Below are 57,671 nucleotides of genomic sequence, written 5' to 3'. Positions count from 1 at the left end.
TGTAGTCCTTCCTTCAATATGGCGCTCGATGAAGCGCTTCTTGACTTACATAGCCGAGGAGAAATCGGGCCAGTTCTACGTTTTTATGAGTGGGAACCCGCTACATTATCTATCGGGTACTTCCAACGTATTGAAAAAGATATCGATATGGAAAAAGTAAAAGAACTAGGGCTCGGATTTGTCCGAAGACCAACAGGTGGCCGCGGTGTCTTGCATGAACATGAGCTTACATACAGTGTCATTGTGAGCGAGCAGTATCCCGATATGCCGGAAACAGTAACCGAAGCATACCGTGTGATTTCTGGTGGATTGCTGCAAGGCTTCCGTAATCTCGGACTTCAGGCAGAGTTCTCGATTCCAGATCAAGACGTTACGGAGCAATTGCGTAGCCCAAAGAGCGGTGTTTGTTTTGATGCACCGAGCTGGTATGAACTCGTTGTCGAAGGTAAAAAGGTTGCGGGTAGTGCACAAACGCGTCAAAAAGGCGTGATTTTGCAACATGGAGCAATTTTGATGAGCTTAGATGTCGATAAATTGACGTCTATTTTCACGTATTCATCACCCGCATTGAAAGAACGTGTACGTAAAACATTACCAGACCGTGCAATTGCGATTGACCGATTGACGGACCGAGAGATTTCAGTGGAGGAATGCAAACAAGCCTTTTCTAAAGGGTTTGAAACGTCGCTCGATATTTCATTGGAACCTCTAGAATTAACGCATGAACAGCTCGCTTTAGTCCGCCAAATCGAGAAAGATAAATATGCGAATGATGACTGGAATTTTAAAAAATAAAATTGGTACTTTGGTTTTATTTTTTTTGTCGAAATGTCGTGATATCAATGATTTTATGTTTTTGAAGAATAAATGTCGATTGATATACTATTCAATATGTAGTAGATTATTTAATAAGACAAACACTATATATAGTGTTTGTAGCGTTATGAGGAGGATGTTATATGGTTACGATGTCGAAGCAAGGCGAACCGATGCTCGATAAACAACAATTGAATGAGGATATTGCGAAGTTCCCTCAAGTTCACCCGGTTACGGAGGATATGAAGCTAACACATAGTGGAGTATCGCGTCTAGTAATGATCGATCGATATTCATTTAAAGATATGGAAAAGAAGACACTGAAAGAAGGCGATTTTGTCGTTCTAACAGTGAGAGAAGATCCAAAGTTTCCCGCTCGTGGGTTAGGTTATATTACGAAACTTGATCAAGCGAACGGGAAAGCGGAGATCTGGATTGAACCAGAATATCGTTCATCAATCGACGATATAGACGAGCAGCAAAAAGGTATAGTTACACGTCCCCTTGAAGTGCTTGAGAAGCCGCTAGAAGTGTTCTACGAGCAGATTGCAAAACGTAATGCGACAGGACTTGCTTCTGTTGAAAAGACGGAAGATAGAAGAACGCAGTCGTATAACATGTTCTATGATCAGTTGAAGGCATTGAACTTCATTCCGGCTGGTCGTGTACTGTATGGCGCAGGATCAGACACGGATGTCACGTTCTTTAACTGTTATGTAATGCCGTTTGTGCCCGATTCCCGCGAAGGGATATCCGATCACCGTAAGCAAGTGATGGAGATCATGAGTCGTGGTGGCGGTGTAGGAACGAACGGTTCGACATTACGTCCACGCAACACGTTGGCACGTGGTGTCAACGGTAAGTCATCCGGATCGGTTTCCTGGTTGGATGATATTGCGAAATTGACTCATTTGGTTGAGCAGGGCGGATCAAGACGTGGGGCACAGATGATTATGTTATCAAACTGGCACCCGGACATTTATGAATTCATCATCTCCAAAATGCAGAATCCGCGAATTTTGCGCTATTTGATCGAAAACACAGAAGACGAAATGATCAAGAAGCTGGCAGATGAGAAACTGAATTTCAAACCGTTGACAGCACAAGAAGAAGCGATGTATCAAGGCATCACAAACTATAAACAAATTCCAGGTCAAGGTGGTTTTAACGCAGCGATTATCCGTGACGCTGAGCTGAAGCTGCAAGATGGCGGAACGTACACCGTTCATAATCCAGAATTCCTGACAGGAGCGAATATTTCCGTAACCTTAACGGATGACTTCATGAAAGCGGTGGAAGAAGACGCGGATTACGATTTGCGTTTCCCCGCAGTCGAAAATTATTCTCCTGAACAAATGAAGTATTATAATGAACAGTGGCATGAAGTTGGCGATGTACGCGAATGGGAACGTCTAGGTCACGAAGTGCGTGTGTATCGTACAATTAAAGCTCGTGCACTATGGGATTTAATTAATATTTGTGCAACGTATTCAGCGGAACCAGGCATTTTCTTTATTGATAATGCAAATGACGACACGAATGCAAAAGCGTACGGACAGCAAGTTGTAGCAACAAATCCGTGTGGTGAACAACCACTTGCACCATATTCTGTCTGTAATTTGGCTGCTGTCAATCTTGCTGAGATGGCAGACAAAAATACGAAGACGGTTAACTTTGAAAAGTTGAGAGAGACGGTACGGACTGGTGTACGTATGCAAGATAACGTCATCGACGCTACACCGTACTTCCTTGAAGATAATAAAGTACAAGCCCTTGGAGAACGCCGTGTAGGTCTGGGTGTGATGGGGCTTGCTGATCTTCACATCTACTGTGAAAAAGAATACGGCTCGCCTGAAGGAAATCAATTAGTGGATGAAGTATTTGAAGCAATTGCGACAACTGCTTACCGCGAATCGATTGAATTGGCGAAAGAAAAAGGAAGTTTCCCATTCCTTATTGGTCAAACGGATGAAGAAACGAAAGCATTACGTCAGGCTTTCATTAATTCTGGCTTTATGAAGCGCATGCCGGAAGATATCCGCGAATCGATTTTGGAACATGGAATCAGAAACTCTCACTTATTGACTGTTGCGCCAACTGGATCCACTGGAACCATGGTAGGGGTTTCAACTGGATTAGAGCCTTATTTCTCATTCACATATTACCGTAGCGGACGCTTAGGTAAATTCATCGAAGTAAAAGCGGCGATTGTAGAAGAGTATTTGCAGGCTAATCCTGATGCTGATCCAAATCAATTGCCTGATTGGTTTATTTCTTCAATGGAATTAGCACCGGAAGCGCATGCGGACGTGCAATGTATCATTCAGCGCTGGATCGACAGTTCGATCTCTAAAACAGTTAACGCACCACGCGGCTATACAGTGGAACAAGTTGAAAGTGTGTATGAGAGATTGTATAAAGGCGGGGCGAAAGGCGGTACAGTATACGTCGACGGTAGCCGCGATGCACAAGTACTGACTCTGAAAGCGGAAGATAATATTCCGGATACAGAAGAAGTAGTTGAAGTGACAGATCAGCCGAAAGTTGTGCTCGTAAATACGATCCAAGCATTGCGTTCGACAAACGTCACGATCGGTTCAGAAGTGGGCGACACATGTCCAGTTTGCCGACAAGGTACAGTAGAAGAAATAGGTGGATGTAACACGTGTACCAATTGCCAAGCGCAATTGAAGTGCGGATTATAATTTAATACTAACGAAACCCCGAATGCTTATGCATTTGGGGTTTCGTGCTTTCATAGGTAAAATTTCACAATCTTCTTTTAGAAGTAAATGTAGTAGGAAAAAAAGTTAAATTATTCTAAAAGTCTATGTTGATATAATTTTCAAACTATTATATACTAGAAAAAATTGTTTGATTCATTATTAATCAATCAGACAAATATATTAAAAGACGGGAAAGTAGGGGTTGCATGCTGACATTTTTATCATCCATCGTCTTGCTAGTTATAGGTTATCTAACGTATTCAAAAGTGGTCGAAAAGGTATTTGTGATTGACGATGCAAGGAAAACGCCCGCCTATACACAGGCTGATGGGATGGATTACGTGCCGATGAGCTGGTGGAAAGGCTGGCTCATCCAATTACTGAACATCGCAGGTTTAGGTCCGATATTCGGGGCGATTGCAGGTGCGTTATATGGACCTGTTGCATTCATTTGGATTGTGTTCGGTAGTATTTTTGCAGGAGCTGTCCATGATTATTTTTCTGGAATGTTGTCACTGAAACACGGTGGTGCTCAATTCCCTAAAATTGTGGGAGAGTATTTAGGTGATATCGCCAGACGTTTCATCAATGTGATTTCAATTGTTTTAATGGTTCTTGTAGCGGCTGCCTTCACTGCGGGGCCGGCGCAACTTATTTCATCCATTACACCGCTCTCATTTATCGTGTCATTAATTATTATATTTGGTTACTTCGTGTTGGCAGCTATTTTGCCAATCAATAAAATTATAGGTCGTTTATACCCGGTGTTTGGAGTAGTGTTGATCGTTATGGCAGTTGGGATTGGTGGGGCTTTATTATTTGGACCTGAGAAAATCCCGAATTTAACTTTACAGAACTTACATCCTGGAGAGTTGCCAATTTGGCCGTTGTTAATGGTGACGATTTCTTGTGGAGCTATTTCTGGATTCCATTGTACACAAAGTCCAATTGTTTCTAGAACGATGAAAAAAGAGTCGGAGGGCCGGAAAGTATTTTATGGCGCAATGATTGCGGAAGGTATCATCGCAATGGTATGGGCTGCAGCGGGCATGACATTCTTTGGTGGTACGGCAGGATTACAAGGCGCTCTGGCTGCGGGTGGTCCAGCAGGTGCAGTAAATGAAATTTCGAGCACATTACTTGGTTCGTTTGGTGGAATGTTAGCTATTTTAGGTGTTATTATTTTACCGATTACAACAGGCGATACAGCTCTTCGTTCAGCACGTATGATTTTTACTGAAGCGACTTCCAAGTGGTTGAATCCCAATAAAAAGTGGGTGGTTTTGGCTACTACATTGCTATTAGGCGTACCGATGTTCTATCTATCGACAATCGACTACTCGTTCTTGTGGCGTTATGTTGGCGGTACGAATCAATTAGTAGCAGCGGTCATGCTTTGGACGGCAACATCTTTCTTAATCAGAGAAAAACGAGCCCATTGGATTGCGGGCATTCCTGCAATGTTCATGACCGCTGTTGTCGTGACGTACTGGATGTATGCTCCTGAAGGTCTGCATCTCGACTATGCCGTATCTGTAGGCACGGGAATTGCAGTTTCAGCTGCGATCGGTGTGTTTTACATACTGAAAGTCATTCAATCAAAACAAGTCCCGGCGATTGTAAGCGAACAATAGTGAAGAGGTCCTTAGCGAATGTGCTAAGGACCTTTTTACTGGTGTGCAAAATTTTGTAGAAAAGGTAAGAGCCTCGAATATGTAAAAACACATTCGAGGCTCTTTGTTTAATTTTATGACAGAAGAGGTTTCGGCTCATTGGTTTCTTCTGTTTCTGCTGCAACTTGAGGATGCAACACACCAACTCCATGTTGTTCCACATCTAATAATTTTTCGAAAGAAGCAATTGCAACTTCTACTTGCTTGTCGTCTGGCTCTTTTGTTGTTAGTAATTGCAACCAAAGCCCAGGGTAGCCTAGATAACGAAGTACCGGTACGTTGCGCACCGCATTCGTCAACTGTAATACTTCAAATGATATGCCGAGCACTACCGGAATTAACAAAATCCGATTGAGGACGCGTAACCAAAGTGGATCGGTTGGAACTAAGAAGTAGATGAACATTCCGACGATGACTGTGAACAAAATGAAACTGCTACCGCATCGATAATGCAATCGAGATTGCGACTGTACGTTTTCTACTGTCATTTCCATATTACTTTCGTAGTTATTGATGACTTTATGCTCTGCGCCATGATATTGGAAAACCCGCTTGATTAGCGGTGTCATAGAAATCAATCCAATATACGTCAGTAACAAGAAGAGTTTAAAGAAGCTTTCGATCATAATTTGTGCCGTTTTGCTAGGTGCTACCGATTGAAATAACTCCGCTAAGAAAACGGGAACGAGTGTAAAGACGAACTTACCAAAAATGAACGATAATACTCCGACTGCCGCCACTCCAAGAACCATTACTAGTTTCGACGTCTCTTCTTTTGCATGTTCTTCTTCTTCGCCAGGCATCACATCGTAGCGGTCACTTGCAAACGTCAAATGCTTAGAACCATTACCAGCCGATTCAATTAGCGCGACAATACCCCGAATGAAAGGGATTTTTTTTAATTTAGTGCGTATAGGATGTGATTCTCTCGGTACATGGTAGTATTCGATCGTATCATCTTTCCGGCGAATGGCTGTCACCGTATCCTTCTTTCCACCGAACATTACACCTTCTATAAGTGCTTGACCTCCGTATGCTGGAGGAGTTTTCTGTTGGCTCATAACATACCCACACTTTCTGTCGTAAGAAACGATATCCCCATTGTACTAAAAAAAGTGAAATTGCACCATTGAGATGTTTAAAAAAGTGTAAATTGCCCGACACTGGAATGGGAGGTATTGTCATGAAAATTACTTCAACACATTTCTGGACAGCTGTTATGGCTGCGGTACTATCTATAATTTCACTAAAATTCCTACACGTTTTTAAATTTATTAAATGGTCACCAATCGGCTGGACGAAAAAACTTCATATGCTTACGACTTTTCCCGGCTGGCTTAAGTGGGTGCTATTAGGAGTCATTTGTTTTTTGCTATTTTTTATCCTGTACTTTATTGCTCGTCTGACGTTTAAGATTCCACCCACTGTTTCTTCATTGATCGTCACAATTATCGTGATTATCTTCATTGAATGGATGATCCACGTCAAAGCAGATTTGACCATGACACAATTCATAAAAAAAATATCGATACCGTTTGCTTGTTTGTTCGCGATGATTTTCCGTTTCGTCATCGGAACTTCTGTTTACATGAAAAAAACAATAGGCTAGAACAGTATTAGTATGTCCCGCTTACTCATTGTGCTAAAATAGGGAAGAAAAATGAGTGGGGGGGATTAAATGGAACTGTTACTCTTAAATGGCCCAAACTTGAACAGGCTAGGCAAAAGAGAACCGGATATATACGGGGCAGAGACACTTGCAGATATTGAAAGTCGAATTCGGCGTTTAGCGAATGAATCAGATATCGCGTTGTCGTGTTTTCAATCCAATATAGAGGGTGAGCTCATTAACAAGATTCATGATGCAGGGGATCGAGAAATTGATGGCATCATCTTCAATCCAGGCGCATTTACACACTACAGCATTGCGCTTCGCGACGCAATCGCTTCTATTTCTGTTCCTGTAATTGAAGTCCACATCTCAAATATACATACTCGTGAAGAGTTCCGACACACGTCTGTCATTGCTCCTGTAGCGGCAGGACAATTATGCGGTTTTGGAACAGCGGGCTATGATCTTGCCTTCCAAGCGTTTTTGTTAAAACGAGAGGAGAGACTATCTTGAAAATAGAGCAATTAAGAAAATTATTGAAAGAACAGCAACTCGATGCATTAGTAATCACAAATCCGTACAATCGTCGCTACATGACAAACTTCACGGGATCTGCAGGGACTGCAATTGTTTCACAAGTTGATGCAGTATTCATTACAGATTTCCGTTATATGGAGCAAGCGAATGACCAACTAACAGGCTATCGCATTGTCCAGCATACGGGCACGATGATTCAAGAAGTTGCGAACCAAGTAAAAGAAATGAAGATTGATACACTAGGCTTCGAAAAAGAGGATCTGAGCTATAGTCAGTTTGAAGTGTATAACGAACATGTAAAAGCAAAACTAGTGCCTGTCGCTGGTTTAATAGAGAAACTACGTTTAATTAAGACCCCGGAAGAAATCGAAGTGTTAAAGCAAGCGGCAGCCATTGCGGATGCGGCATTCGTCTATATTTGTTCAGTCATCCAAGCAGGGAAAACGGAGTTGGAAATCGCCAATGAATTGGAGTTTTTCATGCGGAAACAAGGCGCGACTTCGTCTTCATTTGACATAATTGTTGCTTCTGGTGAAAGAGGGGCTTTACCACATGGGGTAGCATCTGATAAAGTGATTGAGACAGGTGATTTAGTTACAATGGATTACGGCGCCCTTTATAATGGGTATATATCTGATATTACGAGAACAGTTGCGATCGGTGAGCCTTCTGCTAAACTTCGTGAAATCTATGAAGTCACGTTACGCGCCCAAGAACTGGGTGTAGAAAAGATTAAGCCCGGCATGACAGGTATCGAAGCCGACGCAATTACACGCGACTACATCAAGTCCAAAGGGTATGGAGAGGCATTCGGTCATTCAACCGGTCATGGCATTGGCATGGAAGTTCACGAAGCACCAGCCTTATCATTCCGCTCCGAAACGGTGCTTGTACCGAATATGGCGGTAACAGTGGAACCAGGAATCTACCTTCCTGGTATTGGCGGAGTGCGGATCGAAGATGATATACTGATCACAGAAACAGGTAATGAACGTTTGACAAAGTCTACTAAAGAACTGCTTATTTTATAATCGGTTGAAAATGGAGGAATACGAATGATTTCAGTAAACGAATTTCGTACAGGATTAACAATTGAAGTTGATGGTGACATTTGGCGCGTAATGGATTTCCAACACGTAAAACCAGGTAAAGGGGCAGCGTTCGTTCGTTCGAAACTGCGTAATCTTCGCTCAGGAAACGTGAATGAAAAAACATTCCGTGCGGGAGAAAAAGTAGAAAAAGCACAAATTGACAACCGTAAAATGCAGTATTTATATGCTGACGGAGATATGCACGTATTCATGGATAACGAATCGTACGAGCAGATCGAACTATCTGATAAGCAACTTGAATATGAATTAAAGTTCTTGAAAGAGAACATGGAAGTTCACGTCATCACGTATAAAGAAGAAGTGCTTGGCGTTGAATTACCAATAACCGTTACGCTTGAAGTAGCGGAAACAGAGCCTGGAATAAAAGGTGACACAGCGAGTGGCGGTTCAAAGCCAGCTAAGATGGAAACTGGCGTCGTTGTTCAAGTACCATTCTTCGTTAACCAAGGTGATATGTTAATCATCAACACAGAAGAAGCAGAATACGTTTCCCGCGCATAAGTAAATATGTATCAAGGATGTCCCAGTGATGGGGCATCCTTTTTTTGCGTGGTAATGAATTCGGAAATTGAAGCGAAACGTAGAAAGTATAATAAGTAAATTAGAGAGTACGAGGGGATTAAAATAGCCCACTCACCAACAGTTGTGTGCAAATTATGAGACAACTAAAGGGAGCTTGCGACCTAGTTGCCTCACCGCGGGCCCATGAGAAAGCGTCCGCCTAGAGCGCAAATCCCCACACCGATACAAACTATTCCCTATCTTTTTCAATCCGCAATGTCCGTGATACTTTGATACTTTTGCATATTTAAGAAGCTTGCTTCATAGAGTGGACTATGGAGGAGGCGTAGCGGGATGGAACTGAATGATTTATTGCGCATCGCCGGCGTTGGATTGGTGATTGGGGTACTTCACGTGTTTTTCGAGCAAACAGGCAAGAAGGAGTTCTCATTTTTCCTATTTTTCTTAGCATATCTGTACATCTCGATTGAGCTGCTGATGTTCCTCAGAATATTCTTTACGGAGATCACGGAATTCTTTAGCTGGCTATCCATGGCGATGTAAATGGCGATTCTCTTTCAATTATTTGTCGTGTATCTCTTGCTGCTTTTGCTTTCATTTGCTGCACCTGCCCTGCGTCCCATTCTTCATACCGCGCTATTCTTACTGGTCACAGTGTATGTATTATTTACGGTCCTTGTACCTTTCGGATCGACATTGTTGGAGTTGACGAAGAAGTTACCGTCGCCTTACGCAACGCTACTAGTGGTCAGTGCGGGTCTGTATTATGTAGCGGAGGTTCTGTCGCTTCAGATGAAAGATGAGGGGTACGGGGCATTCGGGCAGTTGTTTCAGACCAGCATGAAAGTAGTCATCATGACATTGTGGTTGCCGTATATCACGCAATTGATCGAGACGATCCACACGTTCATTCCCTGGTGAACGAATCCTAACAAAAATGAATGGACGAGACATCTATGCTGAATTTTCTGCAGGAAAGTATCGCGGGTATCATCGGACCATTTTTCTTGTTGCTCATCATGTTGCTTATCGCTTCTCTTGTCGATTTCTTTCTTCCGGCGTTTCAAAAGTGGACGAGGTTTCTGTTACTGATCCTTATTTTAGTATTGCTGATTGAGCCGGCTAGGGAAAGTTTCGAGCAAATCCAAGTCATCACGCACACGATTGCTTCATTATTCCTTGGAATGTATCCACTAATGGCTGCGATGATTTTGGCATCCGGTGCCACGTTCGGCGTCTTGAATTTCCAACCCGCTATGCTGTTATTTGCGCAAGGGGCTGTCGTGTTTGCGGATAAGTTCCTGTTGCCGGTGTTATTAACGGCGCTGTTGTTCGATATCTTTACGCGATTGGTGCCGGAAATTGCCTTCACGCGGATGGCGGATTTATTGCGTACGTCATTGCTTGCGTTTGTTTCTGCCATGGTTGCAGCGTATTCCATTTTTATTACAGCGGGTGGCGCGTTGTCTTGGACGATGAACGGCGCTTTGAACGAGCCGTTAAAAGAGCTGATCAAGAATAATATTCCTGTCATCGGTTCATTATTGACGGATACGCTTGGATCAATTGGTCGTTATTCTTCCGGTGCCACGGCTTATATGAGTATTTGGCTGCTCGTATCAATCTGGACGATCGCGCTATTGCCGGCAGTTAGGATTCTTTGTATGGCCTTTTTATTTAGATGGACAGCGGCAATCATTGAACCATTTTCGCAAAAAGAAGTGTGCGGTTTACTGGATGATATCGGTCGTACGTTGTTTGTTTTATGCGCCATTTCATTTTTGCTGACATTCGCTTTCATCTATACAACGATTTTCATTGTGACGTTCATTAAACTGATGACGTTCGGGAAATGAGGCGAGTGTATGGAAGTATTTTTAGTAGGGTTAGCAAACTTGGTAGTCCTAGTCTTAATTATTCAGTTACTGGCGGGGCGTGAAATGGAAAGAATGATCATTCCTTTGTGTAAAGTGGCAATCGGCATTTGGATTTTGCAATATATTCTACAATTCGCAAGTCATAAGTTACTGTGACGCTACATATTATGCAACTGTAGAATTCATTTTAGTCAATTCACGTTGAGATGGTGATGGAACTTGGAAAAGACCACAGGGAAACCCCGATTGATCATGATCGGTTTGATGGTTATGGTGTGTAGCGTTTTATACATCACCAGTACGGCGAATGTAGGAGGGGAGAAACAGAAAAAAGAAGAGAAGCGCATGCTGTCAACACTTGAAGAAACACTTGAACAAATGGAAGGGTTAGGGGATGTGAAAGTTTATTTTCATTACGATGAAAAAGAAGAAGAGAGTCCGTTAGCAAATTATTTCTCCGCCACGTCCGCTGTGAAAAGCCAATCACCTTTGCAAGGGTTGCTCGTCGTAGCGGAAGGGGCAGAAAATCCGGCTATACGAAACGGACTTTCACAACTCCTAGCCAACGTCCTACAATTGCCTGAACATCGTATCGTCATCGTGGAAATGAAGAAAAGGGGGAATCAACATGAAAGCCAATAAACGAACAGTTTGGTTTTTAACATTACTCAGTCTAGTCGCAGTGATTTCAATCTACTACGTGAAGAAGGAAGCACCGATGCCATTTGATGGAATTGCGATCTTCACGAAAGAAACAAAGGACGCAACGAATCTACTTGAAAAGGAAGGCAAGTCGGAGGAAGTGAAACCGGTCTTCGCTGAATCGTATATTTTCCAGGATATGCGCATGGAAGTACGAAATGAACGCAGTGAGACAGTGCAACAGTTGACAGAGAAAATGACATCTTCTGATTTTACTGCTGAAGAGAAAAATGAAATTTTTAACGAAATTGCTGAGTTACGAAAAGTCAGTTCGACAGAAGCGTTGATGGAGATGCAAATCGCAGCACTTGGCTATCCAGAAGTGTTTGTACGTGGAGATGGGGATCGAGTCAACGTAACGGTGTTATCGAATGAAAGCCACTCACCGAAAATGGCGGATGAAATTACACAGTATGTCATGTCGAGTTGGGATGGCGCGCAAACTGTCAAAGTCGATTTTGCAGAAGCAAAAGAATAACAACAAAAGGAAGTCCATGTGGCTTCCTTTTTTACATAGAAAAACTAAACTTTTGAAATAGGTGCAGCGTGTAATGTGAATTTCACGCTTATAGGTAAACCTATTAAAGGTATGGGATAACACATCGTCGTTTTTTCAAATAAATTGTCACAAAATTTGCAACTAGTGGGCATTTTTCAAGAATAATAGAATAATTTGTGTCTTTGCTATTCCATATTTACTGTAAAACGACTATCATAGTATACGATAGCAAGAAAATTTAGTTAGGAGAATCAGATATGTTGAAAATCCAAGAAATCCGAGAAATTATTAAGCTTATCGATCAATCATCCATCCAGAAGTTCTCATTAGAATCAGATGGAGGGAAGATTAAACTAGAGAAAAATGATGGACAAGCCGTGACAACGGTTACAGAAGCACCGCAAACACCACAAGCAGCGCCGGCTCCAGTCCAAGCTCCAGTAGCGCCTGTTGCGGTAACACCAGCACCAGCACCAGAAGCACAAGCAGCGCCAGTAGCTGAAGTAGCAACTGACGAAACACTACACAAAATCACTTCCCCTATGGTTGGGACATACTATCAGGCTTCGTCGCCAGACGCAGAAGCGTACGTTAAAACTGGTGATAAAGTAACGGCTGAATCCATCGTTTGTATCGTAGAAGCAATGAAATTATTCAACGAAATTGAATCAGAAGTAAATGGTGAAATCGTTGAAATCTTAGTGCAAGACGGTCAACTTGTGGAATACGGACAGCCTTTATTCCTTGTTAGAGAAAACTAAGGGGGAGTAACCAATGAAAAAAGTATTAATTGCAAACCGTGGAGAAATTGCTGTGCGCATTATTCGTGCATGCAAAGAAATGGGTATTAAAACAGTAGCGGTCTATTCTGAAGCAGATGCAGAGGCGTTACATGTGCAACTAGCAGATGAATCAGTTTGCATCGGTCCACGTCTATCGACAGACAGTTATCTGAACTTCTCAAACGTCATCAGTGCCGCGAAAGCAACTGACTGTGACGGGATCCATCCTGGTTATGGTTTCCTTGCAGAGAACGCGAGCTTCGCTGAACTTTGTGAAGAAGTAAATATCGAATTCATCGGACCCACAGCGGCGGCTATTTCTAAAATGGGTACAAAAGATGTTGCGCGTAATACAATGGCATCTGCAGGAGTTCCAATCGTTCCTGGTTCTGACGGCATTGTGGATGACGCAGATCATGCACTCGAAATTGCAAAAGAACTTGGGTTCCCGGTTATCATCAAAGCAACAGCTGGTGGTGGCGGTAAAGGAATTCGTGTAGCACGTGATGAAGATGAGCTAGTAAAAGGTGTTAAAATCACACAAAAAGAAGCTGCTGCGGCATTCGGTAACCCGGGCGTGTATATTGAGAAGTATATCGAAGTATTCCGTCACGTAGAAGTTCAAGTGCTAGCGGATAAATACGGTAACACGGTTCACTTAGGTGAGCGTGATTGTTCTATTCAACGCCGTATGCAAAAACTGGTTGAGGAAGCTCCATCTCCTGCATTGACTCCTGAACTACGCGCAGAAATGGGTGAAGCGGCTGTAAAAGCAGCTCAAGCGTGTAACTATCGCGGTGCAGGTACTGTAGAATTTATTTTTGATCATATCAATCAAAAATTCTATTTCATGGAAATGAATACACGAATTCAAGTTGAACACCCTGTAACAGAAATGATCACAGGAATTGACTTAATTCAACAACAGCTAAAAGTAGCTGCAGGCGAAGAATTAGCGTTTAAACAAGAGGATATTCAGTTCAATGGTTGGTCTATTGAGTGTCGGATCAACGCAGAAAACCCTGAAAAGAATTTCATGCCTTCACCCGGCAAAGTAACTATGTATCTACCGCCAGGCGGCTTTGGTGTACGTGTTGACTCAGCAGTGTACCCAGGCTATACGATTCCACCGTTTTACGATTCGATGGTCGCAAAGCTGATCGTTCATGCGGATACGCGTGAGCAAGCGGTCGCTCGGATGAAACGTGCATTAGACGAGTTCGTAGTCGAAGGCGTCCATACAACGATTCCTTTCCACGCGAACTTAATGAATGACGAAATATTCCAGTCTGGAGATTTTGATACAAAGTTCTTAGAAAAGTACGACGTCATGAAATAATTGGAGGAGAAGTGTAATGGCTGATAAAACAAATGCATCGTTTGTCGGAATGACACCGTCTGGAGATGTCGCACTCGGACGAGTTCAACTGGCACCTGAAGTACTCGAAGTCATCATTGGTATCGCCACGTCAGAAGTACACGGAGTGATTGCTACCCAAGGGAACTTCGCATCAGGTGTTGCGGAGAAATTGGGAAAAGTGATGTACGGAAAAGGTGTAAAAACCGAATGGGCAGACGAAGGATTGAAAATCGATGTGTATTGCATTATCGAGTATGGCCATTCCATTCCTACGATTGCAGCGAAAATTCAAAATGAAATTCGCCAAGCGATTTTGAATATGACTTCGCTTCAAACGCATGAAGTGAATGTCCACATAACTGGCATTCATTTCGAAGACTGAACAGGACTTAGCGAATGACATTATAGCCGAAGACCCGCCTACTAATAGGTGGGTCTTCGGTTTTTTGTAGTGGAAATGAATTTGAGAGTGGTGTTGGATTTTATTTTGAGATATAGGTTAAGATGAATTCGGATGCGGTGGGTAATGAGCGGATACAGGTAGTGATAGAGCGCTTGACGTAAAGTTATGAGCGGGTGCGGGCTTTGATAGAGCGGTTGGAAGAGGGCATAGAGCGGATTCGCATGGACTATGAGCGCTTAGACGGATTTATGAGCGAAACGGACATTGCCTTCACCAGTTATTAACAATTTACACTACAATAAAAAAGTGATTGACAGTGCAAAAGTCTATAAGAAAGTGTTCTTCTAAAACATGGATAACGATGCTTCCAACTTTATCAACTACCCCTTGTTTAAATATTTATGAACTTATTGATCGAAAATGCAAACTGATGACATAAAATCGCCGGATTCCACTAGTTGTTTTCCTGCGTTTTGTGCTATCATTAGGTTTTGAAGATGAGCGGTAGAGGAGATAACAATTATGAAACGACGAGAAGCACGTGAAAAAGCAATTCAAACACTGTTTCAGCTGGACAATAGTGAGATGAATGTGGACGAAGCGATCGGTTATATTGTGGAAGCACCACTGGATTCATTCTATGAACAACTAGTTCGAGGCACAGCGGAACACCTGACAGAAATCGACAGTGAAATCACAAATAAATTGGAAAACTGGACCATCGACAGATTGCCAAAGATCGAAAGAACAGTATTGCGATTGGCTGTCTATGAACTCCTTCATAACGAAGAAGTTCCGAATCGGGTCATCATGAACGAAGCGATTGAGCTATGTAAGACGTTTGGTGACGAAAAGTCAGGTCGGTTTGTTAATGGAGTACTTTCTAAATTCCAATAACCGAAATCGTCTCTACTAGTAGCAAGTTTGAGCTCGATAAACTTTCATTACAAATAAAAAAAGTTTGGTGGGAAAATCATGTCTAGTAAAAAGATTGATGGCAAAGCAATAGGACAGGAAATCCGGAATGAATTAAAAGAAGAAGTTGCTTCTTTAGTCGCACAAGGAGTTCAACCTGGACTGGCTGTTATTTTAGTTGGAGAAAATCCAGCATCTGAGACGTATGTGAAAAACAAAGAGAAGTCCAGCAAGGAAGCGGGGATGAAATCTGTGCTTACCAAATTGCCGGAAACAGTATCGGAAGAAGATCTTCTAGCTGAAGTGGAGAAACTCAATGAAGACGATACGATCGATGGTATTTTGGTGCAATTGCCTTTGCCAAAACATATTGATGAAAACAAAGTCATCCGCGCGATTAGCCCTGAGAAAGACGTCGATGGATTCCATCCGATGAATGTCGGGAAAATGTTGATCGGTCAAGAAACTTTCTTGCCATGTACACCATACGGTATCATGCAGTTGCTTGAACGTTCCAACGTAGATATCGCAGGCAAACACGCAGTGATTATCGGTAGAAGTAATATCGTAGGAAAACCGATGGGGCAACTTCTTTTGCAAAAAGATGCAACGGTAACGTATTGTCATTCCCGTACGAAAGATTTGAAGAAATTCACGCAACAAGCGGATATTTTAATCGTCGCAATTGGTATAGCTAAATTCATCACAGGGGATTACATCAAAGAAGGCGCAGTAGTTATTGATGTCGGTATGAACCGTGATGAAAACGGGAAGCTATGTGGAGACGTTGATTATGAATCAGCGGAGAAGCAAGCTAGTGCTATCACCCCGGTGCCAGGTGGAGTAGGTCCCATGACGATTACGATGTTATTGAAAAATACCGTCGAAAGTGCGGAGAAAAAATTAAAAGCACGTACGGAAAATAAGTAATTCTAAACGAGAGACGCTCATCATGAGCGCCTCTCTATACATAAAAGGGCAGGTGATGGAAACATGTCCAATCCAACTTTTTTAACCGTTCAAGCGCTAACGAAATATGTCAAACGAAAATTTGATGCAGATCCACATTTACGAAACGTTTATGTAAAAGGGGAATTGTCGAACGTTAAGCTGCATCCGTCGGGACATATTTATTTTACATTGAAAGACGATAAAACGAGAATTCAGGCGGCCATGTTCCGTTCCCGTTCCAATACACTTCAATTTAAGCCTGAAAATGGTATGAATGTACTGATCACAGGGGATGTGACGGTGTTTGAAACGGCAGGATCGTACCAGCTTTATGTACAAACAATGGAGCCGGACGGTATCGGGGCGCTGTATCTAGCTTTTGAACAGTTGAAAAAGAAGCTTCAGCAAGAAGGATTGTTTGAAGAAAGATTCAAGCAATCTATTCCGCAAGTACCTCAACGAATCGGCCTGATTACAGCCGAATCGGGTGCCGCGCTGCGTGATATGTACTCTACGATCAACAGACGATTTCCAATGGCAGAGATGTATCTTTTCCCGGCTCTCGTACAAGGTCGCACAGCAGTTCCTTCGATTGTCAAAGCGATTGAACAAGCGAACCATATGGCGAATGTCGATGTATTGATAGTGGGTCGAGGCGGAGGTTCCATTGAAGATCTGTGGGCATTTAATGAAGAAGACGTAGCACGTGCTATTTTCTCAAGTCGGATTCCGATCATCAGTGCAGTCGGACATGAAACCGATACGACAATTGCAGATTTTGTGGCGGATTTACGTGCACCGACTCCGACGGCAGCAGCAGAAATGGCTGTGCCGGATCAGCTTCAATTATTCCAACACTTGAAAAATCAGCAACGTTCGATTTATCTGGCGGTCCAGACCGTAATTAAACAGTTGAACAAGCGTTTAGAAACAGCTCAAGCTGCCTATCCGCTACAATATCCGGAAAGGTTATATCGGCCTTTCATCGAGAAGCTCGACAACCTCGAAGATCGTCTGCAACGTAGCAGTGAGGCAGTCGTTCAGGGAAAACGGATGAACTACGATCGCCTATTTGCAGGTTTTCAGTACTACACACCGATTCGACGCATCCAGCTCGAACAGCAACAGACGAAGCAATTGGAAATGCGTTTAAATCGTGCTGCAGAACACACTATTCAACAGCGGCAGCAACATTTTGTGGCACTGATGCGCATGATGCAAGCCTTGAATCCGTTACAAGTAATGGAAAGAGGTTTTTCAATCGGTTATAAAAATCATGAAGTCATTAAATCGATCAAAGATGTAGCGAACGGAGATCACGTGACGCTTCAACTAGCGGACGGATCTATTTCCACTATAGTAGAAGAAATCATTCCAAAGGAGGTCGAGTAAGAATGGCAGAAGATAAAAATATGCAATTCGAGCAAGCAATGCACCAATTAGAAGAAATTGTACAGAAGTTGGAGGCTGGTGAAGCGCCTTTGGATGATACAATCACGTTGTATAAACAAGGAATGGAGCTCTCAGCTTATTGCCAGAAGAAATTGCAAAATGCAGAAAAACAATTGATTCGGATGATTGACCAAGAAGGTAACGAATCCCAATTTGATCCAACGGTAGGTGAGCCGAATGAATGAAAAACTACAAGCATTTGTCGATGAAATGATTCCTGAAATTGAACGCGAATTGACGAACCAACTAGCGAAGTCTGACATTCCTGACGTTTTACACGAATCCATGATGTATTCCGTAGAAGCAGGGGGCAAACGAATTCGTCCGTTATTAGTTATGGCTGTTTTATTTGATATGAAAAAGGATTCGGTTGATGCAGTAAAAGTGGCGTCATCTGTTGAATTGATACATACATATTCATTGATCCATGACGATTTACCGTGCATGGATAATGATGATTTTAGACGAGGAAAACCTACTAATCATAAAGTGTACGGTGAGGATGTAGCGACGCTTTCGGGAGATGCGATGCAGGCGATGGCATTTCAAGCGCTTGCAGATCTTCGGGAGACACCACCCGCGGCAGCTATTGAACTTGTCGGATTATTGGCGAAGGCTTCTGGCGCACAAGGGATGGTCAAGGGACAAGTACTCGATATGAAAGGCGAACAGCAATTATTGCCTTTAGCAGAATTGGAAGAAGTCCATATTCATAAAACGGGGGCATTACTCTCATACTGTATTGAAGCAGGTGCTGTGTTAGCACAGGCTACTGATGAGCAGCGAGAGCAACTCCGCCGATTCTCCCACAATATTGGCTTGGCGTTCCAAATCCAAGATGATATTTTGGATGTGACAGCAACTACTGAACAGCTAGGCAAGACCGCGAACAGTGATACTTCAAGCGAAAAGTCGACGTATCCTTCATTGCTAGGGTTAGATGGGGCTCGTGAGCAATTAAAAGCACGACATGAAGAAGCTTTACATGCGTTGCAGTCCATCGGCTTAGGGGAGTCTATGTTGCAATTGTTAGCAGATTACATTATTGAGCGAAATATGTAATTTGGAACCGTTATATTTGTGTCGCACGTTGTTACTGTTATAATGTAGAAAACAAACAGCAACTACTTGGGCTAATGAACAAGAAATAGTGCGAACGTGCAAATAGAAAGACCTACTTACTTGATGAAGGTGTGTGATCATGATGGATCTAACAAAGATTACCAATCCATCTTTTATAAAAGAGCTCGATAAAGAACAGTTAGAATCACTGGCGGCAGATATTCGTCATTTTCTAATTGAAAATTTATCGGTTACTGGCGGGCATATCGGACCGAATCTGGGTGTTGTCGAATTGACGATTGCGTTGCATAAAATTTTCGACAGTCCAACCGACAAATTTTTATGGGATGTAGGACATCAGTCATATGTCCATAAAATTCTTACAGGCCGAGCTGGCGAGTTTGATACTCTTAGAAAATATAAAGGATTGAGCGGATTTCCGAAGATGGCGGAGAGCATACACGATGTATGGGAAACCGGCCATAGTTCGACATCTTTGTCAGCGGCTATGGGAATGGCTGTTGCGCGAGATATTAAAAAAGAAAAAAGTTTTGTCATTCCGATCATTGGCGATGGTGCGTTGACGGGCGGTATGGCACTAGAGGCATTGAACCATATCGGACATGAGAAGACGAATCTGACAGTCATTCTAAATGACAATGAAATGTCTATTGCACCAAATGTTGGGGCATTGCACTCGATTCTCGGGAAATTACGTACAGCTGGCAAGTACAATAACGTAAAAGATGAACTGGAATTCATTTTGCGTAAAATTCCAGCTGTAGGCGGTAGAGTCGCAACAGCTGCCGAACGTGTCAAAGACAGTTTGAAATATTTAGTAGTAAACGGGGTCTTCTTTGAGGAACTTGGATTTACGTATTTAGGACCGGTTGACGGCCATGACTTTGTAGAATTGGAGCGTTCTCTTCAATATGCGAAGAAAATGGAAGGGCCGGTACTACTTCATGTGATTACGAAAAAAGGAAAAGGCTATAGCCCTGCGGAGTTAGATAAAATCGGTACATGGCATGGTACAGGACCTTATAAGATTGAAACTGGAGATTTTGTGAAATCCCCTGTAGATGGCCCTGCTTGGAGTGCTTTGGTTTCTGAAACGGTACGCAAGCTTGCGCGAGAGGATCGACGTATTGTCGCGATCACACCTGCTATGCCTGTAGGGTCGAAACTTGAATCATTTGCAGCGGAATTCCCAGATCGTTTCTTCGATGTTGGAATTGCGGAACAACATGCGACCACTATGGCTGCGGGACTTGCAGCAACTGGAATGAAACCATTCCTTGCAATTTATTCGACATTCTTGCAACGTGCATACGATCAGATGTTGCATGATATTACGCGACAGAAGCTCAATGTCTTTATCGGCATTGACCGTTCAGGACTTGTAGGAGCAGATGGAGAAACACATCATGGTGTATTTGATATCGCATTCCTGCGTCATTTGCCGAACTTAGTCATTATGATGCCGAAAGATGAGAATGAAGGCCAACATATGGTGAAGACAGCCATCGATTATGATGAAGGTCCGATTGCACTTCGATTCCCACGTGGCAATGGCTATGGCGTTCCAATGGACGAAGCGCTTCATACGATTCCGATCGGTACATGGGAAGTATTGCAAGAAGGTGAAGATGCAACGATTTTGACGTTCGGGACGACGATTCCCATGGCATTTTCGGCTGCTGAACAATTGAAATCACAAGGCAAAAATGTCGCGATTGTCAATGCGCGTTTCATTAAACCGATGGATACGAATTTATTGGATGAGCTATTTGCTAAAGGTAAACCGATTATTACGATCGAAGAAGCTGTTCTTGCAGGAGGCTTCGGCAGTGGAGTATTGGAGTATGCAGAACAAGTAGGTCATACGGGCACGATTTTCGAAAGAATCGGTATTCCGGATGAATTCATTGAACACGGTAGTGTCGATAAACTACTTGTCGAAATCCATATGACACCTGATCACGTGGCGGAAGTGACAGCAGCGGCTATTCAGCAAGCGGCAGAAAGAGCGAAAGTATGAGTACATCTGTGAAAAAAGAAAGAGTGGATTTGTTGCTGGTAGAGCGTGGATTGACTGAATCCCGTGAACAAGCAAAACGATCCATCATGGCGGGGCTTGTTTACTCCGATACTGCAAGAATTGAAAAGGCAGGAGAAAAAATTGCAGTAGATGCCCCATTGACTGTAAAAGGCCCTGCGATTAAATATGTAAGTCGTGGTGGCTTGAAACTGGAAAAGGCGTTAGGGTCTTTTCCTATTTCTGTGAAAGAAAAGATTGTTCTAGATATTGGCGCTTCGACGGGTGGCTTTACGGATTGTGCATTGCAAAACGGCGCGAAACATTGCTACGCATTGGATGTTGGCTATAATCAACTCGCTTGGAAAATTCGTCAGCATGAACAAGTGACCGTGATGGAGCGACAGAATTTCCGTCATGCGACTGTCGATTTGTTTACTGAAGGATTACCGGAAGTCGCTACGATCGACGTTTCATTCATCTCGTTAGCGTTGATTTTACCCGCATTAAAAAACATCATCGTACCGGGTGGTCAAGTGGTGGCGCTAGTGAAGCCTCAATTTGAAGCGGGAAAAGATAAAGTCGGTAAAAAAGGTATTGTTCGAGATCCAGCAATACATCTAGAAGTGTTGGAAAAAATCGCTGCGATGGCAGTGGCGGAAGGATTTTCCGTTAAAGGTGCTACGTACTCGCCTGTTACAGGTGGAGAAGGCAATATTGAGTTCTTGTATTACTTAGTAGCTGAAGACGGAGCGATCACTGATTTTACAACGGAAGATTTCAAGCAATTAGTCAAACAGGCACATACTGATTTAACATAACGCGCAATGAGTTGCGCGTTTTTTAGATGATTAGTATAATTTTGTTTATGGACTCAACAGAATCGGAGTGAATAAAATTGAATAAAGGACAACGACATCTACGAATTAGAGAGATCATTACGAATAGTGAAATAGAAACACAAGATCAGCTGGTCGAAAGTTTGAAAGCTGCTGGGGCCGATGTCACGCAAGCAACGGTTTCGCGTGATATTAAAGAAATGCACTTGATTAAAGTACCTTCACCTTCAGGTAATTATAAATACAGTCTCCCTCCTATTCATCGCTATAATACGGAAGAAAAATTGAAGCGGATGTTAGAAGATGCGTTCGTTGGCATCGATAGTGCCAGTCATTTTATTATGTTGAAAACGCTTCCCGGTAATGCGCAAGCGGTTGGATCACTAGTTGACAACTTGGACTGGGATGAAATGCTTGGAACGATTTGTGGTGACGATACATGTTTGATCATTTGTCGTGAAGAATCTCAAACAGAATACGTAAAAGATAAATTATTATCAATGCTATAAGCGAGGTGAGGATTTCTTTGTTAAGCGAACTTTCTATTAAAAACTTTGCTATTATTGAACAACTTGAAATCGCGTTTGACGATGGTCTAACGGTGCTGACTGGCGAAACGGGTGCTGGGAAGTCCATTATTATTGATGCTGTCCAGCTACTTGCTGGCGGCCGTGGTTCACAGGAATTCATTCGCCACGGTGCGAAAAAAGCTGAGCTTCAGGGGCTTTTCACGATCGATAAAAATATTGAAAATGTGATGGGGAAGTTGACTGAATTTGGCATTGATACAGAAGAAGGTATTGTGATTTTACGCCGGGATATTAGTGCCAGCGGGAAATCCGTTTGTCGCGTCAATGGTAAACTCGTAACAATTGCTATATTGCGTGAGATCGGCGCATTGCTGATCGATATCCATGGACAACACGAAAACCAAGAATTAATGAATGAAAAGCGTCATATTCATTTGCTCGATTTCTTTATTGGTGAGCCGATTGAACGTGCGATGGCAACATATACCGAGTTATATGATAAATATAAAAAACTCCAGCAACTCATTGCGGCTAAAACGCAAGATGAACAGCAAATTGCGCAGAAAATCGATTTGTACAAATTCCAATTAGAAGAAATCGATGCAGCGAATTTACGGATCGGTGAAGAAGAGGAATTGGAGTCTGAACTTGTAAAGCTGCAGCATTTTAATCGGTTATTTGATCGCTTGAATACTTCATATGAAGCATTGTCTTTAGAGTCGCATGGACTCGATTGGGTTGGTAATTCGATGAGTGATCTCGAAGAAGCAGCTTCGATCGATGAAGATCTTAAAACGATGTCTGAAACAGTTAATTCTTCGTTTTACGCGCTTCAAGACGTTTCACATGATTTAAAAAGGATGATTGATGGTATGGAATTCCAGCCAGATCGTTTGGAATTTGTCGAGGATCGATTAGCCTTGTTTTTAACATTGAAGCGAAAGTATGGGAAATCACTAGAAGATATTTTGATTTATCGCGATAAAATTGCTGACGCACTTGATCAATTGGTCAATCGTGACGAAAGATTGCATCAAAACCAAGAATTATTGGCACAATACGTAGAAGACCTTGAAATAGAAGCAAATGAATTATCAATTATCCGAAAAAAAGCGGCTCTTTCTCTTGAAAAAGGAATTGAAGAGCAGTTGAAGCAGTTGTACATGGAAAAGGCCACCTTCAAAGTGCAAATTCACCAAAAGCAACCTCGTCAATTCGATGCCAACGGATTTGATGAAGTGGTATTTATGATTTCCACAAACTTGGGTGAACCGCTTAAACCTTTAGTACGAGTGGCGTCTGGTGGCGAATTATCTCGAATGATGCTGGCACTAAAAACGATTTTTTCTCAACATCAAGGTGTCACATCGATTATTTTCGATGAAGTCGATACCGGAGTTAGTGGGCGCGTAGCACAGTCTATTGCGGAAAAAATTTCTATGATCTCCAGCCACTCTCAAGTACTATGTATTTCGCATTTACCTCAAGTGGCCGCAATGGCAGATCATCATTACCTCATCAAAAAAGAAGTGCATGATGGCCGTACAACTACGGCGATTCATGATGTGATGAAAACAGAACGTACGGAAGAATTATCACGCATGCTTTCGGGTGCAGAAATTACGACGTTGACTCTTCAGCATGCTGAAGAACTTTTGGTTTTAGCCGATCAACGCAAAAAGGAATTCCGTAAATAAAGTATGAATTCACAACGTTTTCCATGGGAAAGGGTACTGTTTATTTTACCCTTTCATACTTTCTCTTCGAAAGGACATACCAAAGGTATCTTTCGTTGAGGAGGTGAAACATGGGATGGAATAAATCTTTCAAGACGCTTTTAGCACTCGTCCTGATGCTCTGCCTTGTGCCTGGAATATCATTAGCAAATGAAGAAACGCTCATTCCGATGGGTGACTCCATTGGAATACAAATGGATTTAAGTGGTATTTATGTAACGAGTGACGTCAAGGTAGGTCAGCAGGAATGGTTAAAAAAAGGTGATATAATTCGCCAGTTGAACGGTGCGGATACGAAGCAACTCGTTCAATTCGAACGGGCTTTGCAAAAAGACAGCGCTACGATGATACTTGACGTTTTGCGTAATGGGAAGCAAGAAACCATTGAAGCAGATAAGTCGCTCATTAAGCGCGTCACGCCCTTTCTGAAGGATCGAACGGAAGGTACTGGGACTTTGACATATGTCGACCCGGAAAGTGGCACGTATGGTGCGTTAGGGCATCAAATTATTGATAGTACGTTACAATCTGCTCCATCTTTTGAAAAAGGCGCGATTTATTTATCTGAAATCAGCCAGATCAAGAAGAGTTCTCCAGGGATTCCGGGTTATAAAATCTCCTCTATTATTGATCAGAATAAATTTCTTGGAAATATTCAAATCAATAATGTGTATGGAATATTTGGTCATTGGAAAAACGCTTATAATAAAGTGTTGGCCGAACCGCTCGAAATTATGCAGCCGTTTGAATTGATGATCGGACCTGCAGAAATTTATACTACAGTGGAAGGGTCCACTGTAGAGAAATTCACCATCCAAATTACGAAGATAGAAGAAGAACAATTCCACATCCTATTGACTGACCAGAAACTGCTGAGTAAGACGGGCGGGATCCTACAAGGTATGAGTGGTAGTCCTGTGATCCAGAATGGCAAGTTCGTCGGTGCTATCACGCATATGTTCGTGGATGAGCCGGAAAAAGGGGCCGCGCTTTTCCTAAAGACGATGAGAACGAATGAGAAGTGAAAAAGCAGCCTGTGTAAAGTGCACAGGCTGCTTTTTCGTATAGGTGTTCGATACAAAGAAAAGGGAATAAAGTCGAAATAGGTAGAAAGCATCGTTCAGAAGTATCATTTTGCGTGAATCTTTAAGTAAATGTAGAAATCACCAAATATATGACTTACGATAATAGGAGAGAAACAGCGGGAGAAAGAAATCGATGTCCGATCTTAAATCAGGGGGAATGTGTAATGGAAAATGTAAAAGTAGCAATAGTTGACGATAATAAAGAACTAGTGAAAACGATGGTGTCATATTTTGAGAAGCACGATGAAATAGAAGTGATTTGGACAGCGAATAATGGGCAAGTGTGCTTGACGATGTTAGAAGAAGAGCGTCCAGATATTTTATTGTTGGATATTATTATGCCGCATCTTGATGGTATTGGAGTATTAGAGACGCTGAATGAAACGAATAATATGGGGAATATGCAAATCATGATGTTGACGGCTTTTGGACAGGAAAACGTTATGTCGCAAGCCGCAAACCTTGGCGCTTCGTACTTCATGTTGAAGCCATTTGAATTTGACCGCTTGATCGGGCAAATCTTTAAAGCAGCCGGAAAACCAAAAAATACGGCGCCTTCTTTTGTCGTGCAGGAGTCAGCCCAACAGACAGGCGTTGTTACTCAAAAAGTACTTGATACGGCAATTACATCGATGATCAAAGAAATCGGCGTGCCTGCTCATATTAAAGGCTATGCGTTTTTACGCGAAGGAATTCAGATGGTCTATAGTGATGTAGAGTTGCTTGGATCGGTTACGAAGATTCTGTATCCGGATATTGCGAAAAAGTATAATACCACTCCATCCCGTGTGGAACGTGCAATTCGCCATGCGATCGAGGTGGCGTGGAACCGTGGGAATTACGATTTGATTTCGAAGACGTTCGGCTATACAGTCCATCATCTAAAAAGCAAGCCGACGAATAGCGAGTTCATCGCCATGATCGCGGACAAGATCCGTTTAGAGCATATGGTGAGCTGATTGACGTGATAAAAGGATAAAGAGTGTATGCAAACCAACTAATCGGGTGTATTAGTTGGTTTTCGTTTGTACATAGGTAAAGTAGGATACGTTAAGGAGCACGGTCTTGGCGGACGCGTTCTGGTTGTTTCGTTTATTAGTTGGAAAAGTGAATAATGTGAATGCTAATTCATTTGCGCTCATTAATTCGTGTAAGTGATCATACTTTTTCTGCCACCGCTCTTAACTTCCCGTAAGCGCTCATACTTCATTGGCGTCCGCTCTATATTCAACTCCAAGCGCTCATACAGGTTGTATAACCGCTCATTCCATCACTTTACCTCATTTGTTGTTGGACATACATTGCACTAACGATGTATGTATAAACGATGCAATAGACATACCATAGGGATAAAGTCAGTTTTTACTTTGCACGATATGAAAATCGGAGAATGCTGTGAGAAAATGCTTATTTACGCGTTGTAATCACAAAAAGAGCTACCTTTAGTGCTTTGCAATCTTCTATACTAGTAATTAAAGAGGGAGGGATTTCGTTGTTAGTTGAAAATGAATATTTTGAACTTCGAGAAGAAAATAATAAAATTATCATGAACACGAAAAAAGTAGGATATCCGCTAAAGTCATTTGACGCGCTGGCTTCTGATATTCCTAGATTGAAACTGAATTCATTCAAGGAGCTGATGAAAGCTCTTCAAACGGAAGGCCAGCATGATATTGGGTCGTACTCCGCTCCTTGTGAAGTATATATATCACCTAGTAAAATGAAGGTAGAATTGTATATTCATGCAACAAACGAAGAGTTTCTTGCTAATAAAGAGCAGTTTCTGAAACAGGCGGAAGAAATGCTCGATCAGCGAGAAATTCGCTACGACAAAGAAAGTCTATTGAATTTGGCCTATCTCCCAAGTAATCCAATTATTATTGCGGTAGGTAAAGAACCTATTCAAGGGGAAAGTGCACGGGTCGAGTATATTGCGATGCCAGATCGTAAACCTATTCTTCGAGATGACGGCTCTGTCGACCATTATGAGTTGAATTTCGTGACGCCGATTGTGAAAGATGAATGGTTGGGTGAAAAGACGCCTGCTCAAGAGGGGCTCGAAGGCTATAATATCTTTGGTGAACCGATAGCGGCTAAAAAAGGTGAGGACATTAAACTGGTCTATGATCGAAAATCGGTCGGGGAGTTTGAGGAAGATGGCAAAATGGTCTTACGCGCTTTGCATGGCGGTGCACTCGAAGAACTGAACGGCGCCATCAGTGTCGGTAAGCAATTGATCATTCCGGACGACGTAGGTACGAAAACGGGATCGATTACGTTTGATGGTTCAGTGCGTGTGATGGGAACAGTTTCTGCCGGCTTTTCTGTCAATGCGACAGGGGATATTTCTATCGAAGGAAAAGAAGGTATAACAAATGCTAAAGAAATCTACTCTGAAGAAGGCGATGTCTATATTAAAGGCGGCGTGTTTGGTGGAGGAGAAACCATTATTAAAGCGAAGAAAAACGTTTTCGTAAAACATGCGAATAACTGTAAAATCTACGGGGAACGAGTCAATATCGGTCTCTATTCACTTGGATCTGAATTATACGGTGATCATATTTGTATCGATAAACATAAAGGTCGAATCATCGGTGGCGTGGCGGAAGCGATGTTTTCCATCGAATGTGCAACAGTTGGCAATAGCCACGAACGTTTGACGAAACTGATCGTCAAAGGAGTAAATAAAGAACTGGAGCTCGAAGAAATTCAACGCCTTGCGGAAAAACTTAAAGCGGAGCATGCGGAACTGAAGAAAATTGAGCAGACGCTAGATAAATTGAAGAGCGTCAATGCAAGTCTTCCCGCTGGACAGTTGAATATGCTAGAAAAGACATTGCTTGCTAAACAGCAAGGAATTGTATCGCTTGATCAGACGATCAAAAAAAAATTGCAACTTGTGCAAGTGGCTAGCGCACCTACAATTGAAATCACGCGCGAAGCCCATCCGGGTGTCCATCTTGTAATAGGCAATAAAACTAGTATGTTGAGTCGTGTGACAAAAGGCGTTTTCGAACTAACGAGCGAAGGAGTATTAAATGTCTGAGAGTAAAATATTTGCCCACCGTGGTGCGTCTGGACATTATTTTGAAAATACGATGCGTGCTTTTTTAGGGGCTGTGCAAAAAGGTGCGGATGGAATCGAATTAGACGTGCAACAAACGAGCGACGGACAGTTAGTTGTTATTCACGACAATGAATTAGCACGTCTCGCCGGAATTGATCAGCATATTGATCAATTGACGTCAAAGGAACTGCAGCACATCAAAATTGGTAAGAACAGTTACAGGCGAATGTTTGGTCATACCATACCTGTTTTATTTGATGTGGTTTCTTTCTGTTCTGAACATAATTTGGCGCTTAATGTCGAATTAAAAGAAACGGTGTATGGGCAAGTTGCTGCGCTTGAGCAAATTTTACATTACGTTGAATCACTATCTACCGTACATCTTTCTTCGTTTGATTATGAGACGATGCGGATGGTAAAAGAGCTGGACTCGGATATGGAAACCGCATTATTGCTTAGAAAAAAAACGATTGATTGGCAAAATCTTGATGTATATGACGTCGATGCCTTTCATTTTCATAAGCGATTGTGGAAAGATCCGTTTAAACGTCAATTGCTCGAAAGTGGTAAGATATTACGAATGTACGGGGTAACTGGGGCGGAATCTTTTTTATCTGATACCCCCGAAGTGACAGGTTGGATTACGGATTATCCGAAGCGTGTACGCAAAAAAATAAAAGGATCAAGGTAGTGTACCTTGGCCCTTTTATTTCAAGTCTTTTTTAAATCTGTCAGCTGCCCGTCCAGATCTGCGGTCTCGGCGTAATAAAAAGCCTGCAAAGAATCCCAGACCTCCGGCGAAAAGTATGAAACCGCCTAAAAATTGCATCCAAATGAATGGGAATGGCGAAAAAAGATGCCCAAACAATGAATCTCGCATTAATTTTATTCCTAGGGCCGCTGCAATCCCTGGAATCAACAGTACAATAAACGCAGCAAGACGTACCATATCCTTCAACCCCTTACCAATTTAATTTTACCGTGTGGTCATGGATTGTCAAGGACTCTGCCATCATGTACGATATAGGTAGATTGTTTACAAAACTCGCAGCGAAAGCAATAGCCAAAATGTGTCAAATTTGCATTTTCGTCGTGAGAAATTTAGAATCAGTACCATACGCATGAATCTTTATAATCTTTTACTAGCCTGGAGGGATACTTATGGAATTGTTTACGTACATGGAAGATCACGACTATGAGCAACTGGTGCTTTGTTATGACAAGACATCTGGATTGAAAGCGGTTATCGCAATTCACGACACGACACTAGGACCGGCACTTGGTGGCGCCCGCATGTGGACGTATGCTAGCGAAGAAAATGCGATTGAAGATGCATTAAGACTAGCTAAAGGAATGACGTACAAGAACGCTGCAGCAGGTTTGAATCTTGGTGGCGGCAAGACGGTTATAATCGGAGATCCGAAAACGGATAAGAACGATGAACTGTTCCGCGCCTTGGGTCGTTACATAGAAGGGCTAAACGGACGTTATATTACAGCGGAAGATGTTGGGACTACTGAATATGATATGGACTTAATCCATTTGGAAACAAATTTTGTTACAGGTATCTCTTCAGGAGAAGGTACGTCAGGAAACCCTTCCCCGGTTACTGCACTCGGTATTTATAAAGGAATGAAAGCGGCTGCGAAAGAAGCATTCGGCGATGATTCACTTGACGGTAAAACCGTTGCGGTTCAAGGTGTTGGAAATGTTGCCTATACACTTTGCGAATACTTGCATGAAGAAGGCGCAAAATTGATTGTTACGGATATCAATGAAGCAGCAGTAGAACGTGCAGTAGAAGCGTTCGGGGCAACGGCTGTTGCGACGGATGCAATTTACTCACAAGAAGCAGATATCTTTGCTCCATGTGCTCTAGGTGCAGTGATCAACGATGAGACGATTCCACAATTGAAAGTAAAAGTCGTTGCGGGTTCTGCTAATAACCAATTGAAGGAACCAGAACATGGCGATCGCTTGCATGAAATGGGTATCGTCTACGCTCCAGACTACGTGATCAACTCAGGCGGAGTCATCAATGTGGCGGACGAATTGATTGGTTACAATAAAGAGCGTGCACTGAAGCGAGTAGAAGGCATTTACGATACGATCCTAAAGATTTTCGCTATCTCAAAACGAGACGGCATTCCATCCTACCAAGCTGCAGACCGTTTGGCAGAAGAGCGAATTGCAAGAGTTGGTGCAACGAGAAGTACATTCTTGCGTAATGAAAAAAGTATTATATCAAATAAATAATTTAGTAGATGAGTCATAGCGGTAGGCAGGGTCATCTGTCCACCGCTACACTCGCCTGTCTAAAATTATTTGAATACTGTAAGCGAAGGGAGTCCTTTACGTTGAGTAAAGAATATGACGTAGTGATATTAGGTGGCGGAACTGGTGGATATGTAGCAGCCATTCGCGCGGCTCAATTAGGTTTGACAACAGCAATTGTAGAAAAATCCAAACTTGGCGGTACATGTTTGCATAGCGGGTGTATCCCGAGTAAAGCGATGCTAAAAAGTGCGGAAGTCTATCGTGTAACACGTCAAGAAGCGAATGAGTTCGGCGTGAATACGGGAGATGTCACATTGGATTTCTCACAAGTACAAAAACGTAAAGGGAAAATCGTCGATCAATTACATGCAGGTATTGAAGGGTTGATGAAAAAAGGTAAAATCGATGTCTATCAGGGGACAGGTAGAATACTAGGAGCTTCTATTTTCTCTCCAATGCCTGGAACTATTTCCGTGGAAATGGATAATGGTAATGAAAATGAAATATTGATTCTAAAAAATCTCGTGGTTGCTACTGGATCAAAACCGAGATCATTACCTGGACTCGAAGTAGATGAGTCGTCTGTAATGACATCCGACGGAGCTTTATTAATGAATGCGCTTCCATCTTCGATTACGATTATTGGTGGCGGTGTAATTGGTATCGAGTGGGCTTCTATGCTGGTAGATTTCGGTGTGGATGTAACAGTCATGGATCGTCTAGAGCAGATATTGGCAACAGAAGATCATGAAGTTGCTGTTGCCATGCATAAAGCACTCAAAAAACGCGGTGTAAAGTTCATATTAGGTGCAGAAATTTTGACGCAGTCGTTGCAGAAAAATGACAATGAGGTCACGATTTCTTATAAGTTAGGTGATGATGAACAGTCCATCACGAGTGAGAAGATGTTGGTGTCTGTTGGACGCGCTCCAGTTATCAATGACATCGGTTTACAAAACACCGATATTCAAGTCGAAAAGGGTTCGATTCAAACGAATGCGCATTATCAAACAAAAGACGATCATATTTATGCAATCGGTGATGTAATTGGCGGCCTTCAATTGGCGCATGTAGCGGAACATGAAGGATTGCATGCGATCGAACATATAGCAGGAAAACAGCTAGATCCGATTGATTACGATCTAGTACCACGTTGTGTCTACTCCTACCCGGAAACTGCGGCAGTTGGCTTGACCGAGCAACAAGCGAAAGATCGAGGGTTTGAGGTGAAGATCGGAAAATTCCCGTTCAAAGCAAACGGCAAAGCGTTGGTTAACGGTCATGCGGATGGTTTTGTGAAACTCATCGTAGATCAGCAGACGGATGATATTATCGGTGTTCATATGATGGGCTCGCATGTAACGGATTTAATTTCTGAAGCAGGCTTAGCGATGGTGATGAATGCAATTCCTTGGGAAATATCCTCGGCAATTCATCCTCACCCGACATTATCTGAAGCGTTCAGTGAAGCGGCATTAGCAGTTGAAGGGCTAGCCATTCACATGTAAAGGAGGAAATGGAATGAGTAATCGGCATATTGTATTGGGTTTGACAGATGAAGACGTGTTGCAAATGTATGAGACGATGCTGATGGCACGTCGTTTAGATGAGAGAATGTGGTTGCTAAACCGTGCGGGGAAGATTCCGTTCGTCATCTCTTGTCAAGGACAAGAGGCGGCACAGGTAGGGGCTTCATTCGCTTTGAATAATGAAAAGGACTGGATTGCACCGTACTACCGTGATATGGGAGTTGTCTTACATTTTGGTATGACGCCGAAAGATTTGATGTTATCGGCTTTCGCCAAGGCGGAAGATCCGAACTCCGGTGGACGGCAGATGCCAGGTCACTTTGGTCAACGCAAGAATCGTATTTTGACAGGATCTTCACCTGTTACAACGCAATTACCACATGCTGTCGGTGTAGCACTCGCCGCAAAGATGAATAAAGAAGACTTCATTACGTTCGTGACTCTTGGTGAAGGTTCTTCCAATCAGGGAGACTTCCATGAAGGTATGAACTTTGCTGGTGTGCATAAGTTACCTACAGTGATTATGGTGGAAAATAATAAATATGCAATCTCCGTACCTATAAGTAAACAAATAGCTTGTGAGAATGTCTCCGATCGTGCAATTGGTTACGGTATGCCAGGCTACACTGTAGATGGAAGAGATCCGCTGACAGTGTATGAAGTAGTAAAAAAAGCGGCAGACCGAGCTAGAAACGGAGAAGGTCCGACATTAGTCGAAGCGGTATGTTATCGATTGACTGCACACTCTTCAGATGATGATCAACGTCAATACCGAGATGCAGAAGAGTTGGAAGACGAAAGAAAACAAGATCCGTTATTGTCATTCATTCAGTATCTGAAAGAAGTTAACGTCTTGACGGATGAAAAGTATGATGAGATTGAAGAACGAGTGAAACTGCAGGTCGATGAAGCGACAGAGTATGCGGAACTGGCGGAATACGCGAAGCCAGAACATGCACTGCGCTATGTCTATGAAGAAAAGGGAGGCGAAGCATAATGGCCGTTCGTTCATTTATAGATGCGATCAACCTGGCGATGAAAGAAGAAATGGAACGCGACGACCAAGTATTCGTACTTGGAGAAGATGTTGGCCGTAAAGGCGGTGTGTTTAAAGCAACAACTGGTCTATACGATCAATTCGGTGAATACCGTTCGCTTGATACACCTCTCGCTGAGTCAGCAATCGCAGGAGTTGCGATTGGTGCTGCAATGTATGGTATGCGTCCGATTGCCGAAATGCAGTTTGCCGATTTTATTATGCCAGCGGTCAATCAGATCGTCTCTGAAGCAGCGAAAATCCGTTATCGCTCGAATAATGATTTTACTTGTCCTATCGTCATTCGCGCTCCTTTTGGTGGTGGCGTTCACGGAGCTTTATATCATTCACAGTCCGTTGAATCAATGTTTGCTTCAACACCTGGCTTGAAAATTGTCATTCCATCCACTCCTTACGATGCGAAAGGTTTGCTAAAAGCGGCAGTGCGCGATGAAGATCCCGTGCTATTCTTCGAGCATAAGCGCGCGTATCGGTTGATCAAAGGCGAAGTTCCGGATGATGATTATGTATTGCCGATCGGGAAAGCAGATGTGAAGCGTGAAGGAGAAGATGTAACGATTATCACGTATGGACTATGTGTTCATTTCGCACTGCAGGCTGCAGAACGTTTAGCTGAAGATGATATTTCTGTTCATATTTTGGATCTACGTACAGTCTATCCATTAGATAAAGAAGCGATCATTGAGGCCGCTTCGAAAACAGGCAAAGTTCTATTGGTGACAGAAGATAACCTAGAAGGCAGCATCATGAGTGAAGTTTCTGCGATTATTGCAGAAAATTGTTTATTTGAATTGGATGCGCCAATCAAGCGATTAGCAGGACCTGACGTACCTGCCATGCCATATGCCCCTTCTATGGAAAAGTTCTTTATGATGAATCCTGAAAAGGTCGAAAAAGCAGCAAGGGATTTAGCGGAATTTTAACTAAGGAGGCGTAAGGATATGGGCATTGAAAAGATTACTATGCCGAAACTGGGTGAGAGTGTAACAGAAGGAACTATCGAAAAATGGCTTGTCGCTCCCGGTGATACGGTATCAAAATATGATTCGCTTGCGGAAGTGACAACCGATAAAGTCACAGCTGAAGTCCCTTCTTCATTCTCGGGGACGATCAAAGAAATTATCGCAAATGAAGGCGATACGATTGAAGTGGGCGAGACGGTTTGTTTGATTGAAATTGAAGGCGACGTCGAAGAACCTGTACAAGTTTCAGCACCTAAAGCAGAAGCACCAGCTGAAAAACCTGCACTGCAACAAACACCGAAAACGAAGTCACAACTCGTAGTGGGAGGCAAGGCAGCAGGCCGATTTTCTCCTGCTGTGTTGAAGATGTCTCAAGAAAATGGCATTGACTTGTCTCAAGTAAGTGGCACGGGACGCGAAGGACGTATTACGCGAAAAGATATTCAAGCGTTCATTGAAAGTGGCGGAGTACAATCGCGACCAACCATACAAGAAGTTGCTGTTCAAGAAGAGTCGCCACAACAAGTGGCATCTACGGAGAAACAGTCAGCTCCTGAACAATCTGTCTCGTCAAATGTGAAACTTGAAAATGGTGATATTGAAATTCCGGTAACGAGTGTACGACGCGCGATTGCAAACAATATGGTGCGTTCTGTTACCGAAGCGCCACATGCTTGGATGATGATAGAAGTGGACGTAACGGAACTTGTCTTGTTGCGTGATAGTGTCAAAAAGGAATTCAAAGAAAAAGAAGGATTCAATTTGACGTACTTCGCCTTCTTCATCAAAGCCATTTCGCAAGCATTGAAGGAATATCCGGAAATGAACTCGATGTGGGCAGGCGATACGATCGTCATGAAAAAAGACATTAATATTTCGATTGCGGTAGCAACGGACGATGCGTTATACGTTCCTGTCATCAAAGGGACGGATGAAAAGACCATTAAAGGTATTGGTCGCGAAATACATGAGTTGGCTGGAAAAGTACGTAATGGCAAGCTGAAATCAACAGAGATGCAAGGTGGTACGTTCACGGTCAACAATACTGGCTCATTTGGATCTGTTCAGTCGATGGGGATTATCAATTATCCGCAGGCTGCTATTTTGCAAGTGGAGTCGATCGTCAAGCGTCCAGTTATTATGGACAATGGCATGATGGCTGCACGGGATATGGTCAACCTTTGTTTATCGCTTGATCACCGCGTGCTTGACGGACTCGTCTGTGGACGTTTCCTTGCACGTGTGAAAGAGTTGTTGGAAGGTATGGCTAAAGATAAGACTTCTTTATATTAAAATTCGACAACCTCCAAAATTGTTTTGGAGGTTGTTTTTGGATGGTAAAGGGAAATTAGTGGTTGGATGCAGATCAATTACTTGTGGAAGTGTGTGAATGATGGCTGTGTTTTTTGCTTATGTAAGTTTAAGTGCAGAGTATGTCCAAGATGACGTGAGGAATTATTGTGGTATAGAGCGGTTGGAGAAGCTTTATGAGCGCTTAGAGATGAATATAGAGCGGGTTTGGATGAGGTATGAGCGCTTGTTGGAAGTTAAGAGCGGTTACGGAGGAAGAATGATCGCTTACACGAATTAATGAGCGCAAACGAATTGGCATTCATTCATTATTCACCTTTCCAATTTAAAAACGATACACTGTTGATCAGCGTCGTGTTCCCTCTTAACCACTTGCTAAGCGAAAGTCTATAGCCGCGCATAAAAAGTCATCAATTCGTATGAGTATAATAAAATTAGACGGAAACTTCTGATTTTCCTCTTCCTTCATAACGTACTCTGCGATACACTAGAACTATTAATGGTTTTTAAGAGGGGAAGGAGCACCAGTATGCCTATACATGATATGAAAACATTTACTTTTACAGCCCCCAACTTTACTGAATGGAAAGAAGCGGCTGTTTTATCTCTAAAAGGAAAGCCTTTTGAATCGTTATACACGAAAACGATTGAAGGCATTGACCTCAAGCCACTTTACACTAAAGAGGATCTGGACCAATTGGAACTTTCACGCGTCACGAAGCCTGCATTCGGCTGGACTGTCGCACAACCTGTCAGTGCAACAAATGGGGAACAATTCGTAGAGCAGATGAAAGAATCTTTGGCCCGGGGCAATGAAGCAATCGCTTACAATGGACTGAAGCCTTTAGTCTGGGCGGAACAAGACATTAAGCAAGTAGCTGAACTGATTACACACTATCCGATTTTATTCACTGAAATACAAAGCGATGATCCGATATTGCAAGCTTTCAATTATATAGAAGAAACAAAGCGTAAAGACGTTACAGGAATTTGTATTAGCGCAGTTCCGTTAGTGCTAGAAGGATTCCCGGGAGTCCGTACAAAGGGCGCCGATTTATGGAGTGTGCATCATGAAGGAGCAGACGCGGTAACAGAACTCGCGCTATCACTTTCAATTGCTGCTGAACTGGCAGAGGAAGTCGCTTCATTTGAAGAATTTACAAACGACTTCTATGCACGATTTGCTGCTGACACACACTTCTTCATGGAAATCGCGAAGTTCCGTGCGTTTCGCGTGTTATGGAAATTATTCAACGAAGCATATGGTGTGGAAAACGCGAAGCAAGTGCCTTTGCTCGGGATTACTTCACTGCGCTCATACTCGAAACTCGATCCGTATGTAAACTTATTACGTGGTGGAAATTCAGCATTCGCGGCTGTTTTAGGTGGAGCGGATTGGCTGACCGTATTACCGCATGATGTATTGACTGGAACGTCTCCAAGCTCGAATCGTTACGCCCGAAATATTCAATTGATTTTGAAGGAAGAAACGCATATCGATCAAGTACTTGATCCGGCGGGCGGTTCCTATTTCATTGAATCGTTAACGACTGAATTAATTCGCAAATCATGGGCGAAGTTCCTAGAGATTGAAGAGATTGGTGGGTATCAAGCCTTCTTGCAGTCTGGTGAATTAAGCAAACTGTATGCGCAACGCCAGAAAGAAATGGCTACGGGTAAGAAGACATTGATTGGTACGAATGTCTACGCGGAGTTGACAGACGTGAATTATGCGGATGAATCGACCGTGACTGTAGCAAAACGATTGGCAGAGCCATTTGAACATATTCGTTGCAAGCAAAAAGACGAGTTGCCGAAAACTGTATTGCTCAACTTCGGTGCGTTGAAAGATTATAAACCTCGTGCAGATTTCGTCAGTGGATTCTTGGCAGTTGGCGGTATCGAAGCGACATGGAGTCCTTCTTTCGAGTCAAACGATCAAGCGCTCAGTTGGATCGACCAGCAACAACCAGATTATGCAGTAATTTGTGCATCGGCTGCCGATACAGAAGAAGCCGTAACCAACTTCTTAACTTCCTATAAAGGAAACTGTTCAATCGATACAGCAGGTAAATATCCATCAGAAACAGCGGATCAGTGGATTGCCAATGGACTGAATGGTTTCATTTTCGCAGGACAGGATAAGATCGAAAAGCTAAATACTATTATTATGCAAACTAAAGGAGGTCTTTCCGTTGAGTAAACCTGATTTTCATAAAGTGAATATAGAGCGATCACTCAATGAACTCTCACAGCAAGCATTGTCAAAAGAGAATTTTTTAACGAATGAAGGAATCAATGTAGCGCCTGTCTATACAGCAACAGACATTGAAAACACGGAGCATTTGAAAGACTTCCCAGGCATTGCACCGAACACGCGTGGACCGTATCCGACGATGTATGTTGCGCGTCCTTGGACAGTTCGTCAATACGCTGGGTTTTCTACCGCGGAAGAAAGTAACGCGTTTTACCGTAGAAACTTGGCGATGGGGCAAAAAGGACTTTCTGTAGCGTTCGACCTTGCGACTCACCGCGGCTATGACTCCGATCATCCGCGTGTAACGGGAGACGTAGGTAAAGCGGGTGTTGCGATCGACTCTATTGAAGATATGAAGATTTTATTCGCGGGTATTCCTCTTGATCAAATGTCGGTATCGATGACTATGAACGGTGCGGTATTGCCGATTATGGCATTTTATATCGTAGCGGCTGAAGAGTCCGGTATAAGTTCTGAGAAACTTTCTGGTACGATACAGAATGATATTTTGAAAGAGTATATGGTACGGAACACGTATATCTTCCCGCCGGCCATGTCGATGCGAATCATTGCGGATATTTTCTCGTATACATCTGAAAATATGCCGAAATTCAACTCGATTTCAATCTCGGGCTACCATATGCAAGAAGCGGGCGCGACTGCGGATATCGAGCTTGCGTATACACTTGCAGACGGCTTGGAATATGTTCGTACAGGTTTGAAGGCGGGTATCGATATCGATTCATTCGCACCTCGTTTGTCATTCTTCTGGGCGATCGGCATGAACTACTATATGGAAATAGCGAAAATGAGAGCGGCACGGAAAATTTGGGCGCAGATGATGCAGTCGTTTGAACCGAAGAACCCAAAGACACTGGCATTGCGTACACACTCCCAAACTTCAGGCTGGAGTTTGACGGAGCAAGATCCATTCAATAACGTAACCCGTACGTTAGTTGAAGCAAATGCCTCATCTATGGGTCACACGCAGTCACTGCACACCAACGCATTGGATGAAGCCATCGCGTTACCGACAGACTTCTCGGCTCGTATTGCTCGTAACACGCAGTTATTTTTACAAGAAGAGACGATGATGACAAAAGTCATCGATCCTTGGGGCGGTTCATACTATGTGGAGAAATTAACGGAAGAGTTAATGGACAAAGCATGGGAATTAATCGGTGAAATTGAGTCACTCGGTGGCATGGCAGAAGCGATTGAAACAGGCTTGCCGAAAATGAAAATTGAAGAAGCAGCGGCGAAGCGCCAGGCGAAAATCGATTCGAAAGCGGAAACGATTGTCGGCGTCAATAAGTATCGTTTGGATACGGAAGATGCGATTGATATTTTGGACATCGACAATACGATGGTACGTCAGAAGCAAATTGACCGCATCAACGATATGAAGGACAAGCGCGATGAGAAAGTAGTTCAAGCTACTCTTACGGCGATCACGGAGGCAGCTAAGAGCGGTGAAGGAAACCTCCTTGCACTGGCTGTAGACGCAGCAAGAGCGCGCGCAACAATCGGTGAAATTTCGGATGCGATTGAATCGGTATCCGGAAGACATAAGGCAGTGATCCGATCAGTGAGCGGTGTATATAGCGCAAACTTCTCAAATGAAGAAGAAATCCAAGAAGTGAAAGATATGACAGATGAGTTCCTGGAAAATGAAGGACGTCGTCCACGTATTTTGGTTGCGAAAATGGGTCAGGACGGACATGACCGTGGAGCGAAAGTTATCGCGTCTTCATTCGCCGATTTAGGCTTCGACGTGGATATCGGTCCTTTATTCCAGACACCAGAAGAGACAGCTTTGCAGGCGGCGGAAAATGATGTGCATGTCATCGGTGTCAGTTCACTGGCAGCAGGTCATAAAACATTGGTGCCAACATTGCGTGAAGAACTAAAGAAAATCAACCGTGAAGATATTTTAGTCGTAGTAGGTGGCGTGATTCCGGCACAGGATTACGATTTCTTGCGCAAGAATGGCGCAGCGGCAATCTTTGGCCCGGGTACAGTCATTCCAGTGGCGGCTCAAAAAGTCATCGAGGAAATTTACCGACAGCTTGGCTATGAGGAAGTGACGGATTGACAGAAAAACAAAACGGACGAGATGAATCAGCAATGCATGTGATGCGCGGAATAGAATCCACACATGATGGATTTGTTGCCTCTTCACGTAAACGCTTTGTTAAGAAAGATCCATCTCATAAAAACTTGGATGTATTGCAACAGGAAATAGAAAATGGCTCTCGTTTGTATTTAGCACGGGGTATTACGTTGCTTGAAAGTACGAAGCCTAGCGATAAGAAGGTCGGTCAGGAAGTGTTGACTAGCCTTCTACCAAAAACGGGCAATTGTATACGTATTGGGATTACAGGTGTGCCGGGTGCAGGGAAAAGTACATTCATCGAAGCGTTCGGTCTAATGCTTGCAGATATGGGCCATAAAGTGGCGGTGCTTGCGATTGATCCGAGTTCTACACTGACTGGCGGAAGTATCTTGGGTGACAAGACGCGTATGGAAGAGTTGGCACGGCATAAGAATGCTTTTATCCGACCTTCTCCATCAGCCGGTACACTGGGTGGTGTACATAAGAAATCTCGCGAAACGATGCTGCTTTGTGAAGCGGCGGGATATGACGTCATTTTGATTGAAACTGTAGGGGTTGGTCAAGGTGAAACGATTGTCCGCGGAATGGTCGATTATTTCTTATTGCTTGTGCTGACTGGTGCTGGTGACGAACTCCAAGGAATGAAAAAGGGGATCATGGAGCTGACGGATGGTATTGTCGTGCATAAGAATGATGGTGCCAATAAGCCGTTAGTCAAAAAAACGGTGCGTGAATATACACGAATCATGCATATGCTGCAACCTGCTTCTCCTGAATGGACGTCGAAAGTACAACCGGTTTCGTCTATAGAAAAGACCGGCTTGGAAGCGGTATGGGAAACGGTTTTGGAATTTGAAAAGGAAATGAAAGAAAAGAATCATTGGGACACAAGACGTCAGCATCAAACACGCGATTGGTTCCATGCGATGATCCGAGATCACTTGATTGATTCATTTTTCTCAGAGCAAGGACGAAAAACGCAGGTGAAGGCACTTGAGGAAGAATTGCTCGACGGTCATTTAACGGTAACTGGAGCAATTGACCGATTGTTTTCTTCTTAATTTCTGCAAGGATATGCTATGATTGAAGAGGATAGTCTATTTATTATCAGCGATGTGTTAAAGCGAAACTGAAGAGGCTGTCACAATTATAGAGTACAAGAGAGGAGATACTGTAAAATGACTATGAACTTTGATTTTTACATGAACGATATGACAAACCAAGCGAGATCCGAAATGGAAGCGAGCGGCTACAAGCAATTGAAAACACCTGAGGACGTAGAGGAAGCATTCAAGCAACCTGGTACGACATTAGTCATGGTGAACTCCGTTTGTGGATGCGCCGGCGGAATCGCTCGTCCAGCAGCTGCACACGCAGTGCATTACGACAAGCGCCCTGATCACTTGGTAACAGTATTTGCTGGACAAGACAAAGAAGCAACTGCACAGGCACGTATGCACTTCGGTGAAGATCACATTCCATCTTCTCCTTCATTCGCTTTGCTAAAAGACGGCAAATTGATCGGTGAAGTAGGACGTTTTGAAATCGAAGGACATGATCCGATGTCAGTCGTTGTCAATCTTCAAGAACAATTTGAAGAACACTGCGAAGAACTGTAATAAACGAAAGCGGAATGCGCCGTCTAGTCTCGACAGACGCTGGAAGGTAATAAAAAACAGTTCGCATATGCAAATATGCGAACTGTCATTAAGATTATAAGAACATGCTGAGACCCATGACCATGGTAGATGCAATCATGGCGATAATCATCAAGTAGACAACTGTTTTTTGGATTTTTTTATTACTCATGCAGTAAAACTCCTTACGCGTTGGAATTGGTTTCTTTCTATTTTAACAGAAATAAGGATTTTCACAACTAGAATGGCTGTTATATGTTCAGGTAGTAGAATCGTAGTAAAAGGGGAATGTGCTATGAACAAAGTAGATCATATAGGGATTGCTGTAAAAAGTATAGATGAATCAGTTAACTATTACATAGATACACTCGGATTGACAGTCATTGCTATTGAAGAAGTTGCTAGCCAAGGGGTTAAAGTAGCGTTCATTGATGCACATAACGTCAAGATTGAGTTACTTGAACCGATGACGGAGACTAGTCCCATTGCGAAGTTTATTGAAAAACGCGGTGAAGGGGTTCACCATATCGCATTTGGTGTAACGGATATTCGTTCAAGAATGAGGGAATTGGAAGAAAAGGGCGTTCAACTACTTTCAGATGAACCCAAACCAGGTGCTGGCGGAGCAGAAGTAGCATTTTTGCATCCTAAATCATCGTATGGCGTGCTCTATGAATTATGTGAAAAGACTAAGGGGGAATAATAGATGAACATTTACGACAAAATTAATGAACTTTACGACAAAAAACGCGAAATCGAGTTGGGTGGCGGCGATGAGCGAATTATGAAGCAGCACGAAAAAGGTAAACTTACTGCGCGTGAACGTATCGAAATACTACTTGATGAAGGTACTTTCGTAGAGTTGAATCCATTTGTTGTTCATCGTACACGTGATTTTGGCATGGACAAGCTGGAAGGACCTGGCGACGGTGTCGTAACAGGTTACGGTAAAATCCACGGACGTCCTGTCTATTTATTCTCCCAAGACTTCACAGTATTTGGTGGAGCACTCGGTGAAATGCACGCAATGAAAATTGCCAATGTTATGGATTTGGCTGCAAAAAATGGTGCACCATTCATCGGTCTTAACGATTCTGGTGGCGCACGTATTCAGGAAGGCGTATTGTCTCTTGATGGATACGGTGAAATTTTCTACCGTAACGCGATCTATTCCGGAGTGATTCCACAGATTTCTGTTATCCTCGGGCCTTGTGCGGGTGGCGCGGTGTATTCACCTGCGATTACAGATTTCGTTATTATGACGGATAAAACAAGCCAGATGTTCATCACAGGACCAAAAGTTATTGAAACGGTGACAGGCGAGAAAATTACTTCTGAAGATCTGGGTGGAGCGAAAGTTCACAACACGATCAGCGGTAACGCGCATCTTCGTGGGGCAAGTGAAGAAGAAGTATTGGAAAAAACACGCGAATTATTGACCTATTTGCCACAGAACAACACGGAAAAGACACCCATTCAGCCAGTTGAAGAACAAGATGATTATCGTGAAGATTTGGCGGATACGGTACCTTACGAAACGATTCGTCCATATGACGTACGAAAAGTGTTGGAACAAGTAGTGGATGAAGGATCATTCTTCGAAATTCAGCCTGAATTTGCAAAGAACGCAGTAGTAGGCTATGCACGCATGAAAGGTGAGACAGTTGGATTTGTCTGTAACCAGCCGAAAGTGATGGCGGGCGGACTTGATATTGACTCATCTGATAAAATTGCACGTTTCATTCGTACATGTGACTCATTCAATATTCCATTGATCACATTTGAAGATGTGACAGGCTTCTTCCCAGGCATTAAGCAAGAGCACGGCGGAATCATTCGTCACGGAGCGAAGATTCTGTATGCATACTCGGAAGCAACTGTGCCAAAAATTACTTTGATTTTGCGTAAAGCTTTCGGTGGCGCATATGTCGCCTTGAACTCTAAATCAATCGGTGCAGACTTAGTCTTCGCTTGGCCAAATGCAGAAGTAGCCGTAATGGGTGCTGAAGGGGCAGCGAACATTATCTTCGCACGCGATATCGCAAGCAGTGACGATCCGGAAGCAACTCGTGCTGCGAAAATCGAAGAATACCGTGAAAAGTTTGCGAATCCATATGTTGCAGCTTCACATGGCATGATCGACGATGTAATCGATCCACGCGAAACACGAATTAAATTGCTTCAAGGACTTGAAATGATGCGCAATAAGCACGAAGACCGTCCGAAGAAAAAGCACGGCAACATACCTCTATAATCAAAGGAGTCTATCATCTTGAATAAACAACGATTACTTCAAGAATTCTTGGAGTTAGTAAAAATTGATTCTGAAACTAAAAACGAACGAAATATTGCAGATATTCTTACAAAAAAATTGCAAGAACTGGGCTTTGACGTAACGGAAGATGATACAGCGGAAAAGACAGGTCATGGTGCGGGTAATTTAATTGCCAACTTGCCAAGTACAGTTGCTGATGCGGATCCGATTTTCTTCACATGCCATATGGATACGGTAGTTCCAGGACAATCCATTCAGCCAATCGTCAAAGAAGATGGCTATATTTACAGTGACGGAACGACGATTTTAGGTGCCGACGACAAAGCTGGAATTGCCGCTTTACTCGAGATGGCGAAAGTAATCCAAGAGTCAAACAAGCCGCATGGTCCGATCCAGTTCATTATTACAGCGGGTGAAGAAAGCGGATTAGTAGGCGCAAAAGCGATGAATCCGGACTACTTACAAGCGAAATATGGCTTCGCGATCGATAGTGACGGAGAAGTAGGCGGTATTGTTACAGCGGCTCCTTACCAGTCAAAATTATGGACGACCATCTATGGGAAAACAGCTCACGCTGGCGTAGCCCCTGAAAAAGGAATTTCTGCGATTTCACTCGCTGCTAAATCGATTGCGGGCATGAAACTTGGCCGGATAGATGAAGAGACGACTGCCAATATAGGTCGTTTTGAAGGTGGAAAAGCAACGAATATCGTTTGTGAAGAGGCTTTCATTTTATCGGAAGTTCGGTCAATCAATCCCGATAAAATGAAGAAACAAATCGACTTAATGGTCGAGAAATTTGCCACGACTTCTGAAACGCTCGGCGGCAAAGCTGAAACGACAACAGAACTCATGTATCCTGGTTTCTCAATCGGAGATGACGAAGAAGTCGTGCAAGTCGCGATGAAGTCTATCCGCAACGTAGGACGTGAACCGAAGATTATGACGAGTGGCGGCGGAAGTGACGGTAATGTCTTCAACGGGATGGGTGTTCCTACTGTGACATTATCTGTTGGGTATGAAGAGATTCATACGAAAAACGAACGCATGCCGGTGAAAGAGTTGGAAAAGCTGACGGAATTAGTACTTGAGATTGTCGGTCAGGCAATCCACACAGTGTAACAGTCTCAACAAAGAGCCTTGAAAGAAGGTATAATTATGCAAACTGTGATTGTGCGGACAGGCAATGAAGAATACGCACTTCCAGTAGAATCGGTGATATCTATCGAGAAATTGGAGTACGTCACGCCGATCCCTCATCTTCCATCGTATTTACTCGGATTGATGAAATCGCGTGGCGAACTGGTGCCAATTCTTGATTTAAGTGAGATTCTCTATCATCAGGCAACACCGCGGGATATTGAATCTCACGTAGTCGTCGTGAAAACGGATCAGTTGGAAGTTGGTTTATTAGTGCTAGATGCAAAAGAAATCCTTGACTTGCCAGAAGATCGGTTAACATCTACTGCACTAAAAGCGTATTCCAAGACACCTTACTTCGTAACAGTAGCAAATCTAGAGGACCGTGTAGTGACGGTTATCGATCCAAATAGTATGGCAGATTCACTCCATGGTATGGATGAAATATCCAGTTACATGAAAGAACAGCAGCAATCAAATTAGTAGGCAAAAAGAACATACATTTGATAAAATGGAAAGAGTGGCAGACTGAAGTCAGTTTGCCGCTTTTTCCTATTACATAATTAATTCCGAGGAAAGATAGGTGTTGACATGGCGGGTCCGATCATCTCTAATCCACGAGTCATTATGCACCTTGACATGAACAGCTTCTTTGCCTCAGTTGAACAAGCTGCGAATCCCAAATTAAAAGGTATTCCTCTAGCAGTCGCGGGCAACCCGAAAGAACGCAGAGGGATTCTCGTCACCTGTTCATATGAGGCAAGGGCATTTGGTGTGTACACGACGATGACGGTAGGAGAAGCTAAACGACTCTGTCCGAATTTAACGATCGTTCCGCCACGGCATGATCTGTATCGACAAATGTCCGATTCGGTTTTTGATATTTTGCGAAGCTATACCGAATGGGTTGAACCTGTTTCCATTGATGAAGCTTATATCGATACGACCGATATTGGCGGATTGACGCGTGCATACGACTTGGCGCGGGAAATCCAAATGCGTATTTTAGCAGAACTGGATCTACCTTGTTCGATTGGAATTGCGCCGAATAAATTCCTTGCGAAAACAGCATCTGATTTTAAAAAACCGATGGGTATTACCATTTTACGTAAACGAGAAGTGTCGAAAATGCTGTGGCCGCTACCAGTCATTGAAATGCACGGAATCGGTAAACGGACGGAAGAAAAATTGCATAGTGCAGCTATTAAAACGATAGGCGACTTGGCCACTGCTGAAAAAATTACGTTGGAAGCGTTGCTTGGTAAAAATGGTTTGCGCCTTAAACAACGGGCAAACGGAATTGATACACGACCTATCGACCCCGAAAGTGCAGAAGAACGTAAAAGTATTGGCAGTTCCACTACGTTGCCTGTTGATCTTACGGAACTAGAAGATTGTATTCCGATTTTTGAACGGCTTGCGAAAAAAGTAGCGGCACGACTGGAAACCAAACGTCTAGCCGGAATAACAATCAGCATTCAAATGCGCTATGCCGACTGGCAAAATACCACAAGAAGTAGAACGCTCCAACACGCTATCTATCTGGAGGAAGACATTACAGAAGTAGCCATTCAATTATTTCGGCAACATTGGAACTATGAGCCCATCCGCTTGCTAGGCATTACGGTGGCGAATGTCATCGAACGATCTGAAATGGTCAAGCAACTGACATTCGAAAACTTTGAGCAACAACAAAAGGAATACGAAGTGGATCAGTTGATGTCAAGTCTGACGCAGCGTTTCGGAAATGGTATTATTAAAAAAGGATATACGAAGAAATAGCAAGGAGGCCATGTATGTGGATATAGAATTTCTAGGGACAGGTGCAGGGATGCCATCAAAACAGCGTAATACGTCAGCACTCGTTCTAGATTTGACAGACGAGAATAAGGAAAACTGGTTATTCGATTGTGGCGAAGCGACGCAGCATCAATTGCTACATAGCGCGATCAAGCCGAAGAAGATTACGAAAATCTTCATCACGCATTTGCACGGCGACCATATTTTCGGATTACCAGGATTTCTTAGCTCACGAGCATTTTTAGGTGGAGATGATCCGGTTGATATTTACGGTCCTGCGGGCTTGAAAGAGTGGCTACAACATACGTATCAATTAACGGGAACGTACTTGCCATACAAGTTGAATGTGCATGAAATTCATGACGGCATGATTCTCGAGACGGATGAATTCAAAGTCTATGCCAAAGAAGTTCAACATGTCATTCAGAGTTTTGGTTTCCGTATTGAACAAAAAGAGTTACCCGGCACATTATTGATCGACAAAGCGATCGAGCAAGGCGTCCCGAAAGGCCCTTTGTTGCAGCGATTGAAAGATGGTTTTGATGTGGCACTTGAGAATGGACAGACCGTATACAGTCAAGACGTTACGACAGATAAGAAAAAAGGCTTCGTCATTACCGTTATTGGGGATACGTCGTACTGCCAAGCGTCAGTTGAACTGGCACGAGACGCCGATATTTTGATCCATGAAGCGACGTTCACCGATGAGTATGCAGCAGGTGCCAAGGAATTCGGTCATTCAACGATTGTCGAAGCAGCAACCATCGCGAAGGAAGCGAATGCGAAAAACCTTATTGCCAACCATATTAGCGCACGGTTCATGCCAAGTGAAATGCCAGCTTTCAAAGCAGAAGGAACCGCTGTATTCGAGGCTATTTCGATTGCAGATGATTTTACGCGTTATCAGTGGAAACACGGAGAATTAATCAAGCTTGCAAAAAATTAAAGAGCTATCCAAGAAGTCGTCATGCCAGTGACTTTTTGTGATCAGCTTTTTTTATTGTTGTGATTGTGTTAAAGGGGATGAAGTGCTCTATGTTGCCGCGTATTCGCTCTATGAAGTCGGTGGAGCGCTCTATCGTGCAGTGTGAGCGCTCTATCCGGAAGTCTAAGTGCTCTATCAGAAAGCCTTGGCGCTCTATCAGGCAGGCTAAGCGCTCTACCGGGCAGCCTGAGTGCTCTATCGAGAAGTCAATGCGCTCTACCGGGCAACCTATGCGCTCTATACACACCCGCAACCGCTCATAACGACCCGTGTTCCGCTCATTAAAAAAGACACTCAGAGAAATCATTTTCCTCGAGTGTCGTATTCCTATATTATTTCACAGCGCCTAATTGACGTGAACGGTTTTCTGCACTGATCAAGCAGTCCGAAATAATGGTCTTGAAGTTGTGATCTTCTAGCGATCGTAAACCTGCCGCTGTTGTACCGCCAGGGCTCGTTACATTTTCCCGCAGTATACTAGGCTCTTCGCCAGTTTTCTTCAACATGGAGGCAGCACCGTAGATCGTTTGAACGATTAATTCGCGTGCATCCTCCGCCTTTAAGCCTTGCGCTACCGCTGCTTCTTCCATCGCTTCTACTAAATAGTAGATATACGCTGGCCCGCTGCCTGAAAGGGCTGTGACTGCGTGCAGATGATCTTCTTCGACGACTTTGACGACACCGATTGCACTCAACAAGCTCAAAATAGATTGTTGCATTCTTTCTGAAACCGCGTCATTAAACGCAATTCCGCTTGCTGATTTTCCAATTGTTGCGGACGTATTCGGCATCGAGCGTGCAATCGGACGTTTGCCGAGGCCTTTTTCAAATGTATCGATGGAAATACCTGCGATGACAGAGAGGACTGTCGTATCTTCTCCAAGGTAGGGTGCAATATCCTCCATCACTTTCTCTACATCTTTCGGCTTCGTTGCGAGCACGACTAAGTCGACTTTTTTGATGAAATCTCGGTCTTCGCACACTTTCGTAATACCATAACGCGACTCCAGTTCATCTAAACGTTCTGCATCTGAACGATTCATGACATAGACATTATCTTCATATATGACACGTTTCTTAATAATCCCCGCAATAATAGCTTCTGCCATTTGACCGGCGCCTACAAATAAAATCTTTTCCATGTCTAACATCCTCCCAAAATAAAAAAACGCTCCCGTCCTGTGTTTCAGGACGAAAACGCTCGGTTTCCGCGGTGCCACCTAAATTTGCTGTTTACGACAGCACAACTTCAAGTCTTCTTTATCGCAGAAGGTACGGTCGTGTTTCCACGACAGCTCGGAAGGAGGTTCAAAGGGGAGTGGGATACATGACTTGCAGCCTCGGTCATGCTCTCTTCTATCCATCACCCGTCTACTGATCTTCCTCAATGCCCGTTTCATACTATTTCCATGATTATGTCATGTACTAATTGAAATGTCAAACTGCCATTAGCTACTGGCGAACAAGTAGATGATGAATAAAACGATCAGAATCGAGATGACCAACGAAACGATCTTCATCGTGCTTAGCGGATAATTTCCGGACACTTTCCCCGTTTGTCCATTGACGATAAATTGATAGACTTTTTCCTTGAAATGAAAAGAGGAAATCCAAATCGGCAATAATATATGTTTATATGTAATAGCGGTATAATCTGTCGAGACATTGACCACTTGTACGATATCTCCGGCAACGCTGTGTTCGATCCCGTTGACGATTCCTTTAGTCATCACGTCCTTTGCTTGCGAAAATCCTTGTTGTAATGAAACGGAATAGCGCTCAGCAAGGAAACCAGACATATATTCCACTTTATAATCGGTCAGACTCGTTAATTGGAAAGGCTGTACTTTCTGCAATAATTTCGGGTCGACAGTGTTAGACGCTTTGATTAGAATATCATCAAAGAATTCACGGTAATTGCCGCTTTCCTGATGCCAACGAATTTTTTGTACTTGCTCGGTTACTTGTCTCGCCTTACCATCCTCATAGACGGTCCGTGTTTCGGTGACATAATAGTAATTTCCGACACGTACGACATAGTGTGACTGTGTTTGACTATCATACGTCCAGTAAGGCAAATAGGCACCAGATATTTTATTCATTCGATACGTTTTTTTTAATGCGTTCGGTGCGAAGAAGTGCCCTTTGATCCAGTCCTTGAACTTCGCCTGTGCTTGTTCCTCGGAAACTTGAAACGGAATCAATAACCCCGGTTGTATGCCGGCGTCGTGATTCGTGACGGATATGTGAGAAGATCCGCAAAATGAGCAGAAATCCGCAACGATATGTGCGTCTAGTACGGATTCAGCTCCGCAGTTATCACAGGAAAAAACACGTTTCTCTTCATTCCATAGATGTTGAAGATTATTTCCCGCTTCCTTGAAATCCAGTTCCACATGATGGTCGAACGTTGCTTCAATCGGCATTTCATGACTACAGAAAGGACATTTCAAGCCGCGTGTTTCCGGATTATATTCCGTGTTGCCGCCACAAGAAGGGCATTTGATATTTTCAGTATCTTCTACTACTGTGTGTTGTTCATCAAATGAAGTCAACGTCCATCCCTCACTTTTCGTCTAACGTCTCACCACATTCTGCGCAGAATTTCGCACCCGGCAGATTGGCATGTGAGCATGCAGGACAAATTTTCTCTGTGGCTTGAGATGTACCACAAACGCTACAGAACTTCGCGTCTTTTGGAATCATGGTCTCACACTTCACGCAAGGTACTTTATCGGTTTCAACAGATTTTCCGCACTGACCACAGAACTTGGCATCGGCGTTGATCGTAGCTTGACAATGTGGACAGGATTTCGTTGCGGCTTGTGCTTGAGGTTGCTGTTGGTTCTGATTCATTGCATTTGCCATGACTTGACCCATGCCCATACCAGCCCCCATCCCGACACCTGCGCCCGCCATGCCACCTTCATTCTGAGCTGCATCCCGCATCGCTTCAGCCGCCTGATATTGTTGATATTGCTGCATATTGCCGAGTACACCCATTGAGGTCCGCTTGTCCATCGCTTGTTCTACTTCTTTTGGTAACGACAGGTTTTCGATATAGAGTGATGTGATCTCGAAACCGAATGCAGCAAAACGAGACATCATCTTCTCTTTGCCTTTTTCACTTAATTCGTCGTAATGCATAGATAGATCGAGCGCAGGTAGTTGAGATTCTGCGAATAAATCGGATAATCCAGAAATAATCATTTTCTTTAGATGACCTTCAATAGAATTCGTATCATACGAACTGTTCGTTCCAAACAACTCACGCAAGAAAACGGTCGGCTCCGATACCCGATATGAATAAATCCCATAACCCCGAAGCCGTATCATGCCGAAATCCGGATCACGCATCATAATGGGATTCGATGTGCCCCATTTTTGATTGACGAATTGTTTCGTATTAATGAAATATACTTCCGCTTTAAACGGCGAATCAAAGCCGTATTTCCACGATTTCAACTTCGTCAGGATGGGCATGTTTTGTGTATACAAAATATGACGTCCTGGTCCAAATACGTCCGCAATTTCGCCTTCATTGACGAAGACCGCGACTTGCGATTCCCTGACCGTCAGCTCTGCACCCATTTTAATTTCATTATTATGCACGGGGAACTGATAAACTAACGTATTGGCATCCTGTGCTTGCCACTCGATTACTTCGATAAATTGGTTTTTGAACATATTAAAAAATCCCACTGTAATCCCTCCAACTCGACGTCATTATGTAAATCATGCGATTTCATGTAGTATACCATACGAAGAATAGGCAAAATGGTTTCATTTTGCGCGAAATATCTTTCGGTAAATGAACAATCAAAACGTGACGTACATCGAAAGAAAGAGTACAATAGACTGAACAGTCATTCATTTAATAGGGGGAACAGTATATGATCACAAAAATTAGTACACCTACACCATTTGCGGTAGGTGACGTGAACTGCTTTTTACTAAAAGGCGACACACTGACGTTAGTAGATGCGGCGACGAAAACGCCGGAAGCACGTGAAGTGTTGCAGATGAAATTAAAAGAAATGGGCTATACATTCCAAGATATAGAGCAAGTATTTGTCACGCATCACCATCCCGATCACTGTGGATTGGTCGAGATGTTTGATCGTGCAGAAATTCTCGGTCATCCGTATTTAAACTATTGGCTAACACGCGATAAAGAGTTTTTGGATCGTCATGACCGTTTCTATGAACAATCATTAGTAGAAGAAGGTGTGCCGGAACAATATTTGAAATGGGTGAAACGATTCCGTCGATCCGTCGACTTGATGGGAGGGCGTCCCGTCGATCGCATGATGAATGAAGGTGACGAGCTGCCAGGACATCCAGGGTGGAAAGTCCAAGAGTCTTTAGGTCACGCACAAAGTCATTTATCATTATTCAATGAAAAAGAAGGTATTCTGATCGGTGGCGATTTATTGTTAGAGAAAGTGTCATCCAATCCATTAATTGAGCCACCCTTTAAGAAAGAACAAGGACGTCCGAAGTCATTGCTTCAATACAATGCATCACTAAAACGTTTGTTGGATTTACCGGTGTCACTCGTTTACGGAGGTCATGGCAGTGAGATTACCCAAGCCCATGAGCTGATAACCGAACGCTTGGGGAAGCAGCACGACCGCGCCATGAAAGTTCTCGCTATGTTAGACGAATCTAAAACAGTCTTTGACGTGACGAAGCTCCTATTCCCAGCAGTATATGAGAAAGAGTTGGGGCTGACGCTGTCTGAAACCATCGGGCAGCTGGATTACCTAGTGGTAGCAGAATTAATCTCAGAAACGGCCGATTCAGCGGGAGTTCATCACTATGTCCGCATCTAAAACCGTGCTGATCACGGGAGCGACGAGCGGAATTGGGTTTGAACTGGCGAAGCGCATGACAGTGTTGAACAATTACCGCGTCATCGCGACAGGTCGCAATGCGAAGGCGTTAGAAGAGTTACGCGTACTCGGTGCAGAAGGATATTGTGCCGATCTACGAGATACGAAGCAACTCGATTGGCTTGTATCTTGCGTTGGAACACCTGACCTCATCGTATTTTCAGCTGGGGTCGGGAAGTTTCACTTGGCGCATGAAACGACCGATGAAGACACGTATGCGATGCTTGAAACGAATGTACTCGTACCCATGCAACTGACTGCTCGTGTGGTACCTTCTATGATCGAGCGCAAACACGGTCATCTTATCTATATTGGTTCACAAGCAGGGAAAGTTGCGACACCCAAAACATCGGTCTATGCTGCAACAAAACACGCGCTAATTGGCTATACAAATGCTGTGCGTATGGAAGTGGCGCCTTATGACGTCAATGTATCCGTCATCCATCCAGGACCGATCGATACACCGTTTATCCAGCTAGCGGACGTCACGGGCGGCTACAAGCAAGCGATGGGCAGCCAGTTGCTGTCGGTTGATACAGTGGTGCGTGCCGTTATGGAAACAATCGAGCGACCTAGACGTGAAGTGAACTTGCCAAAAATCACCGGTCTGACAAGTAGGCTCTACGCATTGGCACCTAGCGTAGTCGAAACCATCGGGAAACCGTTTTTCTATAAAAAGTAAAAAGTATGTAGAGCGCTGTTGCTACAAGTCGTTATGATACGACTTGTGGCGGCAGTGTTTTTTGAAATGAGAAATAAAAATACGTTACGTAATAGGACTCACTATGATGATGGAAAATGGCCGGCATTTGATTCTGGCAACATTCTTTACATGTATTTATCGATAGAATAATAAAGTAGTTGATCGTAAGTGGAAGGCGGCGACTCCCAGAGGATCAGCGTGCGCCTTGAGACCCTGGACGTAGCGAAGCGAAGGAAGCGGCTCAAGCCACGCCCTCGGGAAAGCGTCCGCCTGGAACGTCGATCAACGGTGCCAACCCACTTACTTTTCACCTAGATCCACAAATAATAATATTATGTAAAATAGAATAAACTACTTTATAAAGAAGTTGGAATATTCTATCAGAAATGCTATAGTGTGAATGATAGAGTTCACACATTAGACATAAATGAAAGGCCTCAGAAATGTTACCAAACCTACTACGATTTAACACCCTGACATCACTCTGAGCAAATACCATTACTAGAAAATTTATAATGAACGCTAAAAAGGGTGGGATTTGTATGCTAGCTAAAGAACATGATCAAAACATTTGGAAATACGCATTTGCAAGCGTCGCCGTCACGGTCAGTTCTCTCGGCTTTGGACGGATGTCATATGGAATCATTATGCCTTTCATGAAAGAGAACCTCGCGATGTCTTATAAACAAGCAGGACTGCTCGCCACAACGGTGTCAATTGGCTATTTGCTGATGGTGATTTTTGTAGGATTGCTCGTGACCAAATACGGGGCGAAAAAGCTTGTGATTTTTGGAACGGGACTCGTTTCATTTGGACTGTTTATGTTATCGTTCGTCGCAGGCTATAACTGGACACTTTTCGCCATGCTTCTGCTCGGAATAGGAACTGCATTCACCTATACGCCGCTCATTACGATACTCGTCGGCTGGTTTCCGAGGAAGCGCGGCATGCTGATCGGCTTTCTCGTTAGCGGCATGGGGCTAGGAACGCTGATTTCCAGCGCGTTAATTCCGTTTTTCACCACATGGTTTGGCGATATGGGCTGGCGCTATTTATGGTTCTTCTATGGTGTTGTGTCGATCGTATCTATCATAATCGCGCTGATTATTTTACGTGATCCACCGATACCGTTACTAGCTAAGGAAACGCAGGAACATTCATTTTGGAAGAAAGTCTACTTCAATACACGTGTACTTCGAGTCGCAATCATCTATGGATTGGTTGGATTTGCGTATTTGGTACCACAAAGTTTCTTGTTTAGCTATATTCTCGAAGTCGGGCTGTCTACATTCCAAGCAGGGCAGATCATGGCGATCAGCGGAATCATGGCGATTTTCAGTGGTCCGTTATGGGGCGAAGTTTCTGATCGTATCGGGCGAAAATCTGCGTTGCTCGCGACACTTGGAATTGGTGCAGTGTCACTTATCATTCCGGTTATTTTCCCCGTATATAGCGGGCTCATCGTCAGTCAATTCCTTTGGGGTGCGACAATTGTCGGGATGCTGTCGCTCTGCCAAGCGTTATCTACAGAACAAGTACATCCGACGTATGCACCCGTTGCTCTCGGCTATGTAACGTTCTTCTTCGCGGCAGGACAGTTGCTTGGACCGGGTATCGGTGGTTGGATCATCGACCGCTTCGAGCAAATTCCTCTCGGGCTAATTATGTGCAGTGTATTACTCGCTTTGGCGTTCTTGCTGACAATTCGAATGAACGCGCATGCAGTGGATGATGAGACGGAGTTGGAAGTGAAGCCTGTGTTGGCTACTTTTTGCAAGAAAGAAACTCCTACTAAGGAAGTATAAAAGAGCATGGCTTTAGTAATGTGTATTTTTTAATAAAGTACGTGAGCCTGGCAACAGCAAATATGTAAAAATAAAAGGTATCAGCATCCCGCAAATGAAGGGATCTGGTACCTTTTCATCTCGTTTAATGGTATAATAAGTAAACTTAATTTGAATACTTCAAAATATTACCAAATAGCAGTAAAATATAAAACATGGAGGTGAGAGGTTATGAAAAATGACGTAGAGAGAGTAGTTAAAAACCCACATCTATATACTAAAGACCATATAATTCATTACGTGAGCAATGGATTCCTCGAGTTAACTGGATATGAAGAGTGTGATGTAGTAGGAAAATCCCTTACTGATATAGACGCATTATTACGATCTGAACACCAAATATCTATTCAGGAGATTAAAGCGACAGATTATTTATATATTTTCACTAGTAATAATTTGCCAATGGAAGTTGAAATAAGTATTGAAATCATCAATAAAGAAGACGTTAAAATCTATTCCTTTAAAGAGATAAAAGATTCAGCATTAAAATTCACATTAGATAACTTTATTTGTACTGATACTTATAAACATGGATCTGTAGCAATATTTAGCTATCCGGAGGGTATTCTTCTACAACATGATGAGAACTATATTCATACATTATCCTTAATGAACATGATTTCGGAAAATCCACTAGGTAAACATCCTTCGTTTTCGAATAATATTATAGATTTATTAAAACAAGGCATTTCTCTGCATGAATTTGGGGTAGAATCAATAAGTTCAAATGGAGTACCGACGTATTGGGATATAAATGTAAAAATGATATGTGGAGATCACAACAAGTATGTACTATTCTCTATTTACGATGTGACAGACAGGACCCGTGAAAGAAAACTTACTACTAAACAAAGAGGCGAAATGGAACTATTAGTTAGCCATACACCAGATATTGCACGTACTGTAGATAGAGTAGATAATATGTCAACTATTATACCTGGCATAGATAGAGACGGACGAGCTACCGATATAAATAAAGTCGGCAGGCAAAACCTATCCCAACCTATCCCAGAGCAGGTTCCGGATATACACTCAGTAACTAGTGAAATGGCATATGTGAAAAGTGAATTTTTCACTACTTATTTTGGATGTGATGGAACGCCTAACTATACTGGGCAAGGAAATGTAGACAGTGATATTCCCATCTATAAAAATATAGAAAATATTTATAAGACGAAAGAATATAAAGCCTTGCAGGAAAATGTAGAAGATATTTCACTTTACTATGCGTCATTCTCTAACAAAGACTTCAAAATAACTTATATTAATGATTATGCATTTGAAATCTTTAAAAGGGAAATACCGGAAGTCCATACAGAATTAGATGTATACGGGAAAAGTTTTTTTGATTTTTATAAAACTGATGATGTGGATGAATTGATAAAAGAAATCTATAAATCTATTGAAAACAAATCCTCGTATACACATAAACTTAGTTTTTGTGTAGATGGGACTCCTCACTATACAAAAACCATTTTTCAACCTATGTTCAATCAAAATAATGAAGTAGAAAAGATTATTGCCTTGGGGTTAGATATTTCCGATGAAGAATTAGCTAACAAAAGAATGGAAAAACTTCTTACAGCCCAAGAAGAATTATTCATCAACACATCTCATGAACTAAAGACACCATTAAGTGTAATATTTAGTGGAGCCCAATTACTGAATTTATATTTGGAAAACGATTCCCTGGAAGAATGTAGAGACGATATTTTGAATATTAATAAGACAACAATAGGGAATTGTTTTAGACTAATCAAACTCATAAATAATATATTAGATATTTCAAAAATAGAATCGGGACTAAATGAATTACACTTATGCAATTACAATATTGTGGAGATCATAGATAGCATTGTACAATCAGTTTCAGAGTACACCAAGTCTAAAGATATTCAAATTATATTTGACCCAGATGTGGAAGAACTCTTCATCGCATTGGATGTGTATAAATTTGATAGAATTTTACTCAATCTTATTTCAAATGCAATAAAATTCTCTATTACGGGTAAAGTTATATTTATAAAGCTAGAGGTAACAGATTATCAAACAGTAAGAATTTCTGTAACAGACGAAGGCATTGGTATAGCTCAGGAGAGTATGGGTGCTATATTCGGAAAGTTTATACAATTAAACAGAAATTTAAATCGTATATCTGAAGGCACTGGGCTTGGTTTGCCTCTAGCTAAGTCTATGGCTGAACTTCATGGAGGGAGTCTAACCGTAGAAAGCATTCTCGATAAAGGGAGTACATTTACTATTGAACTTCCTATTAAGACAATAGATACTACAACTAGTAACCAAGAAGATACGACTGATATTGATCGAGTTGAGATAATAAAATATGAATTCTCAGATATATATTAAAAATGAGTGCCTATGTGAGAAACTTACGTGAATGTATAAACATCCATGAAGGTTTCGTGCAAAGGTACTTTTTTTACAATTTCAATAAATATGAAACGATTTCCTACCCTATCCGTATACATAGTATGTAACAAAATCTAGTAACTGGAAAAGAGTGTTGGGTATGTTGGGTTTACTACTATTTTCATTAGTTGTAGGAGTTATCACGAGTGCTATGATC

55 protein-coding genes (1 of these 55 running past the window's edge) are annotated in these 57,671 nt (G+C 42.8%); 49 read left to right on the top strand and 6 right to left on the bottom strand.

Annotated elements, in window-relative coordinates:
- The 3 genes from CSV70_RS10830 to CSV70_RS10820 form a co-directional block, all read left to right on the top strand.
- On the top strand, positions 1-795 hold the 3' portion of the coding sequence (locus CSV70_RS10830; protein WP_085130459.1) for a lipoate--protein ligase family protein. 39 nt of this gene lie to the left of the window's left edge; only the last 795 of its 834 coding nucleotides appear in the window; its start codon lies beyond the left edge, outside the window; its stop codon occupies positions 793-795.
- A gap of 164 nt (positions 796-959) precedes the next feature.
- Complete coding sequence (locus CSV70_RS10825; RefSeq protein ID WP_099628920.1) at positions 960-3,521, top strand: vitamin B12-dependent ribonucleotide reductase; 2,562 nt, start codon at positions 960-962, stop codon at positions 3,519-3,521.
- Between the two features lie 227 nt (positions 3,522-3,748).
- Positions 3,749-5,176 (top strand): carbon starvation CstA family protein, encoded by a 1,428-nt coding sequence (locus CSV70_RS10820; protein WP_085130463.1) that lies wholly within the window; start codon positions 3,749-3,751, stop codon positions 5,174-5,176.
- Positions 5,177-5,289: 113 nt separating this feature from the next.
- Here the strand turns inward: CSV70_RS10820 and CSV70_RS10815 are convergent, their stop codons facing one another.
- Positions 5,290-6,276: a DUF1385 domain-containing protein gene (locus CSV70_RS10815; RefSeq protein ID WP_099628919.1), complete on the bottom strand. Its 987-nt coding sequence runs from the start codon at positions 6,274-6,276 to the stop codon at positions 5,290-5,292.
- Between the two features lie 122 nt (positions 6,277-6,398).
- Here CSV70_RS10815 and CSV70_RS10810 point away from each other — a divergent pair, with 122 nt between their 5' ends.
- The 26 genes from CSV70_RS10810 to CSV70_RS10690 all read left to right on the top strand — a co-directional run bounded on the left by CSV70_RS10810 (position 6,399) and on the right by CSV70_RS10690 (position 28,987).
- Positions 6,399-6,824 carry a hypothetical protein gene (locus tag CSV70_RS10810; RefSeq protein ID WP_085130467.1) on the top strand — a complete coding sequence of 142 codons (426 nt, stop codon included), beginning with the start codon at positions 6,399-6,401 and terminating at the stop codon, positions 6,822-6,824.
- A 69-nt stretch (positions 6,825-6,893) separates the two neighbouring features.
- Complete coding sequence (gene aroQ / locus CSV70_RS10805) at positions 6,894-7,340, top strand: type II 3-dehydroquinate dehydratase (protein WP_085130469.1); 447 nt, start codon at positions 6,894-6,896, stop codon at positions 7,338-7,340.
- A complete protein-coding gene (locus CSV70_RS10800; RefSeq protein ID WP_198166101.1) occupies positions 7,334-8,395 on the top strand; it encodes a M24 family metallopeptidase in 1,062 nt (353 codons plus the stop codon). Before aroQ ends, CSV70_RS10800 begins: the two co-directional genes overlap by 7 nt.
- A 24-nt stretch (positions 8,396-8,419) precedes the next feature.
- A complete protein-coding gene (gene efp / locus CSV70_RS10795) occupies positions 8,420-8,977 on the top strand; it encodes an elongation factor P (protein ID WP_085130474.1) in 558 nt (185 codons plus the stop codon).
- 354 nt (positions 8,978-9,331) lie between these two features.
- On the top strand, positions 9,332-9,541 hold the full coding sequence (locus tag CSV70_RS10790) for a hypothetical protein (RefSeq protein WP_029054553.1): 210 nt from the start codon (positions 9,332-9,334) through the stop codon (positions 9,539-9,541).
- Positions 9,542-9,919 carry a stage III sporulation AC/AD family protein gene (locus CSV70_RS10785; RefSeq protein ID WP_099628918.1) on the top strand — a complete coding sequence of 126 codons (378 nt, stop codon included), beginning with the start codon at positions 9,542-9,544 and terminating at the stop codon, positions 9,917-9,919.
- A gap of 35 nt (positions 9,920-9,954) precedes the next feature.
- A complete protein-coding gene (locus CSV70_RS10780; RefSeq protein ID WP_158232411.1) occupies positions 9,955-10,854 on the top strand; it encodes a stage III sporulation protein AE in 900 nt (299 codons plus the stop codon).
- A gap of 9 nt (positions 10,855-10,863) precedes the next feature.
- Positions 10,864-11,031, top strand: a complete 168-nt coding sequence (locus CSV70_RS16515; protein ID WP_157111208.1) for a hypothetical protein — start codon at positions 10,864-10,866, stop codon at positions 11,029-11,031.
- 63 nt (positions 11,032-11,094) lie between these two features.
- On the top strand, positions 11,095-11,517 hold the full coding sequence (locus CSV70_RS10775; RefSeq protein ID WP_143560418.1) for a hypothetical protein: 423 nt from the start codon (positions 11,095-11,097) through the stop codon (positions 11,515-11,517).
- On the top strand, positions 11,504-12,055 hold the full coding sequence (locus CSV70_RS10770; protein WP_085130482.1) for a SpoIIIAH-like family protein: 552 nt from the start codon (positions 11,504-11,506) through the stop codon (positions 12,053-12,055). The genes CSV70_RS10775 and CSV70_RS10770 overlap by 14 nt, the downstream gene beginning before the upstream one ends.
- 278 nt (positions 12,056-12,333) lie before the next feature.
- The gene (accB, locus tag CSV70_RS10765; protein WP_099628916.1) at positions 12,334-12,837 is read left to right on the top strand and encodes an acetyl-CoA carboxylase biotin carboxyl carrier protein; all 504 of its coding nucleotides are present in this window, start codon (positions 12,334-12,336) and stop codon (positions 12,835-12,837) included.
- Positions 12,838-12,850: 13 nt separating this feature from the next.
- The gene (accC, locus tag CSV70_RS10760; RefSeq protein ID WP_085130486.1) at positions 12,851-14,197 is read left to right on the top strand and encodes an acetyl-CoA carboxylase biotin carboxylase subunit; all 1,347 of its coding nucleotides are present in this window, start codon (positions 12,851-12,853) and stop codon (positions 14,195-14,197) included.
- Between the two features lie 16 nt (positions 14,198-14,213).
- Positions 14,214-14,600: an Asp23/Gls24 family envelope stress response protein gene (locus CSV70_RS10755; RefSeq protein WP_085130488.1), complete on the top strand. Its 387-nt coding sequence runs from the start codon at positions 14,214-14,216 to the stop codon at positions 14,598-14,600.
- A 543-nt stretch (positions 14,601-15,143) separates the two neighbouring features.
- Complete coding sequence (gene nusB, locus CSV70_RS10750; protein ID WP_099628915.1) at positions 15,144-15,518, top strand: transcription antitermination factor NusB; 375 nt, start codon at positions 15,144-15,146, stop codon at positions 15,516-15,518.
- Positions 15,519-15,596: 78 nt separating this feature from the next.
- Positions 15,597-16,466 (top strand): bifunctional methylenetetrahydrofolate dehydrogenase/methenyltetrahydrofolate cyclohydrolase FolD, encoded by an 870-nt coding sequence (folD, locus tag CSV70_RS10745; RefSeq protein ID WP_085130490.1) that lies wholly within the window; start codon positions 15,597-15,599, stop codon positions 16,464-16,466.
- A gap of 63 nt (positions 16,467-16,529) precedes the next feature.
- Positions 16,530-17,879: an exodeoxyribonuclease VII large subunit gene (gene xseA / locus CSV70_RS10740; RefSeq protein WP_099628914.1), complete on the top strand. Its 1,350-nt coding sequence runs from the start codon at positions 16,530-16,532 to the stop codon at positions 17,877-17,879.
- Positions 17,880-17,881: 2 nt separating this feature from the next.
- Positions 17,882-18,124, top strand: a complete 243-nt coding sequence (locus tag CSV70_RS10735) for an exodeoxyribonuclease VII small subunit (protein WP_085130496.1) — start codon at positions 17,882-17,884, stop codon at positions 18,122-18,124.
- Positions 18,117-19,001 carry a polyprenyl synthetase family protein gene (locus CSV70_RS10730; RefSeq protein ID WP_099626549.1) on the top strand — a complete coding sequence of 295 codons (885 nt, stop codon included), beginning with the start codon at positions 18,117-18,119 and terminating at the stop codon, positions 18,999-19,001. Before CSV70_RS10735 ends, CSV70_RS10730 begins: the two co-directional genes overlap by 8 nt.
- A 142-nt stretch (positions 19,002-19,143) precedes the next feature.
- The gene (gene dxs, locus CSV70_RS10725; RefSeq protein ID WP_085133511.1) at positions 19,144-21,042 is read left to right on the top strand and encodes a 1-deoxy-D-xylulose-5-phosphate synthase; all 1,899 of its coding nucleotides are present in this window, start codon (positions 19,144-19,146) and stop codon (positions 21,040-21,042) included.
- Positions 21,039-21,860: a TlyA family RNA methyltransferase gene (locus tag CSV70_RS10720; RefSeq protein WP_085130500.1), complete on the top strand. Its 822-nt coding sequence runs from the start codon at positions 21,039-21,041 to the stop codon at positions 21,858-21,860. Before dxs ends, CSV70_RS10720 begins: the two co-directional genes overlap by 4 nt.
- Positions 21,861-21,937: 77 nt before the next feature.
- Positions 21,938-22,387, top strand: coding sequence for a transcriptional regulator AhrC/ArgR (gene ahrC / locus CSV70_RS10715; RefSeq protein WP_085130502.1), 450 nt, complete (start codon positions 21,938-21,940; stop codon positions 22,385-22,387).
- A 17-nt stretch (positions 22,388-22,404) separates the two neighbouring features.
- Positions 22,405-24,105: a DNA repair protein RecN gene (gene recN / locus CSV70_RS10710; RefSeq protein WP_099626551.1), complete on the top strand. Its 1,701-nt coding sequence runs from the start codon at positions 22,405-22,407 to the stop codon at positions 24,103-24,105.
- A 110-nt stretch (positions 24,106-24,215) separates the two neighbouring features.
- Entirely contained in the window at positions 24,216-25,169 is a 954-nt protein-coding gene (locus CSV70_RS10705) for a SpoIVB peptidase S55 domain-containing protein (RefSeq protein WP_099628913.1), read from the top strand.
- Positions 25,170-25,393: 224 nt separating this feature from the next.
- On the top strand, positions 25,394-26,188 hold the full coding sequence (gene spo0A, locus CSV70_RS10700; protein WP_085130508.1) for a sporulation transcription factor Spo0A: 795 nt from the start codon (positions 25,394-25,396) through the stop codon (positions 26,186-26,188).
- Positions 26,189-26,721: 533 nt separating this feature from the next.
- Positions 26,722-28,275, top strand: coding sequence for a flagellar assembly protein A (locus tag CSV70_RS10695; protein ID WP_099628912.1), 1,554 nt, complete (start codon positions 26,722-26,724; stop codon positions 28,273-28,275).
- Entirely contained in the window at positions 28,268-28,987 is a 720-nt protein-coding gene (locus CSV70_RS10690; protein WP_099628911.1) for a glycerophosphodiester phosphodiesterase, read from the top strand. Before CSV70_RS10695 ends, CSV70_RS10690 begins: the two co-directional genes overlap by 8 nt.
- A gap of 15 nt (positions 28,988-29,002) precedes the next feature.
- On the opposite strand, the gene CSV70_RS10685 is transcribed toward CSV70_RS10690, so the two are convergent.
- A complete protein-coding gene (locus CSV70_RS10685; RefSeq protein WP_085130514.1) occupies positions 29,003-29,245 on the bottom strand; it encodes a DUF2627 domain-containing protein in 243 nt (80 codons plus the stop codon).
- A 212-nt stretch (positions 29,246-29,457) separates the two neighbouring features.
- On the opposite strand from CSV70_RS10685, the gene CSV70_RS10680 reads away from it, so the two are divergent.
- The 10 genes from CSV70_RS10680 to CSV70_RS10635 all read left to right on the top strand — a co-directional run bounded on the left by CSV70_RS10680 (position 29,458) and on the right by CSV70_RS10635 (position 41,424).
- Positions 29,458-30,552 (top strand): Leu/Phe/Val dehydrogenase, encoded by a 1,095-nt coding sequence (locus CSV70_RS10680; RefSeq protein ID WP_085130516.1) that lies wholly within the window; start codon positions 29,458-29,460, stop codon positions 30,550-30,552.
- A 101-nt stretch (positions 30,553-30,653) separates the two neighbouring features.
- On the top strand, positions 30,654-32,081 hold the full coding sequence (gene lpdA, locus CSV70_RS10675; protein ID WP_099628910.1) for a dihydrolipoyl dehydrogenase: 1,428 nt from the start codon (positions 30,654-30,656) through the stop codon (positions 32,079-32,081).
- Positions 32,082-32,094: 13 nt separating this feature from the next.
- Entirely contained in the window at positions 32,095-33,099 is a 1,005-nt protein-coding gene (locus CSV70_RS10670; protein WP_099628909.1) for a thiamine pyrophosphate-dependent dehydrogenase E1 component subunit alpha, read from the top strand.
- Positions 33,099-34,082: an alpha-ketoacid dehydrogenase subunit beta gene (locus tag CSV70_RS10665; protein WP_085130522.1), complete on the top strand. Its 984-nt coding sequence runs from the start codon at positions 33,099-33,101 to the stop codon at positions 34,080-34,082. Before CSV70_RS10670 ends, CSV70_RS10665 begins: the two co-directional genes overlap by 1 nt.
- An 18-nt stretch (positions 34,083-34,100) precedes the next feature.
- Entirely contained in the window at positions 34,101-35,414 is a 1,314-nt protein-coding gene (locus tag CSV70_RS10660) for a dihydrolipoamide acetyltransferase family protein (RefSeq protein WP_099628908.1), read from the top strand.
- A gap of 97 nt (positions 35,415-35,511) precedes the next feature.
- Positions 35,512-35,712: a hypothetical protein gene (locus CSV70_RS10655; protein WP_099628907.1), complete on the top strand. Its 201-nt coding sequence runs from the start codon at positions 35,512-35,514 to the stop codon at positions 35,710-35,712.
- A 249-nt stretch (positions 35,713-35,961) separates the two neighbouring features.
- Positions 35,962-37,635: a methylmalonyl-CoA mutase family protein gene (locus CSV70_RS10650; RefSeq protein ID WP_158232410.1), complete on the top strand. Its 1,674-nt coding sequence runs from the start codon at positions 35,962-35,964 to the stop codon at positions 37,633-37,635.
- Positions 37,628-39,784 (top strand): methylmalonyl-CoA mutase, encoded by a 2,157-nt coding sequence (scpA, locus tag CSV70_RS10645; RefSeq protein WP_099628905.1) that lies wholly within the window; start codon positions 37,628-37,630, stop codon positions 39,782-39,784. The genes CSV70_RS10650 and scpA overlap by 8 nt, the downstream gene beginning before the upstream one ends.
- Positions 39,785-39,816: 32 nt before the next feature.
- Positions 39,817-40,866 (top strand): methylmalonyl Co-A mutase-associated GTPase MeaB, encoded by a 1,050-nt coding sequence (gene meaB / locus CSV70_RS10640; protein WP_085133512.1) that lies wholly within the window; start codon positions 39,817-39,819, stop codon positions 40,864-40,866.
- 117 nt (positions 40,867-40,983) lie between these two features.
- Complete coding sequence (locus tag CSV70_RS10635; RefSeq protein WP_099628904.1) at positions 40,984-41,424, top strand: BrxA/BrxB family bacilliredoxin; 441 nt, start codon at positions 40,984-40,986, stop codon at positions 41,422-41,424.
- Positions 41,425-41,518: 94 nt separating this feature from the next.
- On the opposite strand, the gene prli42 is transcribed toward CSV70_RS10635, so the two are convergent.
- Complete coding sequence (prli42, locus tag CSV70_RS16510) at positions 41,519-41,614, bottom strand: stressosome-associated protein Prli42 (RefSeq protein WP_157111209.1); 96 nt, start codon at positions 41,612-41,614, stop codon at positions 41,519-41,521.
- A 123-nt stretch (positions 41,615-41,737) separates the two neighbouring features.
- Between prli42 and mce the strand changes: the two genes are divergently transcribed.
- The 6 genes from mce (at position 41,738) to rnz (ending at position 47,603) form a co-directional block, all read left to right on the top strand.
- Positions 41,738-42,145 (top strand): methylmalonyl-CoA epimerase, encoded by a 408-nt coding sequence (gene mce / locus CSV70_RS10630; RefSeq protein ID WP_085130532.1) that lies wholly within the window; start codon positions 41,738-41,740, stop codon positions 42,143-42,145.
- A 3-nt stretch (positions 42,146-42,148) separates the two neighbouring features.
- Positions 42,149-43,696: an acyl-CoA carboxylase subunit beta gene (locus CSV70_RS10625; RefSeq protein ID WP_085130534.1), complete on the top strand. Its 1,548-nt coding sequence runs from the start codon at positions 42,149-42,151 to the stop codon at positions 43,694-43,696.
- Positions 43,697-43,714: 18 nt separating this feature from the next.
- Positions 43,715-44,839 (top strand): M20/M25/M40 family metallo-hydrolase, encoded by a 1,125-nt coding sequence (locus CSV70_RS10620; RefSeq protein ID WP_099626558.1) that lies wholly within the window; start codon positions 43,715-43,717, stop codon positions 44,837-44,839.
- A 36-nt stretch (positions 44,840-44,875) separates the two neighbouring features.
- Positions 44,876-45,340 carry a chemotaxis protein CheW gene (locus tag CSV70_RS10615; protein WP_085130538.1) on the top strand — a complete coding sequence of 155 codons (465 nt, stop codon included), beginning with the start codon at positions 44,876-44,878 and terminating at the stop codon, positions 45,338-45,340.
- Positions 45,341-45,448: 108 nt separating this feature from the next.
- Positions 45,449-46,639 carry a DNA polymerase IV gene (locus tag CSV70_RS10610; protein ID WP_099628903.1) on the top strand — a complete coding sequence of 397 codons (1,191 nt, stop codon included), beginning with the start codon at positions 45,449-45,451 and terminating at the stop codon, positions 46,637-46,639.
- Positions 46,640-46,655: 16 nt separating this feature from the next.
- Positions 46,656-47,603: a ribonuclease Z gene (gene rnz / locus CSV70_RS10605; protein WP_099628902.1), complete on the top strand. Its 948-nt coding sequence runs from the start codon at positions 46,656-46,658 to the stop codon at positions 47,601-47,603.
- Positions 47,604-47,974: 371 nt separating this feature from the next.
- Here the strand turns inward: rnz and proC are convergent, their stop codons facing one another.
- The 3 genes from proC to CSV70_RS10590 all read right to left on the bottom strand — a co-directional run bounded on the left by proC (position 47,975) and on the right by CSV70_RS10590 (position 51,344).
- Positions 47,975-48,784 (bottom strand): pyrroline-5-carboxylate reductase, encoded by an 810-nt coding sequence (gene proC, locus CSV70_RS10600; RefSeq protein WP_099628901.1) that lies wholly within the window; start codon positions 48,782-48,784, stop codon positions 47,975-47,977.
- A 306-nt stretch (positions 48,785-49,090) separates the two neighbouring features.
- Positions 49,091-50,197 carry a TFIIB-type zinc ribbon-containing protein gene (locus tag CSV70_RS10595; protein ID WP_099626562.1) on the bottom strand — a complete coding sequence of 369 codons (1,107 nt, stop codon included), beginning with the start codon at positions 50,195-50,197 and terminating at the stop codon, positions 49,091-49,093.
- 10 nt (positions 50,198-50,207) lie between these two features.
- Complete coding sequence (locus CSV70_RS10590; protein WP_099628900.1) at positions 50,208-51,344, bottom strand: SPFH domain-containing protein; 1,137 nt, start codon at positions 51,342-51,344, stop codon at positions 50,208-50,210.
- A gap of 191 nt (positions 51,345-51,535) precedes the next feature.
- Here CSV70_RS10590 and CSV70_RS10585 point away from each other — a divergent pair, with 191 nt between their 5' ends.
- The 4 genes from CSV70_RS10585 to CSV70_RS10570 all read left to right on the top strand — a co-directional run bounded on the left by CSV70_RS10585 (position 51,536) and on the right by CSV70_RS10570 (position 57,451).
- Positions 51,536-52,477 carry an MBL fold metallo-hydrolase gene (locus CSV70_RS10585; RefSeq protein WP_099628899.1) on the top strand — a complete coding sequence of 314 codons (942 nt, stop codon included), beginning with the start codon at positions 51,536-51,538 and terminating at the stop codon, positions 52,475-52,477.
- The gene (locus tag CSV70_RS10580) at positions 52,464-53,219 is read left to right on the top strand and encodes an SDR family NAD(P)-dependent oxidoreductase (protein WP_099628898.1); all 756 of its coding nucleotides are present in this window, start codon (positions 52,464-52,466) and stop codon (positions 53,217-53,219) included. Before CSV70_RS10585 ends, CSV70_RS10580 begins: the two co-directional genes overlap by 14 nt.
- Positions 53,220-53,782: 563 nt before the next feature.
- Entirely contained in the window at positions 53,783-55,045 is a 1,263-nt protein-coding gene (locus tag CSV70_RS10575; RefSeq protein WP_158232274.1) for a YbfB/YjiJ family MFS transporter, read from the top strand.
- Positions 55,046-55,255: 210 nt separating this feature from the next.
- Complete coding sequence (locus CSV70_RS10570) at positions 55,256-57,451, top strand: sensor histidine kinase (protein ID WP_099626567.1); 2,196 nt, start codon at positions 55,256-55,258, stop codon at positions 57,449-57,451.
- The last annotated feature ends 220 nt before the right edge of the window (positions 57,452-57,671 follow it).

This window comes from Sporosarcina sp. P25 (genome assembly GCF_002743235.1).
GTDB classification, from domain to species: Bacteria; Bacillota; Bacilli; order Bacillales_A; family Planococcaceae; genus Sporosarcina; species Sporosarcina ureae_B.
Note: the sequence above shows the minus strand (reverse complement) of the source record. Positions and strands in the feature narration are given on the sequence as shown.

Bases quoted from the DNA above. Each gene is read 5' to 3' on its own strand.
- CSV70_RS10825 (WP_099628920.1), top strand. From the start codon at position 960: ATGGTTACGATGTCGAAGCAAGGCGAACCGATGCTCGATAAACAACAA.
- CSV70_RS10820 (WP_085130463.1), top strand. From the start codon at position 3,749: ATGCTGACATTTTTATCATCCATCGTCTTGCTAGTTATAGGTTATCTA.
- CSV70_RS10815 (WP_099628919.1), bottom strand. From the start codon at position 6,276: ATGAGCCAACAGAAAACTCCTCCAGCATACGGAGGTCAAGCACTTATA.
- CSV70_RS10810 (WP_085130467.1), top strand. From the start codon at position 6,399: ATGAAAATTACTTCAACACATTTCTGGACAGCTGTTATGGCTGCGGTA.
- aroQ (WP_085130469.1), top strand. From the start codon at position 6,894: ATGGAACTGTTACTCTTAAATGGCCCAAACTTGAACAGGCTAGGCAAA.
- efp (WP_085130474.1), top strand. From the start codon at position 8,420: ATGATTTCAGTAAACGAATTTCGTACAGGATTAACAATTGAAGTTGAT.
- CSV70_RS10790 (WP_029054553.1), top strand. From the start codon at position 9,332: ATGGAACTGAATGATTTATTGCGCATCGCCGGCGTTGGATTGGTGATT.
- CSV70_RS10785 (WP_099628918.1), top strand. From the start codon at position 9,542: ATGGCGATTCTCTTTCAATTATTTGTCGTGTATCTCTTGCTGCTTTTG.
- CSV70_RS10780 (WP_158232411.1), top strand. From the start codon at position 9,955: ATGCTGAATTTTCTGCAGGAAAGTATCGCGGGTATCATCGGACCATTT.
- CSV70_RS16515 (WP_157111208.1), top strand. From the start codon at position 10,864: ATGGAAGTATTTTTAGTAGGGTTAGCAAACTTGGTAGTCCTAGTCTTA.
- CSV70_RS10770 (WP_085130482.1), top strand. From the start codon at position 11,504: ATGAAAGCCAATAAACGAACAGTTTGGTTTTTAACATTACTCAGTCTA.
- accB (WP_099628916.1), top strand. From the start codon at position 12,334: ATGTTGAAAATCCAAGAAATCCGAGAAATTATTAAGCTTATCGATCAA.
- accC (WP_085130486.1), top strand. From the start codon at position 12,851: ATGAAAAAAGTATTAATTGCAAACCGTGGAGAAATTGCTGTGCGCATT.
- CSV70_RS10755 (WP_085130488.1), top strand. From the start codon at position 14,214: ATGGCTGATAAAACAAATGCATCGTTTGTCGGAATGACACCGTCTGGA.
- nusB (WP_099628915.1), top strand. From the start codon at position 15,144: ATGAAACGACGAGAAGCACGTGAAAAAGCAATTCAAACACTGTTTCAG.
- folD (WP_085130490.1), top strand. From the start codon at position 15,597: ATGTCTAGTAAAAAGATTGATGGCAAAGCAATAGGACAGGAAATCCGG.
- xseA (WP_099628914.1), top strand. From the start codon at position 16,530: ATGTCCAATCCAACTTTTTTAACCGTTCAAGCGCTAACGAAATATGTC.
- CSV70_RS10735 (WP_085130496.1), top strand. From the start codon at position 17,882: ATGGCAGAAGATAAAAATATGCAATTCGAGCAAGCAATGCACCAATTA.
- CSV70_RS10730 (WP_099626549.1), top strand. From the start codon at position 18,117: ATGAATGAAAAACTACAAGCATTTGTCGATGAAATGATTCCTGAAATT.
- dxs (WP_085133511.1), top strand. From the start codon at position 19,144: ATGGATCTAACAAAGATTACCAATCCATCTTTTATAAAAGAGCTCGAT.
- CSV70_RS10720 (WP_085130500.1), top strand. From the start codon at position 21,039: ATGAGTACATCTGTGAAAAAAGAAAGAGTGGATTTGTTGCTGGTAGAG.
- CSV70_RS10705 (WP_099628913.1), top strand. From the start codon at position 24,216: ATGGGATGGAATAAATCTTTCAAGACGCTTTTAGCACTCGTCCTGATG.
- spo0A (WP_085130508.1), top strand. From the start codon at position 25,394: ATGGAAAATGTAAAAGTAGCAATAGTTGACGATAATAAAGAACTAGTG.
- CSV70_RS10690 (WP_099628911.1), top strand. From the start codon at position 28,268: ATGTCTGAGAGTAAAATATTTGCCCACCGTGGTGCGTCTGGACATTAT.
- CSV70_RS10685 (WP_085130514.1), bottom strand. From the start codon at position 29,245: ATGGTACGTCTTGCTGCGTTTATTGTACTGTTGATTCCAGGGATTGCA.
- CSV70_RS10680 (WP_085130516.1), top strand. From the start codon at position 29,458: ATGGAATTGTTTACGTACATGGAAGATCACGACTATGAGCAACTGGTG.
- CSV70_RS10670 (WP_099628909.1), top strand. From the start codon at position 32,095: ATGAGTAATCGGCATATTGTATTGGGTTTGACAGATGAAGACGTGTTG.
- CSV70_RS10665 (WP_085130522.1), top strand. From the start codon at position 33,099: ATGGCCGTTCGTTCATTTATAGATGCGATCAACCTGGCGATGAAAGAA.
- CSV70_RS10660 (WP_099628908.1), top strand. From the start codon at position 34,101: ATGGGCATTGAAAAGATTACTATGCCGAAACTGGGTGAGAGTGTAACA.
- CSV70_RS10655 (WP_099628907.1), top strand. From the start codon at position 35,512: ATGATGGCTGTGTTTTTTGCTTATGTAAGTTTAAGTGCAGAGTATGTC.
- CSV70_RS10650 (WP_158232410.1), top strand. From the start codon at position 35,962: ATGCCTATACATGATATGAAAACATTTACTTTTACAGCCCCCAACTTT.
- meaB (WP_085133512.1), top strand. From the start codon at position 39,817: ATGCATGTGATGCGCGGAATAGAATCCACACATGATGGATTTGTTGCC.
- CSV70_RS10635 (WP_099628904.1), top strand. From the start codon at position 40,984: ATGACTATGAACTTTGATTTTTACATGAACGATATGACAAACCAAGCG.
- prli42 (WP_157111209.1), bottom strand. From the start codon at position 41,614: ATGAGTAATAAAAAAATCCAAAAAACAGTTGTCTACTTGATGATTATC.
- mce (WP_085130532.1), top strand. From the start codon at position 41,738: ATGAACAAAGTAGATCATATAGGGATTGCTGTAAAAAGTATAGATGAA.
- CSV70_RS10625 (WP_085130534.1), top strand. From the start codon at position 42,149: ATGAACATTTACGACAAAATTAATGAACTTTACGACAAAAAACGCGAA.
- CSV70_RS10615 (WP_085130538.1), top strand. From the start codon at position 44,876: ATGCAAACTGTGATTGTGCGGACAGGCAATGAAGAATACGCACTTCCA.
- CSV70_RS10610 (WP_099628903.1), top strand. From the start codon at position 45,449: ATGGCGGGTCCGATCATCTCTAATCCACGAGTCATTATGCACCTTGAC.
- proC (WP_099628901.1), bottom strand. From the start codon at position 48,784: ATGGAAAAGATTTTATTTGTAGGCGCCGGTCAAATGGCAGAAGCTATT.
- CSV70_RS10585 (WP_099628899.1), top strand. From the start codon at position 51,536: ATGATCACAAAAATTAGTACACCTACACCATTTGCGGTAGGTGACGTG.
- CSV70_RS10580 (WP_099628898.1), top strand. From the start codon at position 52,464: ATGTCCGCATCTAAAACCGTGCTGATCACGGGAGCGACGAGCGGAATT.
- CSV70_RS10575 (WP_158232274.1), top strand. From the start codon at position 53,783: ATGCTAGCTAAAGAACATGATCAAAACATTTGGAAATACGCATTTGCA.
- CSV70_RS10570 (WP_099626567.1), top strand. From the start codon at position 55,256: ATGAAAAATGACGTAGAGAGAGTAGTTAAAAACCCACATCTATATACT.